This is a genomic window from Fodinicurvata sp. EGI_FJ10296 (genome assembly GCF_040712075.1).
Classification (GTDB): Bacteria; Pseudomonadota; Alphaproteobacteria; order DSM-16000; family Inquilinaceae; genus JBFCVL01.
Window position 1 is genome coordinate 1 of record NZ_JBFCVL010000005.1, and the last position, 57,671, is coordinate 57,671.

Annotated in this window: 50 protein-coding genes and 3 pseudogenes (1 of these 53 running past the window's edge); 43 read left to right on the plus strand and 10 right to left on the minus strand. The window is 58.6% G+C overall.

Annotated features, from left to right (window positions below):
* The 21 genes and pseudogenes from ABZ728_RS11370 to ABZ728_RS11470 all read left to right on the plus strand — a co-directional run.
* A pseudogene (locus ABZ728_RS11370) lies at window positions 1–212 on the plus strand (transposase domain-containing protein); the annotation flags it as partial.
* Window positions 213–481: 269 nt separating this feature from the next.
* A complete protein-coding gene (locus ABZ728_RS11375) occupies window positions 482–850 on the plus strand; it encodes an NADH-quinone oxidoreductase subunit A (RefSeq protein ID WP_366656240.1) in 369 nt (122 codons plus the stop codon).
* Window positions 841–1,410, plus strand: coding sequence for an NADH-quinone oxidoreductase subunit B family protein (locus ABZ728_RS11380; protein WP_366656241.1), 570 nt, complete (start codon window positions 841–843; stop codon window positions 1,408–1,410). The genes ABZ728_RS11375 and ABZ728_RS11380 overlap by 10 nt, the downstream gene beginning before the upstream one ends.
* A 28-nt stretch (window positions 1,411–1,438) precedes the next feature.
* Window positions 1,439–2,080: an NADH-quinone oxidoreductase subunit C gene (locus ABZ728_RS11385; RefSeq protein WP_366656242.1), complete on the plus strand. Its 642-nt coding sequence runs from the start codon at window positions 1,439–1,441 to the stop codon at window positions 2,078–2,080.
* 10 nt (window positions 2,081–2,090) lie between these two features.
* Window positions 2,091–3,278, plus strand: coding sequence for an NADH-quinone oxidoreductase subunit D (locus ABZ728_RS11390; RefSeq protein WP_366656243.1), 1,188 nt, complete (start codon window positions 2,091–2,093; stop codon window positions 3,276–3,278).
* Window positions 3,275–4,030, plus strand: coding sequence for an NADH-quinone oxidoreductase subunit NuoE (nuoE, locus tag ABZ728_RS11395; protein WP_366656244.1), 756 nt, complete (start codon window positions 3,275–3,277; stop codon window positions 4,028–4,030). Before ABZ728_RS11390 ends, nuoE begins: the two co-directional genes overlap by 4 nt.
* The gene (gene nuoF, locus ABZ728_RS11400; RefSeq protein WP_366656245.1) at window positions 4,030–5,328 is read left to right on the plus strand and encodes an NADH-quinone oxidoreductase subunit NuoF; all 1,299 of its coding nucleotides are present in this window, start codon (window positions 4,030–4,032) and stop codon (window positions 5,326–5,328) included. The genes nuoE and nuoF overlap by 1 nt, the downstream gene beginning before the upstream one ends.
* Window positions 5,329–5,340: 12 nt before the next feature.
* Complete coding sequence (nuoG, locus tag ABZ728_RS11405) at window positions 5,341–7,392, plus strand: NADH-quinone oxidoreductase subunit NuoG (protein ID WP_366656246.1); 2,052 nt, start codon at window positions 5,341–5,343, stop codon at window positions 7,390–7,392.
* A 9-nt stretch (window positions 7,393–7,401) separates the two neighbouring features.
* Complete coding sequence (gene nuoH, locus ABZ728_RS11410; protein ID WP_366656247.1) at window positions 7,402–8,412, plus strand: NADH-quinone oxidoreductase subunit NuoH; 1,011 nt, start codon at window positions 7,402–7,404, stop codon at window positions 8,410–8,412.
* 70 nt (window positions 8,413–8,482) lie between these two features.
* Window positions 8,483–8,971: an NADH-quinone oxidoreductase subunit NuoI gene (gene nuoI / locus ABZ728_RS11415; RefSeq protein WP_366656248.1), complete on the plus strand. Its 489-nt coding sequence runs from the start codon at window positions 8,483–8,485 to the stop codon at window positions 8,969–8,971.
* A 132-nt stretch (window positions 8,972–9,103) separates the two neighbouring features.
* On the plus strand, window positions 9,104–9,721 hold the full coding sequence (locus ABZ728_RS11420; RefSeq protein ID WP_366656249.1) for an NADH-quinone oxidoreductase subunit J: 618 nt from the start codon (window positions 9,104–9,106) through the stop codon (window positions 9,719–9,721).
* A gap of 5 nt (window positions 9,722–9,726) precedes the next feature.
* Window positions 9,727–10,035, plus strand: coding sequence for an NADH-quinone oxidoreductase subunit NuoK (gene nuoK / locus ABZ728_RS11425; RefSeq protein ID WP_366656757.1), 309 nt, complete (start codon window positions 9,727–9,729; stop codon window positions 10,033–10,035).
* Window positions 10,036–10,047: 12 nt separating this feature from the next.
* Window positions 10,048–11,994, plus strand: a complete 1,947-nt coding sequence (nuoL, locus tag ABZ728_RS11430; protein WP_366656250.1) for an NADH-quinone oxidoreductase subunit L — start codon at window positions 10,048–10,050, stop codon at window positions 11,992–11,994.
* A gap of 11 nt (window positions 11,995–12,005) precedes the next feature.
* Window positions 12,006–13,538 carry an NADH-quinone oxidoreductase subunit M gene (locus tag ABZ728_RS11435; protein WP_366656251.1) on the plus strand — a complete coding sequence of 511 codons (1,533 nt, stop codon included), beginning with the start codon at window positions 12,006–12,008 and terminating at the stop codon, window positions 13,536–13,538.
* Between the two features lie 21 nt (window positions 13,539–13,559).
* Window positions 13,560–15,002: an NADH-quinone oxidoreductase subunit NuoN gene (nuoN, locus tag ABZ728_RS11440; RefSeq protein ID WP_366656252.1), complete on the plus strand. Its 1,443-nt coding sequence runs from the start codon at window positions 13,560–13,562 to the stop codon at window positions 15,000–15,002.
* Window positions 15,003–15,053: 51 nt separating this feature from the next.
* Complete coding sequence (locus tag ABZ728_RS11445; RefSeq protein WP_366656759.1) at window positions 15,054–15,896, plus strand: biotin--[acetyl-CoA-carboxylase] ligase; 843 nt, start codon at window positions 15,054–15,056, stop codon at window positions 15,894–15,896.
* Window positions 15,887–16,669, plus strand: coding sequence for a type III pantothenate kinase (locus ABZ728_RS11450; RefSeq protein WP_366656253.1), 783 nt, complete (start codon window positions 15,887–15,889; stop codon window positions 16,667–16,669). The genes ABZ728_RS11445 and ABZ728_RS11450 overlap by 10 nt, the downstream gene beginning before the upstream one ends.
* The gene (locus ABZ728_RS11455) at window positions 16,669–18,342 is read left to right on the plus strand and encodes a ribonuclease J (RefSeq protein WP_366656254.1); all 1,674 of its coding nucleotides are present in this window, start codon (window positions 16,669–16,671) and stop codon (window positions 18,340–18,342) included. The genes ABZ728_RS11450 and ABZ728_RS11455 overlap by 1 nt, the downstream gene beginning before the upstream one ends.
* A 106-nt stretch (window positions 18,343–18,448) precedes the next feature.
* Complete coding sequence (gene mce, locus ABZ728_RS11460; RefSeq protein ID WP_366656255.1) at window positions 18,449–18,853, plus strand: methylmalonyl-CoA epimerase; 405 nt, start codon at window positions 18,449–18,451, stop codon at window positions 18,851–18,853.
* Window positions 18,854–18,857: 4 nt separating this feature from the next.
* On the plus strand, window positions 18,858–19,121 hold the full coding sequence (locus tag ABZ728_RS11465) for a DUF1467 family protein (RefSeq protein ID WP_366656257.1): 264 nt from the start codon (window positions 18,858–18,860) through the stop codon (window positions 19,119–19,121).
* A 66-nt stretch (window positions 19,122–19,187) separates the two neighbouring features.
* Window positions 19,188–19,814 (plus strand): DNA-3-methyladenine glycosylase I, encoded by a 627-nt coding sequence (locus ABZ728_RS11470; protein WP_366656258.1) that lies wholly within the window; start codon window positions 19,188–19,190, stop codon window positions 19,812–19,814.
* A 467-nt stretch (window positions 19,815–20,281) separates the two neighbouring features.
* Here ABZ728_RS11470 and ABZ728_RS11475 read toward each other — a convergent pair whose 3' ends face one another.
* Complete coding sequence (locus tag ABZ728_RS11475) at window positions 20,282–21,574, minus strand: NCS2 family permease (RefSeq protein WP_366656259.1); 1,293 nt, start codon at window positions 21,572–21,574, stop codon at window positions 20,282–20,284.
* Between the two features lie 206 nt (window positions 21,575–21,780).
* On the opposite strand from ABZ728_RS11475, the gene ABZ728_RS11480 reads away from it, so the two are divergent.
* The 20 genes from ABZ728_RS11480 to lpxB all read left to right on the plus strand — a co-directional run bounded on the left by ABZ728_RS11480 (window position 21,781) and on the right by lpxB (window position 44,526).
* Window positions 21,781–22,191, plus strand: a complete 411-nt coding sequence (locus tag ABZ728_RS11480; RefSeq protein ID WP_366656261.1) for a hypothetical protein — start codon at window positions 21,781–21,783, stop codon at window positions 22,189–22,191.
* 99 nt (window positions 22,192–22,290) lie between these two features.
* Window positions 22,291–23,637, plus strand: coding sequence for a proline--tRNA ligase (gene proS, locus ABZ728_RS11485; RefSeq protein WP_366656262.1), 1,347 nt, complete (start codon window positions 22,291–22,293; stop codon window positions 23,635–23,637).
* A gap of 139 nt (window positions 23,638–23,776) precedes the next feature.
* Window positions 23,777–25,024: a lipoprotein-releasing ABC transporter permease subunit gene (locus ABZ728_RS11490; RefSeq protein ID WP_366656263.1), complete on the plus strand. Its 1,248-nt coding sequence runs from the start codon at window positions 23,777–23,779 to the stop codon at window positions 25,022–25,024.
* The gene (locus tag ABZ728_RS11495; RefSeq protein WP_366656264.1) at window positions 25,017–25,754 is read left to right on the plus strand and encodes an ABC transporter ATP-binding protein; all 738 of its coding nucleotides are present in this window, start codon (window positions 25,017–25,019) and stop codon (window positions 25,752–25,754) included. Before ABZ728_RS11490 ends, ABZ728_RS11495 begins: the two co-directional genes overlap by 8 nt.
* Window positions 25,755–25,803: 49 nt before the next feature.
* The gene (gene dnaE, locus ABZ728_RS11500; protein WP_366656265.1) at window positions 25,804–29,343 is read left to right on the plus strand and encodes a DNA polymerase III subunit alpha; all 3,540 of its coding nucleotides are present in this window, start codon (window positions 25,804–25,806) and stop codon (window positions 29,341–29,343) included.
* A 234-nt stretch (window positions 29,344–29,577) separates the two neighbouring features.
* Window positions 29,578–30,414, plus strand: a complete 837-nt coding sequence (rpsB, locus tag ABZ728_RS11505; protein WP_366656266.1) for a 30S ribosomal protein S2 — start codon at window positions 29,578–29,580, stop codon at window positions 30,412–30,414.
* 142 nt (window positions 30,415–30,556) lie between these two features.
* A complete protein-coding gene (tsf, locus tag ABZ728_RS11510; protein WP_366656267.1) occupies window positions 30,557–31,486 on the plus strand; it encodes a translation elongation factor Ts in 930 nt (309 codons plus the stop codon).
* A 146-nt stretch (window positions 31,487–31,632) separates the two neighbouring features.
* Window positions 31,633–32,361 carry a UMP kinase gene (gene pyrH, locus ABZ728_RS11515; protein ID WP_366656268.1) on the plus strand — a complete coding sequence of 243 codons (729 nt, stop codon included), beginning with the start codon at window positions 31,633–31,635 and terminating at the stop codon, window positions 32,359–32,361.
* A gap of 3 nt (window positions 32,362–32,364) precedes the next feature.
* Entirely contained in the window at window positions 32,365–32,922 is a 558-nt protein-coding gene (gene frr / locus ABZ728_RS11520) for a ribosome recycling factor (RefSeq protein ID WP_366656269.1), read from the plus strand.
* A 49-nt stretch (window positions 32,923–32,971) separates the two neighbouring features.
* Window positions 32,972–33,736 (plus strand): isoprenyl transferase, encoded by a 765-nt coding sequence (locus ABZ728_RS11525; RefSeq protein ID WP_366656270.1) that lies wholly within the window; start codon window positions 32,972–32,974, stop codon window positions 33,734–33,736.
* On the plus strand, window positions 33,733–34,569 hold the full coding sequence (locus ABZ728_RS11530) for a phosphatidate cytidylyltransferase (RefSeq protein ID WP_366656272.1): 837 nt from the start codon (window positions 33,733–33,735) through the stop codon (window positions 34,567–34,569). The genes ABZ728_RS11525 and ABZ728_RS11530 overlap by 4 nt, the downstream gene beginning before the upstream one ends.
* 14 nt (window positions 34,570–34,583) lie before the next feature.
* Window positions 34,584–35,789, plus strand: coding sequence for a 1-deoxy-D-xylulose-5-phosphate reductoisomerase (dxr, locus tag ABZ728_RS11535; RefSeq protein WP_366656273.1), 1,206 nt, complete (start codon window positions 34,584–34,586; stop codon window positions 35,787–35,789).
* A gap of 69 nt (window positions 35,790–35,858) precedes the next feature.
* A complete protein-coding gene (rseP, locus tag ABZ728_RS11540) occupies window positions 35,859–36,983 on the plus strand; it encodes an RIP metalloprotease RseP (RefSeq protein ID WP_366656274.1) in 1,125 nt (374 codons plus the stop codon).
* A 130-nt stretch (window positions 36,984–37,113) separates the two neighbouring features.
* The gene (gene bamA, locus ABZ728_RS11545) at window positions 37,114–39,336 is read left to right on the plus strand and encodes an outer membrane protein assembly factor BamA (RefSeq protein WP_366656275.1); all 2,223 of its coding nucleotides are present in this window, start codon (window positions 37,114–37,116) and stop codon (window positions 39,334–39,336) included.
* A gap of 92 nt (window positions 39,337–39,428) precedes the next feature.
* Entirely contained in the window at window positions 39,429–40,097 is a 669-nt protein-coding gene (locus tag ABZ728_RS11550) for an OmpH family outer membrane protein (RefSeq protein ID WP_366656276.1), read from the plus strand.
* A gap of 86 nt (window positions 40,098–40,183) precedes the next feature.
* The gene (gene lpxD / locus ABZ728_RS11555; RefSeq protein WP_366656277.1) at window positions 40,184–41,209 is read left to right on the plus strand and encodes a UDP-3-O-(3-hydroxymyristoyl)glucosamine N-acyltransferase; all 1,026 of its coding nucleotides are present in this window, start codon (window positions 40,184–40,186) and stop codon (window positions 41,207–41,209) included.
* Between the two features lie 3 nt (window positions 41,210–41,212).
* Window positions 41,213–41,683, plus strand: a complete 471-nt coding sequence (gene fabZ / locus ABZ728_RS11560) for a 3-hydroxyacyl-ACP dehydratase FabZ (protein ID WP_366656279.1) — start codon at window positions 41,213–41,215, stop codon at window positions 41,681–41,683.
* Window positions 41,683–42,489 (plus strand): acyl-ACP--UDP-N-acetylglucosamine O-acyltransferase, encoded by an 807-nt coding sequence (lpxA, locus tag ABZ728_RS11565; protein WP_366656280.1) that lies wholly within the window; start codon window positions 41,683–41,685, stop codon window positions 42,487–42,489. Before fabZ ends, lpxA begins: the two co-directional genes overlap by 1 nt.
* Window positions 42,479–43,345, plus strand: a complete 867-nt coding sequence (locus ABZ728_RS11570; protein WP_366656281.1) for a UDP-2,3-diacylglucosamine diphosphatase LpxI — start codon at window positions 42,479–42,481, stop codon at window positions 43,343–43,345. Before lpxA ends, ABZ728_RS11570 begins: the two co-directional genes overlap by 11 nt.
* Complete coding sequence (gene lpxB / locus ABZ728_RS11575; protein ID WP_366656282.1) at window positions 43,342–44,526, plus strand: lipid-A-disaccharide synthase; 1,185 nt, start codon at window positions 43,342–43,344, stop codon at window positions 44,524–44,526. The genes ABZ728_RS11570 and lpxB overlap by 4 nt, the downstream gene beginning before the upstream one ends.
* Window positions 44,527–44,785: 259 nt before the next feature.
* Here lpxB and gltA read toward each other — a convergent pair whose 3' ends face one another.
* Complete coding sequence (gene gltA, locus ABZ728_RS11580) at window positions 44,786–46,114, minus strand: citrate synthase (RefSeq protein WP_366656283.1); 1,329 nt, start codon at window positions 46,112–46,114, stop codon at window positions 44,786–44,788.
* Window positions 46,115–46,268: 154 nt separating this feature from the next.
* The gene (gene gltX, locus ABZ728_RS11585; RefSeq protein WP_366656284.1) at window positions 46,269–47,693 is read right to left on the minus strand and encodes a glutamate--tRNA ligase; all 1,425 of its coding nucleotides are present in this window, start codon (window positions 47,691–47,693) and stop codon (window positions 46,269–46,271) included.
* Between the two features lie 189 nt (window positions 47,694–47,882).
* On the opposite strand from gltX, the gene ABZ728_RS11590 reads away from it, so the two are divergent.
* Complete coding sequence (locus ABZ728_RS11590; protein WP_366656285.1) at window positions 47,883–50,069, plus strand: ComEC/Rec2 family competence protein; 2,187 nt, start codon at window positions 47,883–47,885, stop codon at window positions 50,067–50,069.
* Between the two features lie 22 nt (window positions 50,070–50,091).
* On the opposite strand, the pseudogene lexA reads toward ABZ728_RS11590, so the two are convergent.
* From lexA to ABZ728_RS11625, 7 genes and pseudogenes are all read right to left on the minus strand, one after another.
* Window positions 50,092–50,484 (minus strand): annotated as a pseudogene (lexA, locus tag ABZ728_RS11595) (transcriptional repressor LexA); the annotation flags it as partial.
* 240 nt (window positions 50,485–50,724) lie between these two features.
* Window positions 50,725–51,015, minus strand: a pseudogene (locus ABZ728_RS11600) (LexA family protein); the annotation flags it as partial.
* A gap of 140 nt (window positions 51,016–51,155) precedes the next feature.
* The gene (glp, locus tag ABZ728_RS11605; RefSeq protein WP_366656286.1) at window positions 51,156–52,436 is read right to left on the minus strand and encodes a gephyrin-like molybdotransferase Glp; all 1,281 of its coding nucleotides are present in this window, start codon (window positions 52,434–52,436) and stop codon (window positions 51,156–51,158) included.
* Window positions 52,429–52,932, minus strand: a complete 504-nt coding sequence (gene moaC / locus ABZ728_RS11610; RefSeq protein ID WP_366656287.1) for a cyclic pyranopterin monophosphate synthase MoaC — start codon at window positions 52,930–52,932, stop codon at window positions 52,429–52,431. The genes glp and moaC overlap by 8 nt, the downstream gene beginning before the upstream one ends.
* A gap of 68 nt (window positions 52,933–53,000) precedes the next feature.
* Window positions 53,001–53,822 (minus strand): indole-3-glycerol phosphate synthase TrpC, encoded by an 822-nt coding sequence (gene trpC / locus ABZ728_RS11615; RefSeq protein WP_366656288.1) that lies wholly within the window; start codon window positions 53,820–53,822, stop codon window positions 53,001–53,003.
* Window positions 53,819–54,925, minus strand: a complete 1,107-nt coding sequence (trpD, locus tag ABZ728_RS11620; RefSeq protein ID WP_366656289.1) for an anthranilate phosphoribosyltransferase — start codon at window positions 54,923–54,925, stop codon at window positions 53,819–53,821. The genes trpC and trpD overlap by 4 nt, the downstream gene beginning before the upstream one ends.
* 192 nt (window positions 54,926–55,117) lie before the next feature.
* The gene (locus ABZ728_RS11625) at window positions 55,118–57,106 is read right to left on the minus strand and encodes a SurA N-terminal domain-containing protein (RefSeq protein ID WP_366656291.1); all 1,989 of its coding nucleotides are present in this window, start codon (window positions 57,104–57,106) and stop codon (window positions 55,118–55,120) included.
* 253 nt (window positions 57,107–57,359) lie between these two features.
* On the opposite strand from ABZ728_RS11625, the gene tpiA reads away from it, so the two are divergent.
* Window positions 57,360–57,671, plus strand: partial view of a triose-phosphate isomerase gene (tpiA, locus tag ABZ728_RS11630; RefSeq protein WP_366656292.1) — the start only. Its footprint extends 444 nt past the window's final position; the window shows 312 of its 756 coding nt (coding positions 1–312); the start codon lies at window positions 57,360–57,362; the stop codon falls past the right edge of the window.

Sequence of the window (57,671 nt, forward strand, 5' to 3'; positions counted from 1 at the left end):
GCGCTCAATCGGAAGAATGCCCTCTTCGCCGGGCATGACGAAGGCGGCCGGACCTGGGGCCGCATCGCCTCGCTCATCGAAACGGCCAAAATGAACGGCATCGATCCTTGTGCGTAACTGAAGGCCATGCTCGAAGCACCCGACAAGGGCATCCGAAGAGCCGGATCGACGAACTGTTACGCTGGAAGTACAAAGCGCCGTCAACCCCTTAATCCAAGGGGTTCCCGCCGCGAACGCTGTTGTCGCATCACGTCGTTCTAGACACTGGGCTGACGATTCCCATGAATGCGGTATTTGACGCTGCGACTCGCCGGGCCTCGGAATGCCTGGCAGCAGACGCGCGGTGCGGCACTGCTTCACTCGCTGATTCCGTGGATTTCCCTTCCTTTCGCGGGATGAGGGTCTTATATAGGCGTTGCAAAATGATTGGTGTGGCGGGTTGCCCGCTCGCCTGGTTCACCCGAATGTGCCGAGGGGCTTGATGTCAACCAACCTCCTGGCGGACTATTTCCCCATCCTGGTATTCCTCGGATTGGCGGCCGCCATATCTCTGGGGGCCGTAGTGGCCTCTCTGATTCTCGGACGGCAGAACCCGGATGTGGAGAAAGTTTCCGCGTATGAGTGCGGCTTTGAGCCGTTTCAAGACGCGCGGTCGCGGTTCGATGTGCGCTTCTACCTGGTCGCAATTCTGTTCATCATCTTTGATCTGGAAGTCGCGTTCCTTTTCCCGTGGGCAATCGTTCTCGGCGATATCGGAATGTTCGGGTTCTGGTCGATGATTATATTTCTGGGGATTTTGACCATCGGGTTCGTTTACGAGTGGAAGAAGGGGGCGCTGGAATGGGAGTAGCACTCAACCAACCGCGGCCGCCGGTAAGCGGCAAGTCGGATACCGGCTTGCCGCCTGTTTCGGACACCAATCCGTTCGTTACCGCCGCCGCCACCGAACTCCAGGACAAGGGCTTCCTTGTCGCTAAGTTCGATGCACTGCTTAACTGGTCGCGTACCGGTTCGCTGTGGCCGATGACCTTCGGCTTGGCTTGCTGCGCCGTCGAAATGATGCATGCGTATTCGGCCCGATATGACCTGGACCGTCTTGGTGTCATCCCCCGTCCAAGTCCGCGACAGAGCGACGTGATGATCGTGGCGGGAACGCTGACCAACAAGATGGCCCCGGCGTTGCGCAAGGTATATGACCAGATGGCAGAGCCGCGCTGGGTCATATCCATGGGCTCCTGTGCGAATGGGGGAGGGTACTACCACTATTCGTACTCTGTCGTACGGGGCTGCGACCGAATCGTTCCTGTCGATATCTATGTGCCCGGCTGCCCGCCTACGGCCGAAGCGTTGGTGTATGGCATAATGCAGCTGCAAAAGAAGATCCGGCGCGGCACCTCCATTGCGCGATAGGGCTGCCCGCAAGAAGTCTGGAGTAGCGATGATAACCGACGAAACCCTACGTGATCTGGGGGGCTACGTTGAGGGCGCCCTTGACCCCGATATTCTGGACTGGCGAATCCATGTGGGTCAGCTAGCGGTAACAGTCCGGCGCGGTGCGGTCGAAAAAATACTCAAATGGCTGCGCGACGACTCCAAGTGCCGATTCACGCAGTTGGTTGACCTATCCGGAGTCGATTATCCGGATAGGGACGAGAGATTCGAAATTATCTATAATCTTCTTAGTCTGACGCACAATCAACGAATTCGTATTTGTGTTACGACTGACGAAGACACACCTGTACCGAGTGTGTCGTCTGTTTTCCCGTGCGCAGTTTGGTATGAGCGCGAGGCATGGGATATGTATGGCGTGTTCTTTTCAGATAATCCGGATCTCCGCCGAATCCTTACGGATTACGGGTTCCAGGGGCATCCATTGCGAAAGGACTTTCCACTGACGGGATACGTGGAATTGCGATACGACACCGAGCAAAAGCGTGTAGTTTATGAGCCTGTTCAGTTGACTCAGGAATTTCGGAGTTTCGATTTCCTTAGCCCTTGGGAGGGAATGACGCGCGAATTGCTTCCCGGCGATGAAAAGGCCGAGCACAATGATAGCGACGCCGGTCCGGCCAAGTCTTAAGGAGCCCAGGATGTCGGAGGAACAATCTATTCGGCCGTTTACGATGAACTTTGGGCCGCAGCACCCTGCGGCTCACGGCGTTCTTCGTCTGGTTCTAGAGATGGATGGTGAAGTTGTCGAACGAGCCGATCCTCATATCGGGCTGCTTCATCGCGGTACCGAAAAGCTGATCGAGTATAAGACCTATCAGCAGGCTGTGCCCTATTTTGATCGGCTAGACTATGTAGCGCCAATGAGTCAGGAGCACGCCTTTGCCATCGCTACTGAGCGGCTGCTGGGGATCGAGGTGCCGGAGCGCGGCCAATATATCAGGGTGTTGTTCGCAGAAATTTCGCGAATTCTAAATCATGTGCTGAATCTCACGACTTTCATTCTCGACCTGGGCGCCATCACGCCCATGCTCTGGGGCTTCGAAGAACGCGAAGTCATGATGGGTTTCTATGAGAAGGTGTCTGGCGCCCGACTTCATGCGAACTATTTCCGCCCCGGCGGGGTGTACCAGGACATGCCTCCCGGCCTCGCCGACGAAATCGGCGAATACTTCGAAAAAGATTTCCCCAAATTCGTGGATGATCTGGAGACACTTGTCTCCGGGAACCGCATATTCAGGCAGCGCACGGTCGATATTGGTGTGGTGACACTGGAGCAGGCTCTGGCGTGGGGATTCACCGGGCCGATGTTGCGGGCGAGCAACTGCGAATGGGATTTGCGCAAGGCTCAGCCATATGAGGTTTATGACCGTCTCGATTTCGACATTCCGGTTGGCCTTACCGGCGACTGTTATGCGCGCTATCTGGTTCGCATAGAAGAAATGCGACAGTCGATGCGCATCATTAAGCAGTGTCTTGAGCAGATGCCAAAAGATGGTCCTGTGAAGGTCAATGACAGAAAGATTTCGCCGCCACCGCGGGCCGAGATGAAGCGTTCGATGGAAGCGCTGATTCATCATTTCAAGCTGTACACCGAAGGGTATCACGTACCCGCCGGTGAGGTGTACGCGGCTGTCGAGGCACCGAAGGGGGAATTTGGCGTCTTCCTGGTGGCCGATGGGACAAACCGGCCATACCGCTGCCGGATACGTGCGCCGGGATTTGCGCACCTCCAGGGAATGGATTTTATGAGCAGGGGGCATATGTTGGCCGACACGGTCGCCTTGATTGGCTCCATGGACGTTGTGTTCGGGGAGATTGACCGATGACTTTTGGGAAGCCGGCCGGGCCGGAGCTTCAACCGGCCACTTTCGCCTTCACGGAGGAAAACCTGAGCCGCGCGAACGAGATTATCGCGTATTATCCTCCCGGAAACCAGCAGTCAGCGGTCATGCCATTGCTATGGCTGGCGCAGAAACAGCACGACAACTGGCTGCCTCGCGCGGCCATGGATTATGTCGCCGACATGCTGTCCATCCCCAGGATCCGGGCGTATGAAGTCGCGTCGTTCTATTCCATGTATAATCCCGCGCCGGTGGGAAAATTTCATTTGCAGGTGTGCACGACGACACCGTGCTGGCTTTGCAATTCCGACTCTGTCGTCAAGGCAGTCACGGACACCGCGGGGGTAGGGCCGGGGCATTCGTCGGATGACGGGATGTTCACCGTTACGGAAGTTGAATGCCTTGGTGCCTGCGTGAATGGACCGGTAGTTCAGGTAAACGACGACTACTATGAAGATCTGGACTACGATTCCACGGTCGCGCTGATCAACGATCTGAAAGCAGGCAAGAACGTGCTCAAGGGGTCGCAGAAGCGTCGGATCGGAAGCATGGCGGCAACAGGACCGACGAGTCTCAAGGATCTTCAACCGAAGGCGCCCGCCGAACCGGCGAGCAACGGATCGGAAGGATCGCCGTTGGAAGCGGCCGGCGGCATTCCACCGGAAATTCGGGTTGCCCATGACCGGGCCATGCACCTCGCATCCAAAGCCCAGGGCCGCAACGAGGAGGCATCCTGATGCTTCGTGACGAAGATCGCATTTTCACCAATCTTTATGGTTGGCACGACTGGTCGCTCGATGGCGCGAAGAGTCGCGGAGTATGGAGCAACACCAAGGACTTGCTGGCGCTGGGGCGCGAGAAGATCGTCGAGGAGATCAAGGCATCGGGACTTCGAGGTCGAGGCGGCGCCGGCTTCCCGACTGGCATGAAATGGTCGTTCATGCCAAAGGAGAGCCCGGACGGCCGGCCGAGCTACCTCGTGATCAATGCCGACGAGTCCGAACCGGGCACATGCAAGGATCGCGAAATACTCCGCCACGATCCTCATCGGCTGATCGAGGGGGCGCTTGTTGCGTCCTTCGCCATGGGCGCGCATGCCTGCTACATCTATATTCGCGGAGAATTTTACAACGAGGGCACCGAAGTCGCTCGCGCCATTGGCGAAGCATATGAAGCTGGATTGATCGGGCCGAACGCCTGTGGGTCCGGATGGGATTTCGACCTGTATCTTCACCGCGGCGCCGGCGCCTATATCTGCGGCGAAGAAACGGCACTGCTGGAAAGCCTCGAAGGCAAAAAGGGGATGCCGCGGAACAAGCCGCCATTCCCCGCACAGGCTGGCCTTTGGGGATGCCCGACGACTGTCAACAACGTCGAATCGATCGCTGTAACACCGGAAATTCTTCGTCGCGGGTCCGAATGGTTCGCCAACCTTGGCCGACCGAAGAACAGCGGCACCAAGCTTTTCTGCATTTCCGGTCATGTGAACAATCCGTGCAACGTGGAAGAAGAGCTCGGTATATCGCTCCGCGAGTTGATCGATAAGCATGCAGGCGGTGTCCGTGGTGGGTGGGACAATCTACTGGCGGTCCTTCCCGGAGGGAGTTCGACACCGGTCATACCCAAGGACGTTTGCGACAACGTCCTGATGGATTTCGATTCGCTGAAGGAAGTGCAGTCGGGTCTCGGTACGGCTGGCGTCATCGTCATGGACAAGTCGACCGATATCGTTTACGCCATCGCGCGTTTGTCGCATTTCTACATGCACGAGAGCTGTGGACAGTGCACGCCGTGCCGAGAAGGCACCGGCTGGATCTACAGGGTCATGAAGCGCATGGTCCGAGGTAACGCCCGGGCCGAAGAGATCGACCTTCTTCTCGAGGTCACCAAAGAGATGGAGGGACACACGATCTGTGCGCATGGCGATGCCGCAGCTTGGCCCGTACAGGGATTGATCAGGCATTTCCGACCGGAGATGGAGCGCCGGATTCGCGAGTACCGCGATGCGACACATTCGGCCGCCGCCGCTGAGTAGAGGGACGACACGATGCCAAAACTCACCATTGACGGTCACGAGATCGAGGTGGAGCCGGGGACCAACGTTCTCCAGGCTTGTGAGATGCTGGGGATCGAGATCCCCCGTTTCTGCTATCACGACCGACTGTCGGTGCCCGCCAATTGCCGGATGTGTCTGGTCGAGATGGAGCGGGCGCCGAAACCGATCCCGTCATGCGCCATGCCGGTTGGCGAGGGGATGGTCATCCATACGGATAGTGAGAAGGTCCATAAGGCCCGCAAGGGCGTCATGGAATTTCTGCTGATCAATCATCCACTCGACTGCCCGATCTGCGACCAGGGTGGAGAATGCGATCTTCAGGATCAGGCGATGGCCTACGGTTTTGATCGGGGCCGTTTTGAAGAAAACAAGCGCGCAGTGACCGAGAAATACCTGGGTCCGCTGATCAAGACATTCATGACACGCTGCATCCATTGCACTCGCTGCGTTCGCTTTGCCGACGAAATCGCTGGCGCACCGGAAATGGGTGCTACCGGCCGTGGCGAGAATATGGAGATTGGCACTTATATCGAATCGGCAATTTCTTCAGAACTTTCTGGCAATATGATCGATATCTGCCCCGTCGGGGCGTTGACGTCGAAGCCCTATGCGTTTGCCGCGCGTCCATGGGAATTACGGCGGACACCGTCCGTTGACGTCCATGATGCTGTCGGCTCAAACATCAGTTTGGGCGGTCGTGGCGGCGAAATCATGCGGGTACTGCCGCGGCTTCACGAGGACGTGAACGAAGAGTGGATTTCCGACAAGACTCGATTTGCCTATGACGGATTGCGTCGTCAGCGTCTGGATCGCCCCTATGTCAGACGCGACGGGCGTTTGCAGCCGGCATCCTGGGATGAAGCTTTCGCCGTGATCGCTGACAGGTTCGGTGACCTCGATGGCAAGCAGATCGCGGCAATAGCCGGCGACCTTTGCGACGTCGAATCCATGTTCACCTTGAAGATGCTGATGGACCGACTGGGATCGCCGAATATTGATTGTCGGCAGGACGGTGCAAAGCTCGACCCCAACCTCCGTTCATCCTACGTGTTCAATACGACGATCAGGGGGATCGAGGATGCCGACGCCATCCTTATCGTTGGGTCCAACCCCCGGACCGAGGCGGCGATACTGAACGCACGCATTCGAAAGCGGTGGCTGAAGGGCGGCATGAGTATCGGCGTGGTGGGGCCGCAGGCGGATCTTTCGTATCCTACAATGTATATAGGCGCCGGGCCGGGATCGCTTGCCGAAATTCTCAATGGCAACCACAGTTTCGCGGATGTGCTCAAGCAGGCAAGCAATCCCATGATCATCGTGGGGCAAGGTGCGCTGGCGAGAGACGACGGGTCGGCAATTCTTTCGAAATGCCGATCCATCGCCGAGCAGTCAGGAATGATTCGCGACGATTGGAACGGATTCAACGTCCTGCATACGGCTGCCTCCCGCGTTGGGGGCCTGGATTGTGGATTTGTTCCGGGCGAGGGCGGGCTCGACACGGACGGTATTCTCGATGGCGCAGCTTCAGGGGCAATCAAGGCGGTGTGGCTGCATGGCGCCGATGAGATCAACATGGAAGCTCTCGGCGACGCCTTCGTCGTCTATCAGGGTACTCATGGTGACCGTGGTGCGCATCGCGCCGATGTTATCCTGCCTGGCGCAGCTCACACGGAAAAGAACGGCATCTACGTCAACACCGAGGGACGTGTTCAGCTTGGCCGCATGGCTGTATTTCCGATCGGCGAGGGCCGCGAGGATTGGAAGATCCACCGGGCACTAAGCGATCGGCTCGGGAAGTCGTTGCCGTTCGATTCTCTGCAGGACGTCCGCATGGCGCTTGCTACTGCTGCTCCGGTATTCCAGGAGATTGATGTGTGCCATGCGAACCCATGGGGTGAGTTCGGTGCAGTTGGATCCGTTTCGGACCAACCCTTTACCTCGCCCGTGTCGATATTCTATATGACGGATCCGATCACGCGGGCATCAGAAACAATGGCGAAATGCGTCGAGGAAATCCTCGGCCATGCGGAAGCAGCGGAGTAGCGAAGACCGATGCATTTCTGGAACGACTACGCGTGGCCGTTGGCAATCATCGTGATGCAGTGTTTGGCGATCGTCGGACCGCTGCTGATAGCCGTCGCCTATCTCGTCTACGCCGAACGCAAAGTTATGGGCGCGATGCAACTCCGGCAGGGGCCGATGACTGTCGGCCCCTTTGGTCTGCTGCAGTCCGTTGCCGACGGATTGAAGCTGCTGACCAAGGAAACCATCATCCCTGCAGGGGCCAACCGCATCGTCTTCCTGCTTGCGCCGATGATCACTTTCCTGCTCAGCCTCGTCGCGTGGGCCGTCATTCCCTTTGGTGAAGGACTGATGGTTGCCGACATCAATGTCGGCATCCTGTACCTGTTTGCGATTTCGTCTCTTGGCGTGTACGGCATCATCATGGCCGGATGGGCATCGAACTCGAAATACGCTTTTCTCGGCGCCCTGCGGTCGGCTGCCCAGATGGTCTCTTATGAGGTCTCGATCGGCTTCGTCATTATTACCGTCCTTCTATGCGTAGGATCGTTGCGCCTGACGGATATCGTTTTGGCGCAGCAGGGGCTTTGGTTTGCTATCCCCTTGTTGCCGATGTTCGTGATCTTCTTTGTGTCCGCGCTGGCCGAAACCAATCGGGCACCGTTCGATCTTCCCGAAGGTGAGTCGGAGCTGGTCGGCGGCTACAACGTCGAGTATTCGGCCATGCCATTCGCCCTGTTTTTCCTCGGCGAATACGCAAACATGATCCTGATGAGTGCGATGACAACTATCCTGTTCCTGGGAGGTTGGTTGCCGCCGTTCAACATCGCGCCGTTCACCTGGATTCCAGGGCCACTCTGGTTCATCGCCAAGATCCTGCTGTGTCTGTTCGTATTCATCTGGGTGCGAGCGACGTTCCCGCGTTTCCGTTACGACCAGCTCATGAGGCTGGGTTGGAAGGTGTTCTTGCCGTTCTCACTGCTATGGGTGGTACTTACGGCCGGGTTCCTCGTTGCTTTCGACATGCTGCCGAACACGTGAATAGCGAGCGGCCGGTAAGGAAGGCGCGTCCGACGCGCTCAATGCATCGATCTGATGGAAGGTCTGAACAATGGGTGTGATGGATCGAACGGCGCGGAGTCTGCTATTGGGCGAAATCGTCCAGGGGCTCAGCCTGACGTTCAGATACATGTTCAAGCCCAAGGTTACGCTGAACTATCCCTACGAAAAGGGACCACTCAGTCCGCGTTTCCGAGGCGAACATGCGCTGCGCCGGTATCCAAACGGCGAGGAGAGGTGCATCGCATGTAAGCTTTGCGAGGCTATCTGTCCGGCACTGGCGATTACGATCGAAGCAGAGCCAAGAGAGGATGGTAGTCGGCGAACGACTCGGTACGACATTGACATGACGAAATGCATCTATTGCGGCATGTGCCAGGAAGCCTGTCCGGTGGATGCGATCGTGGAAGGGCCGAATTTCGAGTTTTCGGCCGAAACACGCGAGGAATTGTATTACAACAAGCAGAAGCTGCTCGAAAACGGTGATCGGTGGGAGCCTCAGCTGGCCGCAAACATTGCGGCCGATGCTCCTTACCGCTAAAACCGCCGCACGGCCTTCGGGCCGCACGGACCGCGCATTCCCCTCCTGGGTGAAGCGCCTACGCCATGCGCGGTGCCGCCAAGCCGGCATCGCCATCCCCTTTTTCTCCCATCTGCGCGGGAGCGTACGAATATGATCGTTCAGGCCTTGGCATTCTATATGTTTGCCGGTGTGGCGGTGGCCTCGGGTATCATGGTCATATCGGCCCGGAACCCCGTTCACTCGGTGCTGTTTCTCATTCTGGCATTCTTCAACGCCGCTGGCCTGTTCGTCCTGATGGGCGCCGAGTTTCTGGCGATGATACTGGTGGTCGTTTATGTCGGCGCTGTGGCGGTTCTCTTCCTCTTCGTCGTCATGATGCTGGACATCAGTTTCTCCGAACTTCGGAAGGGCGCGCTGCAGTACCTGCCTTTCGGTGCCCTGATTGGTCTCATTCTGCTGATCGAGCTGGTCCTGATTTTCGGCACCTGGACCGTGTCAGGATCGATTGAACTCGCCGCGAGGGCGCCGACACCGGATCCCGATATGGTGACCAATACGGCGGCGTTGGGACAATTGATTTACACGCAGTATGTCTATCTCTTCCAGGCAGCTGGCTTGATCCTGCTGGTCGCGATGATCGGGGCCATCGTCCTGACACTGCGTCATCGACCTGGCGTAAGGCGTCAGAATGTAAGTAACCAGCTGGCGCGTACGCGCGATCAGGCGGTTGCCATTCGCAAAGTCAAAAGCGGCGGAGGTGTGCAGTAATGGGCATCGAAATCGGCCTTGGTCACTATCTTACGGTCGCAGCAATTCTGTTTACACTCGGAATATTCGGCATCTTCCTCAATCGGCGGAACGTCATAATCATTTTAATGTCCATCGAGTTGATGCTCTTGGCTGTGAACATCAACCTTGTTGCTTTTTCGACTGCTATGAATGACCTCGGCGGACAGATATTTGCAATCTTTGTTCTGACGGTCGCCGCAGCCGAAGCCGCCATTGGCCTGGCTATTCTGGTGGTCTATTTCCGTAATCGCGGCACAATCGCGGTCGCCGACATCAACCTGATGAAAGGCTGAGGAACCCCTTCCATGGAAGTAGCTGCAGTATTTCTTCCGCTGCTCGGATTCCTGGTCGCCGGGCTGTTCGGCCGGGTAATCGGAGAGCGCGGTGCCATTGCCGTCACGGTCACTTGCGTCAGCTTGTCGGCGTTGATCTCGATAATACTTTTCTTCGATATCGCGTTTGGCGGCAACGCAAGAACAATCACGCTTTTCTCGTGGATCAACAGCGGTGACTTCGTGGCGAATTGGGCCTTGAAGCTCGATACGCTCACGGCGGTCATGCTGGTTGTGGTAACCGTGGTTTCGGCCATGGTTCACATCTATTCCATCGGCTATATGAGCCACGATCATGCAAAAGCGCGGTTCTTCGCCTATCTGAGCCTTTTCACCTTTGCCATGCTGATGCTGGTGACGGCCGACAACTTCATCCAACTGTATTTCGGTTGGGAAGGGGTGGGCGTGGCATCGTATCTGCTGATCGGGTTCTGGTACCACAAGCCATCGGCCAACCGAGCGGCCATCAAAGCGTTTCTGGTCAACCGTGTCGGCGACTTCGGGCTGGCGCTGGGAATCTTTGCAGTTTTCAAGATTTTCGGTTCGGTCCATTTCGATACTGTGTTCGACATGGCAGGCGAAATGGCAGGCCGGAATTTCGAGTTCCTCGGCTTCGAGGTCCATGCTCTGACGACGGCGTGCGTGCTTCTGTTTATCGGAGCAATGGGAAAATCGGCGCAACTCGGTCTGCACACATGGTTACCGGATGCAATGGAAGGACCGACTCCGGTTTCTGCTCTCATTCATGCGGCCACAATGGTGACGGCCGGTGTTTTCCTGATTGCCAGACTTTCGCCCATTTTCGAATACGCACCAGTGGCTCTGGTTCTGGTGACCGTGGTTGGCGCTGCGACCGCGCTTGTCGCAGCGACGATCGGAATGACCCAGTTCGATATCAAGCGAGTGATCGCCTACTCGACGATGAGTCAGCTTGGCTATATGTTCTTCGCTCTGGGTGTTTCGGCCTATCAGGCGGCCATTTTTCACCTTATGACCCACGCCTTCTTCAAGGCGCTGCTTTTTCTTGGCGCAGGATCGGTTATTCACGCCATGTCCGATGAACAGGACATGCGCAAGATGGGTGGCATCTGGCGAAAGGTGCCATACACCTACGCGATGATGTGGATCGGAAGTCTGGCTCTGGCCGGCATCGGCATCTATGGAGTCTTCGGGCTCTCGGGCTTTTATTCCAAGGACATCATTCTTGAGGCAGCCTGGGCGCGGGACGCGTGGCACGGCACATTGGCCTATTGGGTTGGTGTTTCCGCTGCTTTCATGACCGCCTTCTACAGTTTCCGGCTCATCTTTATGACTTTCCACGGAAAGCCTCGGGCCGATGAGGCCGTAATGGCGCATGTTCATGAGAGCCCGGTGGTGATGCTGGCGCCGCTCGTTGTTCTGGCGGTCGGATCCGTGCTTGCGGGCGCCTTTATGTACGACACCTTCGTCTATCACGGCATGGACACCTTCTGGGGCGAGTCAATTTTCGTGCTGCCCGAGAACATGACCGTTGAGTTCGCTCACAATGTTCCCCTCTGGGTGAAGTTGCTGCCTGTCGTGATGGCAGTTCTCGGCATCGCTCTCGCCTTCCTCTTCTACATCCGCAACCCGGTGCTGCCGGAGTTGTTCGTGATGATTTTCCGACCGATTCACCGGTTCGTTTTCAACAAATGGTACTTCGACGAACTCTATGACCGTATTTTCGTCAAGCCGGCATTTGCACTCGGCTGGGGGCTTTGGAAGTCAGGCGATGGTGCGGTCATTGACGGCATTGGTCCGGATGGCGTCTCGCGTGCTGCCGCTTCCCTTGGGAGGAAAGTCAGCCAGGCGCAGACCGGCTTCGTTTACCATTATGCGTCGGCCATGCTCATTGGTGTGGTGGTCTTCGTGACGTGGTATCTCTTCAGGTTCTGGGGGTAAGGACCGTACCCATGGATTGGCCGTTGCTCTCTCTTGTTACTTTCCTGCCGCTGGTCGGCGCAGCATTCATTTTTGTGCTGGCTCGCGGCGATGATGCCGTGGTTGCGCAGAATTCGCGAATGATGGCGCTGATCACGACGGTAGTGACTTTCGTATTGTCGTTGTGGATCTGGTTCGGCTTCGAACGTGGAACTGCTGCGTTTCAGTTCGTCGAACGGGTCGAATGGCTGCCGGATGTTGGTATCGCGTACCACATGGGTGTTGACGGCATTTCGATGATGTTCGTGATGCTGTCCACGGTTCTTATGCCGTTGTGTATTCTCGCCAGTTGGGAAAGCATCAAGGTTCGCGTCAAAGAATACATGATCGCGTTCCTGATCCTTGAAACAATGATGATCGGCATGTTTTGCGCGCTCGATTATCTTCTATTCTACGTGTTTTTCGAGGGTGTACTTATTCCGATGTTCATTATCATCGGAATCTGGGGTGGCTCGACGCGCAAGATTTACGCAGCATACAAATTCTTTTTGTTTACGCTGACGGGCTCGCTTTTGATGCTCGTCGCAATGCTTGCCATGTTCGTTCAAGCGGGTACGACCGACATTCCGACACTGCTTGAAACCACATACCCGGAATCGATGCAGATGTGGCTTTGGCTGGCACTTTTTGCGTCGTTTGCGGTCAAGATCCCGATGTGGCCGGTTCATACCTGGCTCCCCGACGCCCATGTTGAGGCACCAACCGCCGGGTCTGTCATATTGGCGGGCGTATTGCTCAAAATGGGCGGATATGGGTTCCTCAGGTTCTCGATCCCGATGCTGCCCGAGGCCACCGAGTTCTTCGCCCCATTGGTTTTCGCGCTATCGGTGGTAGCAATCATCTATACGTCCCTGGTCGCGCTTGCTCAGGAAGATATGAAGAAGCTCATTGCGTACTCATCGATCGCGCATATGGGTTATGTCACCGTCGGCATGTTCTCAATGACGACGCAGGGGATTCAGGGGTCGATTTTTCAGATGCTCAGTCACGGCGTCGTCTCGGCGGCTTTGTTCCTGTGCGTCGGCGTTGTGTATGATCGGTTGCACACGCGGGAAATCGGACGTTACGGCGGCCTTGTGCACAACATGCCGGTCTATGCTGTCGTCTTCATGGTCTTCACCCTTGCATCGGTCGGGTTGCCTGGAACGAGCGGTTTCGTAGGCGAGTTCATGAGCCTTTTGGGCGGATTCATGGCCAACACCTGGGTCGGGGCGCTATCGACCGTCGGTGTGATATTGGCAGCGGCTTACATGCTGTATCTTTACCGCCGGCTGTTCTTCGGTAAGCTGGTTAAGGAAGAACTGTTCAAAATGCCGGATCTGAAAGCCCGCGAAGTCGCAATATTCGCGCCGCTCGTCCTGCTGGTATTCTGGATGGGGATATATCCCTCCAGTTTTCTTGGCGTGATGGAAGCCTCTGTTGAAGCATTGGTCGACAATTATGAACTGGCCCTCGCGGCGGCGGAAACCACAGGGACCGCTGTCGTTGATGTCGCGCGGCGATGAGAAGCAGGGAAAGCAGAACTGATGACTGAATTACCAGAACTTGCGCCGGCTGTTCCGGAAATTTTCCTTGCGGTTGCCGCTATGGCTCTCTTGATGTTCGGTGTGTTCAAGGGACAGTCAGCCACGCGTCCGACCGCGTATCTGGCACTTGGCGTGCTCGCGGTGGCTGCGGTTCTTGTCTGGAATGTTGAGGTTCCGGTCGTTACTTTCAGCGATTTGTTCGTTGCGGACGAGTTCGGCGTCTTCATGAAACTGCTCGTTCTCCTCGGGACCGCAGTCGCACTGCTGATGTCGATCGACTTCATCGAACGCGAAGGCATGGATCGTTTTGAATATCCGGTGCTGTTCCTTTTCGCAGCCACCGGCATGATGATGATGGTGAGCGCTAATGATTTGATGTCGCTATATATCGGCCTCGAACTTCAGTCGCTCTCACTCTATGTCGTCGCCGCATTTCATCGGGATTCGGTCCGTTCGGCAGAAGCAGGGCTCAAGTATTTTGTCCTTGGGGCGCTGTCATCGGGGCTGTTCCTTTATGGGGCGTCGATGGTTTATGGATTTGCCGGGACGACCAATTTTTCCGATCTGGCTGCGCTGTTCGAGGGGGGGCAAGCTTCATCCCTTGGTCTCGTCGTTGGGATCGCCTTCGTTTCTGCAGCACTGGCATTCAAAGTCTCGGCTGCCCCATTCCATATGTGGACGCCGGACGTCTATGAAGGCGCGCCTACTCCCGTCACTGCCTTTTTTGCCAGTGCGCCAAAGGTCGCCGCGATGGCGCTTTTTGTTAGGGTACTGGTCGGCCCGTTTGGTGAACTCGTTGCCGACTGGCAGCAGATTGTTGTGGTAACAGCGATGCTGTCGATGGTCCTGGGGGCCTTTGCAGCCCTGCCGCAGACCAACATTAAGCGACTCCTGGCATATTCGTCGATCGGCCATGTCGGGTATGCGCTTGTCGGTCTGGCGTCCGGGACAGAAGCTGGCATCCACGGCGTCATGATTTATATGGCGATTTACATGCTTATGACGTTGGGCGTCTTTGCCGTCGTTCTAACGATGCGGATTAATGGGCGCCAAGTCGAAGCGATCGAAGATTTTGCAGGACTTTCACGGACTCATCCTTTGGTTGCCGCGTGCATGGCGGTACTGATGTTTTCGATGGCGGGCATACCACCGCTCGCAGGATTCTTTGCCAAATTTTACGTCTTTGGCGCAGCCATCGAGGCAGGTTTGTTCGTGTTGGCCGTCATTGGTGTCCTGGCCAGTGCTGTCGCAGCATACTATTATCTGCGCATCGTAAAGTTGATGTATTTCGACGACGTCTCGGAACCTTTCGACAGTCCGATCGGCCGCGATACCGGCGTCGTCATCGCCGGCACGACGCTGGTCATGGTATTGTTCATCGTGTTTCCCTCCACGATCACCGCCGCGGCTCAGAGTGCGGCCGCTGCATTCTTCGGCAGTTGATATTCTCTGAGAGATTGAAGGCGGAAGGATTGATCGGTCTTGCAAACGTCGATGGGGAGCGGTCTGGGTCATTATCAGCCGGCACTGACCGGAATAGTCGCTCCGTTTGGTTGGAAGGTTTATCGGGCTGGGACCACGGCGAGTACGAATGCCGATTGCGTCAGTTTCGCTGAATCGGGAGGCACGGAGCGATCTGTTTTCTGGGCTGACCAACAGAGCGGCGGTCGCGGGCGGCGAGGGCGTGAATGGACATCTCCGCCAGGCAATCTGTACGTCAGCATTCTCTTTCGGCCGGAGAGGGGGCTGTCGGCGGCACTCACATTGGGGTTTGTCGCTGGCGTGGCACTCGTTGATACGGTTAAAATTGTCGCGCCGACGCTTGATGCGAAGGTCAAATGGCCGAATGACGTTCTCGTCGATCGCCACAAGGTGGCCGGTATACTCTTGGAAAGCGCGGCAACAGGCACCATTTGCGACTATGTGGTGGTCGGCATCGGTGTCAATCTTGGCATCGGCCCGCCTAATCCTTCAGTTGGGCTCAGTCCAGGGGCGTTCAAACCGGGATCTCTTTCAGATTGGATGACGCCGCCGCCGGTTGGTGAATTTCTTGGCACTTTTCTGTCGCAGCTGAACGCTGTTTACGGAAATTGGTGTGAAGCTGGTTTTGGCCCAATTCGCCGCCGGTGGGAGGCTTGTGCGACAGGGATCGGGTCAACGGTATCGGTAGAAAAGGGTGGTCAGAGGATAGCGGGTGTGTTCTCAGGATTGGATGAATCGGGCGCCATGCTTATTGACGCAATGCATGTCAACGCGGGCCATCAGTGTGTTCGCGTGACGGTTGGCGACGTGGTCTTTCGCGGCGCCGGAACCGTACGGGAGTCCGAATGCTCTTAGCCATCGATGCCGGGAACACGAATGTGGTCTTCGCGGTATATGACGGCTCGCGTCAACTCGGGCTGTGGAGAATTTCGACACTGGAGAACCGGACCTCCGACGAATACGCGGTATGGTTGACACACCTGCTTAAATTGCGATCCATCAGGCCGCTGGATATAGCCGGCGCCATCATTGCCAGCGTCGTACCCACAGCTACCTGGCAGCTTCGCCGTTTGTGCCGGGAGCATTTCAATTGCGATCCTCTGGTCGTCGGGGCGCCGAATGTCGACCTGGGTATCGAGGTTAAGCTGGACCAGCCCAACGAAGTCGGCGCCGACCGGATCGTGAATGCGGTTGGCGCACAACTGCGTTTCCCACCTCCGTTGATCGTGATTGATTTCGGAACGGCGACGACGTTCGACGTTGTGGATGACGATGGCGCGTATGCGGGCGGCGTTATCGCGCCGGGCATAAATCTTTCGCTCGATGCGCTGTTCATGGCGGCGGCCAAATTGCCGAAAGTCGAGATAGAGCCGGTTCAGCAGATCATCGGAACCGGGACAGTGAGCGCAATGAAATCCGGTATCTTTTGGGGCTACATCGGCCTGATTGAGGGGCTGGTCGCGCGCATCAAGGCTGAATATGGCGAGCGGAGCCGAAAGCCGATGACTGTCGTCGGGACAGGCGGACTTTCGAAAATCTTTCACCGGCAGACCGCGGCGATCGATCACACCGATGGCGATACGACGCTGCGGGGACTGGTTACTATTTATGAACGGAACAAGCGTTGATGGAAATGAAGGTCGTACGGCCCGGACTGGATGAAGTCGAATTTTTTGCGATGGGAGGTTCCGAAGAGATCGGCATGAACCTCTATGTCTATCGCTATGATGGCCGGATGCTTATTGTCGATTTTGGCATTACTTTTGGTGATGACAGTACACCGGGCGTCGATGTTATCATGCCCGATATTGGATTTCTTGAAGAAAACCGCGATGCAATCGACGGAATAGTTCTGACCCATGGACACGAGGACCATTTCGGCGCGCTGCAATACCTCTGGCCGCGGCTGAACTGCCCGGTATACTGTACGCCATTCACGGCCACGTTTCTGGCGCTGAAGCTGCAGGGAACCAGCTTTGCTTCTGAAGTGCCGATCGTGGAGGTCCCGTTGTCGGGGCGTCGTACTATCGGTGCGTTTGATATCGAATTCATCTCGGTTACGCATTCTATTCCGGAGCCGAACGCGCTCGTTATCCGCGTCGGCGACTCCACAGTTGTGCATAGCGGCGACTGGAAGCTCGACCCCGATCCAATGGTCGGGGATGTGACCGACGTCGCAGCCTTGCGTCGCCTGGGGGATGAGGGTGTGACCGCCTTTATCTGTGACAGCACGAATGCGATGGAAGCGGGCCGATCAGGCTCGGAAAGGACTGTTCAGGATGCGCTGACACGTCTCATTGCAGAGCGTACCGGACGGATAGCGGTCACCTGCTTTTCGACGAATGTCGCCCGTCTCAATGCGGTGGCCCACGCAGCCCATGCCGCCGGCCGTCACTGTGCGCTCGTCGGCCGGTCGCTATGGCGCATCCACGAGGCGGCTACTCGCTGCGGATATATTGACGTTCCCGAACCCTTCGTCTCGGAGACTGATGCCGGCTTCCTCCCGCCGGACAAAGTCGTGCTGGTGTGCACCGGCAGCCAGGGGGAGGCACGCTCGGCTCTGGCGCGAATAGCCCGAAACGATCACCCCAATATCGTTTTGACGAGAGGTGATACCGTCATCTTTTCCGCGCGCGAGATCCCTGGCAACGAGAAGTCCATCGGTCGTGTGCAGAACAATCTCATCCGCCTCGGTGTCAGGGTCATTACGCCGGACGATGAGGAGGGCGTTCATGTTTCCGGGCATCCTGCCGCGGACGAGCTTGCTGAAATGTATCAATGGTTGCGGCCGGGCATCGTCGTTCCGGTGCACGGAACAGTTCGCCATCTGGAGGCAAATGCTGCAATAGCGCGGTCCTGTCAGGTCCCCGAAGTCGTACTGCCCCATGATGGCGCCGTGATCCGGTTGACGCCGGGCGCGGCCGGAATTGTGGACGAGGTGCCGGTCGGCCAGACCGGCCTGGACGGCCATCGCCTTATTGCCATGAACAGCGGCGTCATTCGGGCGCGGCACAAAGTCATCAACAACGGCGCGGCGGTAGCGACCGTGGTCCTGAATGGCAAGGGGGAAGCCGTTACCGCGCCACGGGTGACGCTGATCGGCCTCGATGGCGACAGTGAACTGGCCGCCTCACAGGACACGGTTGCCGATGACGTGGCCGATGTTATCGACGCGATGCCGCGCGCGGACCGTATGGAGGACACGTTGATCCAGGAAGTGGTTCGGCGTGCGGTGCGGCGCTCGGTACGGCAAACATTCGGCAAGAAGCCTGTTACCGAAGTCCATGTTGTCCGCGTGTGAATTCACCGTAAGGTGGAACGGGCCGCAGAGGACTTGTTTTGTGGCGACGGCGGTCGACAATCGACGTGCTGTTGCTGGGCGGAGCTGAGGTCAGTAGGTAGCGACGATGATCGAGCGGCTTAACCATGTTGCGATAGCGGTTCCGGATCTGGCGGCGGCCGTCCGCCTGTACAAGGAAGCCTTCGGTGCTGATGTGTCCGAGCCAGTCGACCAACCGGACCATGGCGTTACGACCGTTTTCGTGACGCTTGCGAATACCAAGATTGAACTGCTGCATCCACTGGGTACCGATAGCCCGATCGCCCGGTTTCTGGAGCGATCACCAGCTGGCGGCATCCATCACCTGTGCTATGAGGTCGCGGATATTTTCGCGGCCAGGGATCGCATGGTATCTAGTGGGCTGCGGGTGTTGGGAGACGGAGTCCCGAAACCGGGAGCTCACGGGAATCCGGTTCTATTCCTGCATCCAAAGGACATGTCGGGTACGCTCATTGAACTGGAGCAGTCGTAGGCTCATGCACTGGGTTTCGGGAATCGTGGTCTTCTTTATCGTTTGGTGGACAGTGCTGTTCGCCATTCTGCCGATAGGTATTCGGCCGACCCAATATGAGGAGACCGAAGAAGGGCATCAGGTCGGCGCGCCGGCCAACCCGATGCTGGTCAGAAAGGCCGTGCAGACGACCGTTGTGACCTGTGTCATCTGGTTGGTGATTTATGGACTGGTCGCGGCTGACGTCTTCTCGTTTCAGCAATGGGCCAGCGAGATAGAATTGTCATGATGGCTAAAGCTGTTTGCTTCCGAAACGCGAGAAGATCCTGCAAGGTCCGAGGCCGTGAGTGACGTCTTGAAGCAGTTGGAGGCACTTTTGCCGGCAGAGACCGGCTATTGCCGCGCTGCTCCCGGTCATCCCTTTCACGGTCCCTATCACGATGACGAATACGGTTTCAGGGTCACCGGCGACGCGGCCATATTTGAGCGCCTCACGCTGGAAGTATTTCAAGCCGGACTATCATGGCTGCTGTGCCTGAAGAAGCGCGCAGGTTTCAGCCACGCTTTCGCAGAATTCGATATCGACCGCGTGGCACAGTTCGGGGAAGAGGAAATTCGGAATCTGCTGACGAGACCGGCAATTATACGGCATCGAGGCAAAATCGAAGCGACAATACACAATGCTCGGCAACTGCAGGAATTGCGGGGGTCCCACGGGTCTCTCGTCAACTGGCTGGACAGCAATCACCCTTCGTCGCTGGCCAGTTGGCAGAAGCTTATGAGAAAGAGGTTCAAGTTCGCGGGCCCCGAAGTCGTCCGTGAATTCGTTGCGAGCCTGGGATATCTGCCGGATGCACATGGGACGATATGCCCCGCCTACCACCGGGCAATAGACCTGGGCGCCCCTTGGGCGGCGATTCCCGCCCTCTGCCTTGGCGACCATCTTTTAGGCGACACATTGCAGAAGCCGGTTGACCAATAGACCAGCAATGATGCGCCCAATGAGTGAGCCGTCGCCTAAAAAATAAGCAATACTCGGACGTGGATAAAAAAAAGGCAAGAGCAACTGAATTTGCCTTGCCTTAAAGCTACTGGTCAACCATCATTAACGCACTCGCCGGTTATGTCCGGCTGAATGACGCCTAGTGGCGATTCCTCCCTAAACTCGGGCCGCGCTGATAAATCAGTGCGGTCTTTTCTTGTTCGGACTATATCTCACCGAATTGCCGCCGTCATCCCTTTTTTTGAGCAGCGTGCCCATCAATATTGGCTAGGGATTGGGCAGGATGCCGAGAACTGCAAGGTATGGTAGAAAACGACGCCCAATTTGCAAGGCGTCGCTTCTGCTTTCCCACTGGGCATTGTCACATTGGCGCGATCTTTCAGTTGAGAAGTTTACGGCAAACTAATCGGAATTGACACCGACGTGTTGCGGCCATGGCTTCCTGTTCAACCGAGGAATGCGAATTTTGCGATGAAAAGTGCGGCGAGAACGATGACTGTCGGGCTTGCATCGGCAATTCGTCCGCTGAAAATCTTGATCGCCGCATAGGTGATGAACCCGAACGCAATGCCATCAGCAATCGAATAGGTAAAGGGCATGGCGATCGCTGTGATCAGCGCCGGGGCATACTCGGTGACATCATCCCAGGGAATTTCTGCGAGTCCCTTGGCCATCAAGGCGGCAACGAACACCAGAGCGGGCGCCGTGGCGAACGCCGGCACTGATCCCGCCAGCGGCGAGAAGAACAGGGCCAACAGGAAGAGTGCTGCTACGGTCACTGCAGTCAGTCCCGTTCGGCCGCCTTCGTTGATTCCCGACGCACTCTCGATGTAGCTGGTTGTTGTCGACGTACCAAGGAGGGAACCGGCAACCGTGGCTGTGGAATCCGCCAGTAGCGCCTTTTTCAATCGGGGAAGCCGGCCATTGGCGTCCAGGAACCCGCCACGATGGGCGACGCCGACGAGCGTTCCCGCCGTGTCGAAGAGATCGACGAAAAGGAACGCAAAAACAACGGCGACCAAGCCGATATTAATCGCTCCTATGATGTCGAGCTGCAAGAAAGTCGGTGTCGGGTCCGGCGGCATGGAGGCGATGCCGCCAAACTCACTGAAGCCGAAGAGGATGCTGATGGCGGTTACACCGAGGATTGCAATGATCAGGGCCCCCGGAACTCTTAGCGCCGTCATTGCCGCTATCGCGATGAATCCGATGGCCGCCATGATCGGCCCCGGTTGCGAAAGATCGCCGATTGTTACGAGCGTTGCCTCGCTTCCGACGACGATTCCGGCATTCTGAAGTCCGATAATGCCCAGAAACAAACCGATGCCGGCCGAAATTGCCATTTTCAACGAACGGGGAATGGCATTGATGATCTGTTCGCGGATGGGAAGAATGCTGAGAATCAGGAAAATGACGCCGGAGAGAAATACCGCGCCCAAAGCTACCTGCCAATCATATCCCATGCCGAAGACGACGCCATAGGTGAAGTAGGCATTCAACCCCATGCCGGGTGCCAGCGCGATTGGGTAATTGGCATAGAGCCCCATGATTGCCGTGCCGATCGCGGCAGCAAGGCAGGTCGCTACGAACACCGCACCGAAATCCATCCCGGTCTCGGAGAGGATGGTCGGGTTGACAAAAATGATGTACGCCATGGTCAGGAATGTGGTCAAACCTGCCATGATTTCCGTTTGGACTGTCGTCCCGTTTTCTTTTAGTTTGAATAAGTTATCGAGCATTTTTTTGATCCTGCGCTAAGCAAGTGGCAGATTGTTTCATGGTTCCACGACCTTCCATTCATGTTCGATCCGAAGGCGCCCACGCCACGGGGTCGGATGCAGGTGCAATTTCAGGGCCGGGTCGGCGTCTGCTGGCAGCGGTGCCATTCGATGTCAGCGGACCGGCCCCGTACGGAACTGCGAAGGGATTCCGATTGAGAACCGCCATGATCGTCGTTTTTGCCGCAGCGGGTGCCCTCATTTTCGGTACGGCGGACTCTGCTGAGACCAGCCGCATCGTCGTTGACGACAGCGTTTGCCGGTCGCTGGTTGTGCATGAGCCCGATCCGGGAGTCGAGTACCAGCCGGGTGTCGATGTGTATGGCCGGTCGGTGGCGCCAGCTGATTTGCCCGGAGGGCAGCGGCTCGATCTCGGCGACGAGATAGCCATTCCGCTGATTGTCGATCTTGCTCAGCGATTTCCGGACAGGCTGGCCGAAGCCGGTCTGGATCTGAAGGCCTCGCTGGGAACGCTCACCATCGCCGGCGATGAGGTCAGGTTTGACGGTGCGCCACTCGATGATTCGCTTGTCGATGCGATTGCTGCCTTGTGCGCCGGGCAGCGAGACGATCGATGACGTCGTGGACAATCACCGCGACCTTACAATATGGTTCGCGCCGCTGCCCCAGCCAATCGGGTGGCCTGACAGCCTCCAGCCGACCGGAATTGAATCGCTATGCGCCTTAGTCGTTATCTTCTGCCGACGTTGAAGGAAATTCCCGCCGAAGCACAGATCGTCTCCCATCGGGCGATGCTCAGAGCCGGAATGATCAAACAGACCAGCGCCGGCATCTATGCCTGGCTGCCGCTCGGCTATCGGGTCCTTCGCAACATCGAGCGAATCGTCCGCGAGGAACAGGACAGGTTCGGCGCGCTGGAACTGCTGATGCCGACAATCCAATCGGCCGATCTCTGGCGCGAAAGCGGTCGATACGAGGATTACGGAAAGGAGATGCTGCGGATTCGCGACCGGCACGATCGCGAACTGTTGTACGGCCCGACCAACGAAGAGATGATCACAGACATTTTCCGCACTTCAATCCGCAGCTACAAAGACCTTCCGCAGCGCCTTTATCACATTCAGTGGAAGTTCCGAGACGAGATCCGGCCCCGGTTCGGCGTCATGCGTGGTCGAGAATTCCTGATGAAGGACGCATACAGTTTCGACCTGGATCTGGAATCGGCGCGCAATTCCTACAACGCGTTCATGGCGATGTATTTCAACGTATTCGCCCGAATGGGATTGCAGGCCGTGCCGGTAAGAGCGGACACAGGACCGATCGGCGGTGATCTCAGCCACGAGTTTCATATCCTGGCCGACACCGGCGAAAGCGAAATCTTTGTTGAGCGGGCGTTGCTCGACAAGGCGTCCGGCGGTGAGCGGATCGAACCCGATTCGGATCTGGCGGCTTTCGCCGAAAGCGTAACCGGGCACTATGCCGCTGCTGATGAAATGCACGATCCGGCAACTTGTCCGGTGCCGGCGGACAGTCTCGTCACCCGCCGGGGGATCGAAATCGGCCATATATTCCTTTTTGGCACGAAGTACTCCAAGGCCATGAACGCCGTCGTCACCAACCGCGAGGGGGAGACGGTCCCGGTAGAGATGGGGTCGTACGGGGTCGGAGTATCGCGACTCGTCGGTGCCATCATTGAAGCATCGCACGATGATGCCGGCATAATCTGGCCTGACACAGTCGCGCCATTCGATGTCGGCCTTGTCAATCTGAAGCCCGGCGACGAAGCCTGCGAGACAGTATGCGATCAGTCCGAAGTCGCGCTGAAGGCCGCCGGCGTTTCAGTTCTCCACGACGACCGATCCGAAAGGCCGGGAGCGAAGTTCGCGAATATGGATCTGATCGGTCTGCCGTGGCAACTGGTCGTCGGACCGCGTGGATTGGCGGCCGGTACCGTCGAACTCAAGCGCCGAGCCACCGGAGAACGCCACGAAGTGTCCTTGGACAGCGCCCTTCAGATGCTGACCGCTCACTACGAAGATCTTCGGCGTCGGCATGCACTATAGCGCCGACCTGCATTCTCGCTGGAAAACGGCCACATTCCGTCGTCATCCCCATGCTCGCAAAAATGTAAACCCGGAGCGTGTCATACCGAGAGGCGTCAACGGGCGCCTTTACGGCCGGTACCAATGAGGCGGTAAAAGCTTGATATTCAATCCATTCGAACGCCTGGTCGCGTTCCGCTACCTCAGAGCCCGCCGCAAGGAAGGGTTCATTTCGATCATCGCCGGCTTCTCGTTCCTCGGGATTGCCCTTGGCGTCGCAACGCTGATCATCGTCATGTCGGTTATGAATGGCTTCCGGGCCGAGCTGGTTTCGCGGGTTCTCGGAATGAATGGCCATCTTAGTGTCTATTCGACCAGTGGCGACATGAACGGTTATGAAGCGGTCCGCGAAGAGTTGCTGACCCTGGATCCCATCGTGAACGTGACGCCGGCAATCGAGGGGCAGGGGCTTGTCAGCGCCAACGAACAGGCGGCCGGCGCGGCGATCCGTGGCGTACTGCCCGAGGACTTCCTCAGCAGGCCGGCAATTGCCGACAGTATCGTTACCGCCGACGGACTGGCATTCGAGGGCGAGGACGTCATTGCAATCGGCTCACGAATGGCCAACCGGTTTGCCATTCGTCTGGGCGACGATCTGACGGTCACGACGCCGCAGGGCAGGGCGACGGCCATGGGGACGATGCCACGAAGCCGCGCCTATACCGTCGGCGCCATCTACGATACTGGTATGTACGAGTATGACAGCAGCTTCGTGTTCATGCCGCTGACTGCCGCACAGATATTGTTTCAGAAGCGCGACCAGGTCACCCACCTGGAAGTGTTCACGCAGGATCCCGAAAATCTGATACCGGCCCGGCAGGCGATTCAGGAAGTGTTCGACGGCCGAGTGCGCGTCTTTGACTGGCAGCAGGCAAATTCCAGCTTCTTTTCGGCGCTTGAGGTGGAGCGCAACGTGATGTTCCTGATTCTGACGTTGATCATCATTGTTGCCGCGTTCAACGTCATCTCCGGTCTCGTCATGCTGGTCAAGGACAAGGGCAGGGATATCGCTATCTTGCGGACGATGGGCGCGACACAGGGCATGGTCATGCGGATATTCCTGCTGACAGGAGCGTCGATCGGCGTGTTCGGAACGCTTGCCGGCGCGGTGCTCGGCATTGCATTTGCGGAGAATATCGAGCCGATCAGGCAGGGGCTGCAGACGGTACTGGGCCGCGAGCTCTTTCAGGCCGAAATCTACTTCCTGAGCCAGTTGCCGTCGCGGACGGACTGGATGCAGGTCGGAAGCGTGGTCGGTATGGCGATCGGCCTCTCGTTCCTGGCGACACTATATCCATCCTGGCGGGCCGCCCGTCTCGATCCTGTGGAGGCGCTTCGCTATGAATGACAGCCTCAATGACCTTGCGTCGGAAAGCGGCGGGAGTATACGGCTGCGGCTGAAAGGCATCACGCGGTCATTCCGCGAAGGTGGCAACACGCTGGACATCCTCAAGGGGATCGATCTCAGCATTCGTGCCGGAGAAATGGTGGCTCTCGTGGGCCCGAGCGGGGCCGGCAAGTCGACCTTGCTTCAGATTGCCGGGCTGCTGGAGCGGCCAACCACCGGAACCGTCGACATCGATGGCCAGCCCTGCAACGATCTGTCCGACAAGAAACGTACGACGTTGCGCCGTCGCTTCGTCGGTTTTGTCTACCAGTTCCACCACCTGTTGCCCGAGTTCACTGCGGCAGAGAACATCGTTCTGCCGCAGATGATTGCTGGTGTCCGCCGCCCGGCAGCGAAGAAAAAGGCGCTGGAACTGCTGGACTCCGTTGGTCTTCGCGACCGTAGCGATCATCGGCCCGGGCAGCTTTCCGGCGGCGAACAGCAACGTGTGGCGATCGCGCGGGCATTGGCCAATGATCCGGGTGTGGTGCTGGCCGACGAGCCGACCGGCAACCTGGATGAAGGCACCGGCGACAGGGTATTCGACATGCTGGCCCAATTGGTGCACGAAACAGGTGTCGCTGCCATCGTAGCGACCCACAATATGGCTTTGGCCGACCGAATGGACCGCGTGGTCGAGATCCGGTCCGGACATCTGAGCGAGCGCGGGAAGCACGATATCCCGGCTTGAACGGGCAGGAGTGCCGCGGCACGATCCGGGCGGATGGGGAGACAATACGATGGCCGATTCGCCTTTCATTCATCTGCGCGTCCATTCAGCCTACTCGCTTGCCGAGGGTGCGATCCACGTCAAGGAAGTGATCGAGCTCTGCCGACGTAACAAGATGCCCGCAGTGGCCGTTACCGACACCGGAAATCTTTTCGGCGCCCTGGAGTTCGCGCTTGCCGCCCGTGACGCCGGCATCCAGCCGATAATCGGGTCCATACTGCACGTCGCTCCTGATGTCGACCAGAACGACATAGGGGCGCGGATGTCTCAGAAGGCAGCCGGGCCGATCACGGATCAGATCGTGTTGCTGTGTCAGACGCGTCAGGGCTACGAGAACCTGATGGCCCTGCTGTCAAAAGCCTTCATGGAAACGCCGGCCGGTGAAACGCCGCATATCGCCTGGGATGACCTCAGGGGTCGAACCGATGGATTGATTGCCCTGACCGGCGGTCCGGACGGCCCGATCGCCCGGCTCCTGGCAGCGAATGATCCCGACGGTGCGACGGCGATCGGCCGCCGAATGGCCGAATTCTTTCCCGGGCGAACCTACGTCGAACTCCAGCGCCACGAAACCGAGCGGGAAGCGACGACGGAAGCCGGCCTGGTCGACCTGGCTTATGACCTCGACCTGCCGCTGGTCGCCACCAACGATTGCCTGTTCGCGACAGAAGACATGCACGAAGCCCATGACGCGCTGCTCTGCATCGCCGAGGGTACATATGTGAACGTCGACGATCGCCGTCGCGTGACAGCGCATCATCGCTTCAAGTCATCGGCGGAAATGGCCGAGACCTTCAGCGATCTGCCCGAAGCGATCCAGAACACAACCGTGATCGCCCGGCGCTGTGCCTATATGCCGGATCGACACGATCCGATCCTGCCTGCATTTCCCACCGACGAGGGTCGGACGGAGGTCGAGGAACTCTGTGCCCAGGCGCGCCTCGGACTCGAGCACCGCCTCGGTGTTCATGTTTTCGCCGACTCGATGGACGACGCGGCGCGCGACGACGCGGCCAAACCCTATCGCGAGCGTCTCGAATACGAGCTGGGTGTCATCGAGAATATGGGCTTTCCCGGCTATTTTCTCATCGTGTCCGATTTCATCAAATGGGCCAAGAATCAGGATATTCCCGTCGGACCGGGCCGTGGGTCGGGCGCTGGTTCGGTGGTCGCGTGGGCGTTGACCATCACCGACCTCGACCCGCTGCGGTTCGGACTGCTGTTCGAGCGGTTCCTCAACCCCGAACGTGTGTCCATGCCCGACTTCGATATCGATTTCTGTCAGGATCGGCGGGACGAGGTCATCGGCTACGTTCAGGACAAATACGGCACGGACAAGGTCGCGCAGATCATTACGTTCGGGAAACTGCAGGCGAGAGCCGTGCTGCGGGATGTCGGGCGGGTTCTTCAGATGCCGTACGGCAAGGTCGACCGTATCTGCAAAATGGTACCCAACAACCCTGCCAAACCGGTAACGCTGGCGCAGGCCATCGAGATGGAGCCGGAACTGCGGGAGGTGCGCCGGGAACCGGACGTTTCCCGGATGGTCGATATGGCCCTGAAACTTGAGGGGCTGTACCGCCACGCCTCGACACATGCGGCCGGCGTCGTTATCGGAGACAGACCGCTGGATCAATGGGTCGCGCTTTATCGCGATCCCCGGTCGCCGATGCCGGTGACGCAGTTCAACATGAAATATGTCGAACAGGCCGGACTGGTCAAATTCGACTTTCTTGGCCTGAAAACCCTGACGGTTCTCAAGCGGGCCGTGGAGCTGGTCGAGCAGACCGAGGGCGTACCGGTCGACCTGACCACAATACCTTTGGACGACGCCGAGACCTACGAGATGCTTGCCCGTGGCGAGACAGTCGGCGTCTTCCAGCTTGAAAGTTCCGGTATGCGGGACGTACTCAAGCAACTGAAGCCAAACCGGTTCGAAGACATCATCGCCCTGGTCGCGCTGTACCGGCCGGGACCAATGGACAACATCCCCACTTATATCGAAGTCAAGAACGGCACCAAGCAGGCGGACTATCTGCATCCCAGCCTGGAGCCAATCCTGAAAGAGACCTTCGGGATCATGATCTATCAGGAACAGGTCATGCAGGTCGCGCAGGTGCTCGCCGGATATTCGCTTGGCGCGGCCGACCTGTTGAGACGCGCCATGGGCAAGAAGGTCCAGGCCGAAATGGACGCGCAGAAAAAGGTGTTTACCGAAGGGGCCGTCGCGCGCGGCGTGCCCAAGGCGCAGGCGGTCGGCATTTTCGATCAGGTCAACAAGTTCGCCGGCTATGGCTTCAATAAATCTCACGCAGCGGCGTACGCGCTCGTCGCCTATCAGACGGCGTATCTGAAGGCCAACTATCCTGTCGAGTTTCTGGCCGCCTCGATGACACTGGATCTGGGGAACACCGACAAGCTGAATACCTTCCGGCAAGAGCTCGATCGTATTGGCATTGCGCTACTGACGCCGGACGTGAATCGTTCAGACAGCATATTCGGTGTCGAACGCAACACCTCGGGCACCGGTGACAAGAAAAAGAAGCAGCGGGCGCCCGAGACGCCGATTGCCGCAAAAGCGGCCGGCAAAGCCATCCGATATGCGCTCGGCGCGATCAAGGGGGTCGGGCTCGATGCCATGGCCGCCGTGATCGATGAACGCGGGCGCGAAGGGGGGTTCCAGGATATCTTCGATTTTGCCCGGCGACAGGACAGCCGCGTTCTGAATCGGCGGCAAATGGAAAATCTGATCCGGGCCGGCGCCTTCGACGGGTTGGACGGCAATCGCCGACGTTTGCTGGAAGGCCTGGATGTCGTGCTGAAATATGCGTCAACGACGGCGGCCGAACGGGCCTCCGGCCAGACCAGCCTGTTCGGCGGCGATCCGATAATGGACAGACCGCCGCTGCCGGATCTGTCCGACTGGGATGATATCGATCGATTGAACGCCGAGTTCTCGGCGATCGGGTTCTATCTTTCTGCCCATCCTCTCGACAGCTTCAATACCGCGCGGATCGGTGTGATCGGGTCAGCCGATGCTCGGCGCTATCTCAGTGGAGGCGGATCGACGACCTTCAACATGGCGGGCATCGTCGTCGCCAAACGCGAGATGACCACCAAGACGAAGGCGCGCATGGCGTTTGTTACCTTGTCGGACAATCAGGGTGTATTCGAGGTGACGTTTTTCTCGGAAACGCTCGGGCGCCTCCGTGAGCTGATGGAAGACAACACGCCGCTGTTGTTGGCGGTGGAAGCGCAGCGTCACAACGACGATTTCCGATTCACCGCCCTGAAGATCGATCCGCTCGACCAGGCAGTCGCTCAAGCGCGGGCACGCATCAACATCCATGTGGCGGATGACCGAACCGTGGCACCCCTGTCGGAGATTCTCCAAAGAGAGGGCCGCGGTGGCAGCGAGATCCATGTGTTTGTTCCGGTCGACGAGATTCATGACCTCGAAATGAAACTCCCCGGCGGTTATGCGCTGTCGGCACGGGGGCGTTCTGCGATCAAGGGACTTCCAGGTGTTACCGATATCCGGGAAGTCTGAGGGACGGCCGAACGTCCGGAAGTGGTTTCATCCCCTCTTGCAAAAGCGGGCGCGTCAGGGCATAACGCCCGCGTTGAAACGACTTCACACGTAAGCATTGCGGGAAGTTCGGTTGGCGTTCCATCGCCATCCAGACCCCGCTCCGGTGCCAGGTTCGGACGGTTGCGATCGAAAGCCGTTCAGTATGGCCGCGCTTGCGGAGGGACAACCGGAAAACTCAGGACACACATCAATATGGCAACCCCAACTTTCTCGATGCGCCAGCTTCTTGAAGCCGGCGTCCATTTCGGACACCATACCCGCCGTTGGAATCCGAAGATGGGACAATACATCTTCGGCACGCGCAATGGTGTGCACATCATCGATCTGGAACAGACGGTTCCGATGTTCCACCGCGCGTTGGAGGCGATCCGCGACGTCGTGACCAACAACGGGCGTGTGTTGTTCGTCGGCACCAAGCGTCAGGCTCAGGATCACGTTGCCGACTGCGCGAACCGGTGTGGCCAGTATTTCGTCAACCACCGCTGGCTTGGCGGCATGCTGACGAACTGGAAGACGATCTCGCATTCGATACGGCGGCTCAAGGAACTCGACGAACTCCTTTCGAACACAGACACCGGCCTCACCAAGAAGGAACGGCTTCAGCGCACGCGCGAGCGCGACAAGCTGGAGCGGGCGCTGGGTGGTATCCGCAATCTGGGCGGGTTGCCGGATTTGCTGGTGATCATCGACACCAACAAGGAAAGCCTCGCCGTTCAGGAAGCCAACAAGCTCGGCATCCCCGTCGTGGCAGTGATCGACAGCAATAGCGACCCCGACGGCATCGCCTATCCGATCCCGGGCAATGATGACGCACTGCGCGCCGTGGAGCTGTATTGCACGCTGTTCGGACAAGCCGTTCTCTCCGGCATCGAGGCTGAGATGGAGGCTTCGGGTGCAGACATCGGCGAGACCGATGCGCCAGTTGAAGCCGCGTTGCAGACGCCAGAGGGGGCGGAGGCTGGCACTTCCGAGGCCGGCGGAGAACAGGCCGATACAGCGAAGACGGATCCGACGGCCGCATCGGCATAATAACTTCGGAAGCATAGGGTAGGGGCGGAACGTTGTTCGATTCGTCCCGGCCCAACGGCACCGGAGACGCGTTGATCAATCGATTTGGTTTGCCGGCCGAACATTCGTGGTTCGGCCGGTCGCATTAGCAGGGAACGGAACCATGGCTCAGATTTCAGCGGCATTGGTTAAGGATTTGCGGGAAAAGACCGGCGCCGGCATGATGGATTGCAAGAAGGCGCTGAATGAAACCGATGGCGACATCGATTCCGCTGTCGACTGGCTGCGCAAAAAGGGTTTGTCGCAAGCTGCGAAAAAATCCGGCCGTACAGCCGCCGAAGGCCTGGTCGGTGTAGCCGTCGACGGACCCAGGGGCGCAGTCGTCGAAGTCAATGCCGAAACCGACTTCGTGGCTCGCAACGATAAGTTCCAGGATTTCGTATCGAATGTCGCAAAGCTCTCGATGACCAGCCAGGGTGACATCGAAGCATTGAAGACCGCGGACTATCCGGGTACCGGCCGCAACGTTGCCGACGAACTGACAAATCTCATCGCGACCATCGGCGAAAACATGCAGTTGCGCCGATCGGCGGTTCTCGCGGTCGAAAACGGTGTCGTTGCGCCATATGTTCATTCTGCTACGGCCGAGGGATTGGGTCGCATCGGCGTCCTGGTTGCCGTAGAAAGCACGGGTCCTGCGGACAAGCTCATGGAGTTGGGCCGCTCGATCGCCATGCATGTGGCGGCCGCACGCCCCGACGCACTAAGCCGCGACGACGTCGACGCGGAAGCAGTCGAACGCGAGCGCAATGTTCTGATCGATCAGGCAAAAGCTTCCGGCAAGACGCAGGAAATTGCCGAGAAAATGGTCGTCGGGCGCATGCGCAAATACTACGAAGAGGTCGTTCTCCTTGAGCAGGTCTACGTGATCGACGGAGAGCGGACGGTCGGAAAGGCTGTTGAAGATATGGCCGCCGAACTTGGTGTGCCGGTGGCAATCACCGGTTTTGTCCGCTTCAACCTGGGTGAAGGTGTGGACACCGGCGAAAAATCGGATTTCGCTTCTGAAGTTGCGGCAACACTCGGCGGATGATCGGCATCCATCGCTAGACCTGTCGGGTGGCCCCTATGTACTGCAACACGTTGCAAGCGGGGCCCCCGGCGAAGCCCGAGACGGCCGGACTGGCCGCCGTCAGTATTTTATACATTCTATACGCTTCAGCCCGCTAAGGAATGCCCATGCCGACGAACGATAAGCCCTATCGGCGCGTCCTCCTCAAGCTTTCCGGCGAAGCCCTGATGGGCAAGGAAAAGTATGGGATCGATCCTGATATAGTAACCAGAATTGCCGAAGAGGTTGCTCAGGTTCATGGCATGGGCACAGAAATCTGCCTCGTCGTCGGCGGAGGCAACATATTCAGGGGAATGTCCGGTGCCTCCCAAGGTATGGAGCGGGCAACCGCCGACTATATGGGAATGCTGGCGACGGTCATGAACGCGCTGGCGCTTCAGAACGCTTGCGAACGGGCAGGTATTCAGACTCGCGTCATGTCTGCAATCCCGATGGCAAGCGTTTGCGAGCCCTATATCCGCCGCCGCGCCGTACGTCACATGGAGAAGGGGCGCGTCGTCATTTTCGCGGCGGGAACCGGCAATCCGTTTTTCACGACGGATACGGCTGCGGCTCTTCGGGCATCGGAAATGGAATGTTCCGCCCTGCTCAAGGCAACGCAGGTCGATGGCGTGTACAGCGCCGATCCCAAGACGGTACCCGACGCAAAGCGGTATGACCGATTGACTTTCATGGACGTATTGTCGAACGATCTCCGCGTTATGGACCATTCCGCCATCTCTCTGGCACGTGAAAACCAGATTCCGATCGTAGTGTTCTCGATTCATGAACCGGGAGCTTTCGCGCAGGTGGTTGCGAAAAAGGGGCGTTACACAATCATCGATGAGGAGGCGTGACACATGACTGAACCCGATCTGGATGGCCTGAGCAAACGAATGGACGGCGCGGTTAAGACGCTGAAGAGCGAGTTCGGCGGATTGCGCACGGGCAGGGCATCCCCACACCTGCTGGATCCCATAACAGTCGAGGCGTACGGCCAATCGATGCCGGTCACGCAAGTCGGGACGGTTTCCGTTCCCGAGGCGCGCATGATCACGGTGACGGTCTGGGACAAATCGATGGTCAAGGCGGTGGAAAAAGCCATCCGCGACTCAGGGCTTGGATTGAACCCGCAACCGGACGGTCAACTCATTCGCATTCCGATTCCGGAACTGAATGAAGAACGACGTCAGGAATTGTCGAGAGTCGCTGGCAAATACGCCGAACAGGCTCGGGTCGCCATTCGCAACGTCCGGCGCGACGGAATGGACCAGTTGAAAAAGCTGGAGAAAGACAGCGAAATCTCTGAGGACGATCACAAGGTATACAGTGACGAAATCCAAGCGATGACGGACACCCATATCAAGAACGTTGATGAAGTGCTCGCCCAGAAAGAAAAGGAGATCATGCAGGTTTGACCAGGGGCAGTTTCGCTAGCGCATGAATCTGCCGATGGGTCCGCGACCAATGGCACCAACCGAAATATCGAAAAACACTGATTCGATCGACTCTTTGATCGGAATAGCCCGGCACGTCGCGATCATCATGGATGGGAACGGCCGCTGGGCTCGTGCGCGCGGTCTTCCGCGGACAGCCGGGCACAAGGCCGGTGTTGATTCGGTCAAGCGTGTTATCAGATCAGCCGGCGAATTCGGTATCGACTATCTGACGCTTTTCGGCTTCTCGTCCGAGAACTGGTCTCGCCCCAAGGATGAGGTTGGCGCATTGATGTCCATGCTCCGCGCTTTTCTGCGGAGCGAGATAGCGCAGCTCCACCGGGAGAATGTTCAGATCCGATTCATTGGCGACAGGTCGGCATTAGCGCATGACATCGTGGAACTTATCGACCGCGCAGAAAACATGACGAGCCAGAACACTTCGCTGGTGGTCATGATTGCCCTCAGCTATGGCGGCCGTCAGGAACTGGTCGCCGCCATGCGCTCGATTGCAGTCGATGTCGCTGGCGGCGTTCTCGATCCGGCGGAGATCAGCGAAGATACGATCAATGGACGCCTGTGGACACGTGGAATTCCTGACCCGGACCTGATCATTCGAACCAGCGGCGAACAGAGGATCAGCAATTTTCTGCTTTGGCAATCCGCCTATTCGGAGTTCATTTCACTCGATACGCTATGGCCGGATTTCTCGGCTGATGATTTCAGAAGATCGCTGCAAGCGTATAGCCAGCGTGAGCGCCGATTTGGCGACGTTACTGCGCGGAGCATCCGGTGACCGACCTTCCGACACGTACGCTAACCGGCATGGTCGCCGGGGCGGTGGCACTGTTCGGGATTTGGTATGGTGGTTGGGCATTCTGGCTTCTGGTCGGTCTGGTGGCGAGCGGCTCGACTCTGGAATGGGCGGCTATTGCCGGGACGACCGCGCAACGCCATATGATTGCTGATTGGAAGACGGTCGGACTGCCCGTCGTCGGCGTTCTCGCTGCTCTAACGGCATCGGCATTCACTGGACTGTTTTGGCCAGGACTGGCGATTCTGGCGGCAACGGTCGCCTTTGTCCCGATCATCGAAGCGGCACGGAACGGTGGCAACGTCAAGAGCAGCGTCTCGCTGATCAAGGCATTCGGTCCCGGTTACATTGGATTGGCGGGACTGACGTTGATCTGGATGCGCAACGCTGGCGATAACGGTGCCGCCAACGTTCTGCTAGTCATGGTATGTGTATCGGCGACCGATATCGGGGCGTATTTTGTGGGGCGGGCTGTCGGCGGCCCAAAGCTTGCGCCCGCTATCAGCCCGGCCAAGACCTGGAGTGGCCTGTGTGGCGGTGTAGTCGGTTCGATGGCCGCTGCAGCACTGGCACATCTGGTGCTGGGCGGGGCGTCGGTGGCGATATTGCTCCTCATTGCGGCGGCGCTGGCGGTCGTTTCCCAATCGGGTGATCTGCTGGAGTCATCGCTCAAACGCCGGTTCGGTGTTAAAGATAGCGGCCATGTCCTGCCGGGCCATGGCGGCGTACTGGACAGAGTGGACGGCCTGCTGGCCGCGGCCATCGTCATGGCCATGATTTTCGCGTTTTTTGGAAGCGGCATTCTGTGGCAATAGGAACTCCAGCTCAGGTGGCCGAACCGCCGTCGGCACTCGACGCCGGGGATGCCCCGCGCAGCGTAACAATTCTCGGCGCAACGGGGTCGGTCGGGCAGAGCACGATCGATCTGGTCGCTGCTGCGCCTGAACGCTTTCCGGTCGTGGCATTGACGGCACAGTCGAATGTGGCGCTACTCGCGCGCGATGCTCGGCGTCTCGGTGCTGAAGTCGCCGTCATCGGCGACCCGGCGCGGTATCAGGATCTCAAAGCGGCACTCTTTGGAAGCGGCATTGCTGCGGCGGCCGGCCCCGACGCATTGACAGAGGCGGCGGCACGGCCTTCTGACTGGGTCATGTCCGCGATTGTCGGCGCCGCCGGCTTGCGTCCAACCATGGCGGCTGTCGACCGAGGCGCGCTGGTTGCGTTCGCCAACAAGGAGTGCCTGGTTTCGGCGGGCCCATTGATGATGGACCGGGTCCGCCGCTCAGGGGCGGTACTTCTTCCTGTCGACAGCGAGCACAATGCGGTCTTTCAGGTCTTCGATGACAGGCAGCGCTCTAGTATCGAACGGATCATACTGACCGCCAGTGGCGGCCCGTTCCGTCAGTCTTCGATCGATGAGATGGCAAAGGCAACGGCGGCGCAGGCGGTGGACCATCCGACCTGGAGCATGGGCGCAAAGATTTCCGTCGATAGTGCCACCATGATGAACAAGGGTCTGGAGGTCATAGAGGCCGCATATCTCTTTGATATGACGGACGACCGCATATCCGTGGTGATCCACCCGCAGTCGATTATTCACAGCCTTGTCGAATATACTGACGGGTCGATGCTGGCCCAGCTTGGATCCCCGGATATGCGGGTTCCGATCGGCCATGTTCTGGGCTGGCCGCGGCGTCTGACGACAGCCGCGCGACGGCTCGATTTCGAGGATGTTCTCAGTCTGGAATTCGAGCCACCGGACCTGGATCGGTTTCCAGCGCTCGCAGCATGCCGGCAGGCGTTGCGTAGCGGCGAAAGCCTGCCGACCACGCTAAATGCGGCCAACGAGGTTGCGGTGGCAGCGTTCCTTGAGGGAAGGCTGGGGTTCCTGGATATTGTACGCGTCGTAAACGAGGTCTGCGGCACGATGCCTGTCGCGTCGCTGGAAAGTCTGGACCATGTCTATGAGCTGGACCGGGCGGCACGGGAAGAAGCGGGCCGGTGTGTCGAGCAGGCGTCGTCCTGTACAGGATAACAAGCGGTGTTACCGCCGTCGATCGGTATCGAAGACGCGGGCTTGCGTCACAATATGTGAGTTGACTGTATGGGCGGTGGATTCGTGACCTATATCATCGCATTTCTGATCGTATTATCGGTTCTCGTCTTCGTGCACGAGTGGGGTCACTATTGGGTCGCCAGACGCAACGGCGTCAGGATCGAGGTGTTTTCGATCGGCTTCGGCCCAGAGTTGTTCGGATTTTATGATCGGGCTGGCACGCGCTGGAAATTCTCTGTTCTGCCCTTGGGCGGATATGTGAAAATGTTCGGTGACGCGAACGCCGCGTCGATGCCCGCGGCGGAGCAGGACGGCTCCGGGCTCTCGCCGGAAGAACAGGCCGTTTCCTTTCACCACAAACGGCTTTCTCAGCGTGCGGCCATCGTCGCCGCAGGTCCCATAGCGAATTTCATGTTCTCGGCGATTGTTCTGGCTGTCCTGTTCGCCACATCCGGCCATCCGTTCCCACCGCCGACAATCGGCAGCGTCCAGGAAGACAGTCCCGCGTCGGCAGCCGGCCTCGTGCCAGGTGACACGATCTCGGCTGTGAACGGCCTGTCTGCATCGAGATTTGCCGACGTCTCCATTGCAATTCGCGCCGCAGAGGGCGAACCGGTTCTCCTGACGATCCAGCGCGACGGCGAAACCATCGAACAGTCCGTCACGCCGGAACTCGTCACGGTGACCACGGAAGATGGCCGCGAATTTGAAATACCCCGCGTTGGGATCGTTGCCGATAGCGGACCCTACAGCTTGACCTACTCGGCGATATCGGGGGTGACCGAGACGGTATCGATTGCCGGCATGACGCTTTCAGCACTGGGAGAGATCGTCACCGGAGAGCGCGGGACCGAGGATCTCGGCGGTCCGATCCGCATTGCACAGCTTTCCGGCGACGTCGCCCAGGTCGGAGTCTCTGCGCTGCTCTGGTTTATGGCCATTCTGTCGATCAATCTCGGATTGATCAATCTGTTCCCCGTTCCGATGCTGGACGGCGGGCATCTAATGTTTTATGCGTATGAGGCGGTTCGTGGGCGCCCGCTGAGCGCTCGCGCCCAAGAATATGGTTTTCGGGTTGGCCTCGCTCTGGTATTAACGCTCATGGTGTTTGCTACCTGGAACGATTTGGTGAATCTTCAAATCTTCTCGCTGCTCAGAAATATCATTTCTTGATCGTTTATTCGAAGACTGGGAGATAGAATTGACTCTCGCACTCAGGCGCTTCCTCCGTGCAGGTGCGATATTCTGCACCGTCACCTCCGCTGTTGCATTGACCAGTGGAGTGGCCGGATATTCCAGTGCTGTGGCTCAGAATCAGACGACCGTGAACGATATTCAGGTCACCGGTACTCAGAGAGTAGACGCCAGTACAGTGCTTTCCTACCTCCCTGTCGGGGTGGGCGATCCAGTAACCCAGGTTCAACTCGATCAGGCACTTTCCGCTCTGTTTGAAACAGGACTGTTCGACGATGTCGTCATCGAACAGGATGGCGGTGTGATCCGTATCGACGTTGTCGAAAATCCGATCATCAATCGAATCGCGTTCGAAGGCAATCGCCGGATCGACAATGAAACGCTGCAAGCCGAGATTCAATCACGGCCGCGCGTTGTTTTTACCCGAACCCGGGTTGAGAGTGACGTGCAGCGGATTCAGGACGTCTATCAAGCGAGTGGGCGATTTGCAGTCGCGGTGGAGCCGCAGATCATAGAACTCGATCAGAACCGCGTGGATCTCGTGTTTGAGATCGAGGAAGGACCGCTGACCACTATTCAGCGAATAGACTTTGTCGGGAATCGCGCTTTCAGCGATTCACGACTGCGCGATGCGATTGAATCCCGTGAATCGCGCTGGTGGCGGCTACTGACGACGAGCGACCGCTATGATCCCGATCAGGTCTCGGTCGATGAGGAACGCCTGCGCCGCTACTATACCTCGCGCGGCTATGCCGACTTCCGTGTCAATTCGGCCATAGCCGAACTCACGCCCGACCGAGAAGGCTTTTTCGTCACATTCTCGGTTGATGAAGGCGAACGCTATCGTTTCGGCGAAATTGATGTCGCGAGTTCGCTGCCCGATGTCGATTTCGACGCGCTGGACAATGTGCTGACAACGCGAGAAGGGCGTTGGTTTTCGTCGGAAGAGGTCGAAGAATCCATTGGTGCGCTGACCGAGGCACTTGGCGATCAGCAGTTCGCCTTTGTGGAAATCAATCCGGTAGTCATGCGCGATCGAGAGAACCGTACGATCGGTATCACCTATGAAATCGACGAAGGGCCTCGCGTCTTCGTCGAGCGGGTGAACATCACTGGCAATACCCGCACGGTCGATCGTGTGATCCGTCGCGAGGTCCGGCTGGCCGAGGGAGACCCGTTCAGTTCGTCCCGGCTGCAGGACACGGAACGACGGATCCGTAATCTGGGTTTCTTCGAGAAGGTCGAAATTTCGACACGACAGGGGTCGGCGCCGGATCAGATCATCGTCGATATCAATGTCGAAGAGCAGCCGACGGGCGAATTGACCCTTGGCGCCGGGTTCTCGACGGCGGACGGACCACTTGGCGAGGCCAGCATTCGCGAACGCAACCTTTTGGGCCGCGGTCAGGACCTTCGCCTGGCTTTCAGCGTGTCGGGAAAGTCGCAGCAAGTCGACCTCAGCTTCACCGAACCCTATTTTCTCGGACGCGACCTTGCAGCCGGCTTCGATCTGTTCCGGACGGAGCGTGATCGCCAGGAGATCAGTTCCTACGATGAGGAGCTGACGGGATTCGGTCTGCGCCTGGGCTATCCGCTTGGTCCGCGACTTCGTCAGACAGTTCGCTACAACCTGTCGGAACAGACAATTCGAAACATCGGACCGAACGTTTCCCGGTTCATCCGGGATCAGGAAGGTACGACTGTTACATCCCTGGTTGGTCAAAATCTGATCTACGATACCCGTGACAGTTCGGTAATGCCGACCGAGGGGTATCGGCTGACAGTTGGTACCGACTTCGCCGGCCTAGGGGGCGATATTAGATACTTCAGGGCTGTCGGTACCGGCTCCGTCTACTATCCGGTATTTGATGATGTCGTCCTCAACGTTGCCGCCGAAGCCGGTCACATCGAAGGGTTGGGGCAGGATGTGCGCGTAACCGATCGATTTTTTGTCGGCGGGCGCAATCTCCGAGGCTTCCGAACAGCGGGAATCGGTCCCAGGGATGGAGACGGCAACGCGCTGGGCGGCAAGACCTATGCGGTCGGAACGGTCGAGGCGTCGTTCCCCATTGGATTGCCGAACGAATTGGGTGTTCGAGGACGAACCTTTTCGGATGTCGGATTCCTGACCAACATTGATGAGACGAGTGACCCCAACGCAACGGGCGCGGATCGCATTTTTGAAGAAGACAGCGTCAGGTTGTCCGTCGGCGTCGGGCTTTCCTGGCAATCGCCCTTGGGTCCATTGCAGTTTGATTTCGGCTTCCCGGTTATGAAAGAAGATTTCGACCGCGAAGAAAACTTCCGGTTCAGCTTCGGCACGCGTTTCTAGCCGGACTATTGCGGACTGTGCGACTCTGGTTCTCGACACGATCGGGCATTTTGGCAGCCAATAGACTATTACCGTTTCCTGGAGACTTGAAGATGGCAACCCGGTTGCCGCAGAGCTTGGTGGCCGGCGCAATTGGCATCGCGATCATTGTTTCGCATCCGGTGGCCGGTCAGACGATCGATACGGCCCCCTCTGGCGGCGAGGGATCTGAGGCAGTCGACGACAGCGATATGCCCGTCCCGTCGGTTGTCGAAGAATCGGAAATCGACCCCAGTGGTGAGCTTCCGGAAATCCGGGCAATCGTGATTGACTTCCGCGAAGTTGTAAGAGCGTCGGACGCAGCCGAAAGCGTGCGAATGCAGATCGATTCACATAGGCAGAGCTTCCAGGCAGAGTTTGTTGAAATCGAAGACGAACTCAGGGCGCTCGAACAGGAACTGACCGAACTTCAGGGTTCACTGGAACCCGAGGAATTCAACCGCCGCCGCCGGGCGTTCGAGCAGCGGATCGCCGAAGCACAGCGGACGGCCCAATCAAGGCGGGCCGCTCTCGATCAAGCTCTTGACGACGGTATGCAGGAAATTCGAACAGAACTCGTGGCCATCATTCACGGCATAGCCGAAGAGAACCGGGCCAACCTCGTTCTCAACCGGGCAGAAGTCATTTTAATGAGTGAACGACTTGACTTCAACGATGAGGCCCTTGCTCAGTTGAACGAAGAACTGCCTTTCGTCAGCGTTGCGCTGACCGAGGATCGTTAGCGCCGTGACTGAGTCTGGGCTGCGATCCGGCGTGGGCTTGCAAATCCGTCGTCCCGAACTCAACGTTCAACAGGTCAAGGTATACGATGGCCGATTCCCGTTTTTTCTCGAACTGCGGCCCCTTTTCTTTGGGACAATTGGCTGACCTGATTGACGGACGGATCATGGGGGCCGGCGATCGGGAAACTGAAATCGTGGATGCCGGGCCAATCCGAACCGTAGGCAGCGGAGCCATAACATTTGCGGATTCTGAAAAATATTTGCCGGATCTCGGGCAAAGTGGCGCCAGAGCCTGCATCGTCGCGCCTCGGCTAGAGGGTCGGCTCCCGCCTGCGATGGCCGGTCTTGTCGTCGCGGAACCCTACAAAGCCTATGCCGCCGTGGCGACGGCGTTTTACCCGGACAAAGTCACAGCCACCAGGGTGCACGGTCGTGCGGTGATCGATGAATTTGCAATCATCGGAGACCCGGTCGACATCGGCGCCGGGGCTGTAATTGGGCGCGAAGCGGAAATCGGGTCCGGTTGCCGCATCGGGGCCAACGCTACGATCGGCGACGGTGTCCGGATTGGTGCCGGGACCACGATCGGCGCCGGCGCGTCTCTTTCGCATTGCATCATCGGTAGGGATTGCCGGATTTATCCGGGCGCCCGGATTGGTCAGGATGGGTTCGGATTTGCGATCGACCCTGAGGGACACAAGAAGATTCCGCAACTGGGACGTGTTGTCGTGGGGAATCGCGTTGAAATTGGCGCCAACACGACCGTTGACCGTGGGGCCGGTGAAGACACAATTATCGCTGATGGCTGCTTCATTGATAACCAGGTTCAGATCGGGCACAACGTTCGGGTGGGAGAGGGTTGTGTGATAATCGCCCAAGCCGGCATCGCAGGCAGTTCCGTGGTAGAAACGGGTTCGGTCATTGCCGCCCAGGCCGGGATCGCTGGTCATCTAACTATTGGTACCGGCAGCAGGATTGGCGCCCTTTCGGGTGTCATGCGTGATGTCCCGCCGGGATCCGACATGCTGGGCACACCGGCCATTCCGATCAGGGAATTCTGGCGTCAGCATGTGGTTCTCAGAGCCATGGCGAAGAAGAAAAAGGACGAATAGGGCATGGAGACGAGCGCCTCCGACGACGCGAAGATGGAACGTATGGATATCATGCGGATTATGGAGATGATTCCGCATCGCTATCCAATGCTCATGGTCGATCGTATCGAAAACATCGTTGCTGGCCAGAGCGCGACTGGGATTAAGAACGTTTCCATCAACGAATCGTTTTTTGCCGGTCATTTTCCTGAGCGACCGGTAATGCCCGGTGTTCTTATTGTTGAGGCTATGGCTCAGACAGCCGGCGTCCTGGTTGTTCACAGCCTGGGGCCAGAGGCGGAAGGTAAGCTTGTCTATTTTATGACAATCGATACTGCCCGCTTCCGCAAGCCTGTCGTCCCCGGTGATAGGGTCGAAATAAACGTAAACCGCCTGCAGAACCGGCGCAATGTCTGGAAGTTTACAGGAGAAGCTCTGGTTGAGGGCGCGGTTTGCGCCGAGGCAACATTCTCCGCAATGCTTATGGATCGCTGATGCCCTCTGATATTCACCCGACCGCCGTCATTGGTGATGGCGCCTCGATTGCTGATGACGTAAGGATCGGCCCCTATTGCGTGGTCGGCAGCAAGGTCGTCCTCGAACGGGGCGTGGAGCTGAAGCCACATGTCGTGATCGATGGCCAGACGATTCTCGGCGAGGAGTGCGCCGTTTATCCCTTCGCCTCTGTCGGAATGCCGCCGCAGGATATGAAATTCAAAGGTGAGGACAGCCGGCTGGAGATCGGTCGCGGGACAATCATACGGGAGCATGCAACCGTGAGTCCGGGTACTGCATCCGGACATATGATGACCCGTGTCGGCGAAAATTGCCTTCTCATGATCGGCGCCCATGTCGCGCATGACTGCGAGCTGGGCAACAATGTCATCATGGTCAACAATGCGACGCTTGGTGGCCATGTGACGGTTGGCAACAATGTTATCATCGGCGGGTTGGCGGCGATTCATCAGTTCGTTCGCATTGGTGACAACGCCTTCATCGGTGGTATGGCCGGCGTCGAACAGGACGTTATCCCCTATGGCATGGTCGTCGGAGATCGTGCGGTTCTGAATGGTCTCAATCTCGTCGGACTGAAACGCCGCGGCTATAGCCGGGACGACATCCACCTGCTGCGATCGATTTACCGGGATCTGTTCGAATCCGAAGAATCGAGTCTCGCCGATCGATTGCGGGCCTTGCGTTCGAAATTCGAAGGCAACCCGACAGCGGCTTCGCTGTTGGCGTTCATCGACCTTGACAGCGATAGAAAATTGCTGAAGCCCAAAACCGCGCATGCCCCCTAGGAAAATTGGCATCATAGCCGGCGGTGGCATATTGCCGAAATTGGCGGTCGATGCGGCGAAGAAGCAGGATGCCGACGTCTTCGTCGTCATTCTCGATGGGCATGGTGTTCCTGCTGATTTCAGAGATGTCGAGCACACAATGTGTCGTCTCGGCGCCGTCGGCTCCATTCTTGCAGCTCTGCAATCGGCCGAAGTTCAGGAGGTTTGCCTGATTGGTACGGTGCGCCGCCCCAGTCTGGCTCAGCTCCGGCCGGACCGACGCGCGTTTAATTTGATTGCCCGGTATGGGTTCTCCGGCCTTGGCGATGACGCGCTGTTGCGTTCCGTCGGCGACGTTCTCACTAAAGAAGGATTGCGCCTGGTGGCGGTACAGGACCTCGTCGGCGGCTTGCTCCTTCGTCCGGGTTCCGTCGGGTCGATAGAGCCGACGGAAGCGGCGTGGCCGGACATCGAGAAAGGTCTGAAGGTCGCTCGACAGCTGGGCGTCGCAGATGTGGGGCAAGCGGTCGTCATTCAGCAAGGGATTGTCCTGGCCGTTGAAGCGATAGAGGGAACGGATCGCCTTATCGCGCGGTCGGCGCAACTCGCCTATCCGGGTCGCGGCCCGATCCTTGTGAAATGCTGCAAGCCACAACAAGACCAACGGCTCGATCTTCCGACAATCGGGCCGGACACGGTCCGGTCGGCTGCTTCGGCGGGATTTTCCGGGATTGCGGCCGAAGCTGGACGTACCCTTGTCGCCGATATCGATAATCTTCGTCTGGCCGCGGATGCAGCAGGGCTATTTGTATATGGTTTCGCAGACGGAGACGTCACGACCGACGGGGGCGCGGCCGTCAACGAGAGTGAGGCATGACCGCCAATCCCGAACAGCGGCCATTGACCATTCTGATGATCGCTGGCGAGGAGTCGGGTGATCTGTTGGGGGGGCGATTGATCCGCGCGCTTCGTGAGTCGTCGGCACGGCCCGTCAGAATTCTTGGCGTGGGCGGTTCTTCGATGGTGACAGAAGGGCTCGAAAGCTTGTTTCCCATGGAAGACCTGACAGCGTTCGGGCTTTCCGAGGTGCTACCAAAGATACCGACGATCCTGCGTCGAATGCGGCAGACAGCGGCCGCGGCCGTGGAACTGCAGCCGGATGCGATGGTGCTGATCGATGCGCCCGGATTCAATATGCGCCTGGCCGAGCGTCTGCGTCACCGCAGTTTCCCGCTGATCCAGTATGTCGCGCCCACCGTCTGGGCGTGGAAGCCGGGCCGGGCCAAAAGGCTGGCCCGCAGCGTTGATGAGGTTCTCTGTCTTTTCCCGTTCGAACCATCCTGGTTCATTCGGCACGGCCTTGCGGCAACCGATGTCGGGCACTCAGTCGTGGAAAGCGGTGCCAATCTCGGCGATGGGCCCGCCTTCCGGCGTGAGCATGGCGTTGATCCGCAAACGTCTCTACTGTGCATGCTGCCTGGCAGCCGGCGCGGGGAAATCGAGCGGCTGTTGCCGATTTTCGGAGATACCGCTGAGCAACTGGCACGCAACAGGCCCGGTTTGCGGGTCGTACTTCCAACATTGCCTGCACTTGAGCAGACGATCAGGGAAGCGGTCGCAGGGTGGCCAACCCGACCGATCGTCATAGCCGGAAAAACGGAAAAGTACGATGCGTTTGCGTCATCCAATGCGGCGATCGCGGCTAGCGGCACCGTGGCACTGGAATTGGCGATGGCTGGTACACCGCACATCGTTGCCTATCGGGTGAGCCCGCCGACTGCCTGGATCGCAAGGCGACTTCTCACAACCAAATACGCGAATCTGGTGAACATCCTGTTCGATGAAGCCGTTATTCCCGAGTTCATCCAGCAGGACTGCACTGTTGCGAACCTTACCGGGGCGATTGGACCGCTTCTGGAGGGCGGGACCGAGGCTTCGGTTCAGATACGCCGCTTGGCTGAGGCGCGGGCAATGTTCGGATCATCGACAATACCGCCGAGTCTGCGCGCGGCTCAGGCAATTCTGCGCCGTGTCGATCAAGCGGCGGCCGGATCTTAGCCTTGGGCCAACGAAGCGTCCGTCAGTACAGCGCCGTCCAAGACCGGGTTCTCAAAGCAGGAGATACGTACCCGCTGCGACCAAAGCACCCAAAAACACAGTGCCGATCAGGCGGCGGATGCGAACGCGAACCGGCGGCCGATTATCGTTTGCGGCTCTCGGGACACGGCGTGCTCGAATCGTTCGCCCACGGTGGGGCAGGACCGGCGCATGGCGACTGCCTCTGCGCCGATCTTCGCCACTAATCGATGGCCATTTCTCAGCCACGCTGTTCCACGGGAACATAATCCCGCTGTGTAGCGCCGGTGTAGAGCTGACGCGGGCGCCCGATCCGCTGACCTGGTTCTTCAATCATCTCCTTCCACTGGGCGATCCAGCCGACGGTTCGGGCCACGGCGAACAGCACTGTGAACATGCTGGTGGGAAAGCCCATGGCGCGCAGGATTATGCCGGAATAGAAGTCGACATTTGGGTACAGCTTCTTTTCGATGAAATACTCGTCTTCCAGAGCCACTTTTTCGAGCTTCATGGCCATCTTCAACATCGGCTCGTTTTCAAGGCCGAGTTCTGCGAGCACTTCGTGGCAGGTTTCCCGCATGACCATCGCGCGTGGATCGTAGTTCTTGTAGACGCGGTGTCCGAATCCCATGAGCCGGAACGGGTCGTCACGATCCTTGGCCCGCCGCAGGTAGTCGGCCATCCGGCTTTCGTCACCGATCTCCTCCAGCATCTTCACGACGGCTTCGTTCGCGCCGCCATGCGCGGGCCCCCAGAGAGAGGCGATTCCGGCAGCGATGCAGGCAAAGGGATTGGCGCCCGAAGAGCCGGCAAGCCGGACCGTAGAGGTCGAGGCGTTCTGTTCGTGGTCCGCATGCAGGATGAAGATCCTGTCCATGGCCCGCGCCAGAACCGGGTTGATCTTGTATTCCTCGCAAGGCACTGCAAACATCTGGTGGAGGAAATTCGCAGCGTAGTCGAGATCGTTGCGGGGGTAGATGAAGGGCTGGCCGACAGAATACTTGTACGCCATCGCCGCGATCGTCGGCATTTTCGCAATCAGTCGATGCGATGCCACGGTGCGCTGGTGCTCGTCCCGAATATCCGTGCTGTCGTGATAAAACGCCGACAGGGCGCCGACCACGCCGCACATTATTGCCATCGGGTGTGCGTCCCGCCGGAAACCACGAAAGAAATTCGTAATCTGCTCGTGCACCATCGAATGATAGGTGATGGAATGCGAGAAGTCCGTCTTTTCCTTGCCTTTGGGCAATTCGCCATGGAGCAGGAGGTAGCAGACTTCCATGAAGTCACTGCTTTCGGCCAGTTGCTCGATCGGGTAGCCGCGATGCATGAGGATCCCCTCCTCACCATCGATATAGGTGATTGCGCTGCGGCAAGAGCCGGTCGACGAATAGCCGGGATCATAGGTGAACATCCCGGTCTCGCCGTACAGCTTCCCGATATCGACAACGCGCGGACCGGCCGTTCCCTCGTATACGGGCAATTCGTATCTGGTCCCGGTCGCATTGTCGATCAGGGTCACCGTATCTTTAGCCGCATCGCCTGCGGCTGTGGTTTGCTGACTCATTACGGCATGTCCTTGGTTTGGGTGGCGCAATTCGGGATTCGTGGCCCTGCCTGATGATGTGCCGCCCCGCGGCAATCTCCCTACGCCTATTCATGTCATATAGGATACGGGAGCGATGAGATAAGATCAATTCGGGCAGACACCGGCGTGACGTTTATGGACGCGTCACGACCACATCGTTTAACCTGGCGAGCGTTTCCTGGCGCCCGAGCACGGCCGCAACCTCGAATATTCCAGGGCTGGTCGTAGATCCGGTGATTGCGGCACGAAGAGGTTGAGCGACCTTGCCGAGCTTGAGATCATGGCGTTCGGCCACTTCGCGGACCGCGCCCTCGATGTTCGGTTCATCCCAGACATCCAGGCCGGCCAGTGACTGTTCGACGTCGCCGAGCAGCGATGCTGCATCGCCGGTCAGTAGCGTCTTTGCCTTGTCTGTCATGCTCAATGGCCGCTCGGCGACATAAAAGATAGAATTTTCAGCCAGTTCGACAAGTGTTTTCGCACGTGACTTGAGCCCCGGCATTCCAGCGACCACGCGGTGCCACCGATCCTGGGGAATCGGGCCGGTGTCGAGCTTCGCTTCGACCCTGGGGCGGATCGCTTCGGCAAGGCGAATGTCATCAGCCTCCCGCATATAGTGCCCGTTAAGGTGTTCAAGCTTCTGAAAGTCGAACCGCGCGGCCGATCGTCCAATGGATTCGAGTGTGAACCATTCAACGGCCTGCTCGGTCGAAATCACCTCGTCATCGCCGTGTGCCCATCCAAGCCGCAACAGATAGTTTCTTACGGCCTCCGGCAGATATCCCAGGTCGCGATAGGCTTCGACACCCAGCGCTCCGTGCCGTTTGGAGAGCTTTGCGCCGTCGGGGCCGTGAATCAGCGGAATGTGAGCGTATACCGGTGGCGCGATTTTCAGAGCATGATAAAGCTGGATTTGCCGGAATGCGTTGGTCAGATGGTCGTCGCCGCGCACGACATGCGTCACGTCCATGTCGATATCGTCGACCACAACTGACAGCATGTATGTCGGCGTTCCGTCGGACCGAAGCAGGATCAGATCGTCGAGCTGATCATTACCGACGGTAACCGGACCCTGGACGGCGTCGTCGATTGTCGTCTCGCCGTTTTGCGGAGCTTTGAACCGGATTACGGGTTTTACGCCGGCCGGCGCGTCTTCCGCAGAGCGATCGCGCCATTGGCCGTCATATCGAGGTTGGCGCCCTTCTGCGCGCGCTTGCTCACGCATCGCCGTCAATTCTTCCTGCGACGCGTAGCAGCGATATGCGTGTCCAGCCTCCAGCAGTTTGTAGGCAACCTCGGTATGCCGCTCCCGGCGTGAGAACTGGGAAATCGGCTCACCGTCCCAATCCAGTCCCAGCCACTGCAGGCCCTTGATGATCGCTTCCACGGCCTCCGGCGTCGATCGGTTGCGATCCGTGTCCTCGATACGCAAAAGGAACTGCCCGCCGTAGTGGCGCGCCAGGAGCCAGTTGAACAGGGCAGTGCGTGCGCCCCCGATGTGAAGAAAGCCGGTGGGCGACGGCGCGAAGCGGGTTACGACCTTGGGATTATCAACCATGATGGGGCGTTTCGTTGTCTGACCTCGGGTGGAGCGGGTCTTACCATAATGCTTCCGCGATTGCATCCCGCAGCGCAACACCGCATCGAAAATCGCCGAATTCGTCCCTGGATTGCAAAACACGCTCCGAGATGTTTACATTCACGGGAATGCGCCCTAACCCGCTGCGTGACCCAGCGGGACATCATAATGAAATCGTTCATATCGCTATATGCGGGAAGTGCAGGGGAGGGCGCAGCGGCAGAAATTGCCGAGGCGGCCGACCGTTGGCTCGGATGGAGCGAACGATGGCCGCTGTTGATCCCCGTTTCACTGATCTGCGGCATAAGTACCTACTATGGACTATCGATGGAGCCGGCCGCAGATTCCGTCGCGTGGGCGGCCGCCGGACTGTTGATAGCCCTTGCGCTGGTCAGGTTTGCTATCGGACATGCCGTCTGGCCGGTATTGGCGGCCTGCTTCGTACTGGGATTCGTATTGGCGAAGACGAATGCCGATGGCGCCGACAGCGCAATGATCGAGGCTTCGACGGGCGCGATCATCGTCGAAGGCACCGTTTCCGATATTGAGCGATCGACCGACCGGACCAGAATCCGGCTTGACGACACGATGATACTCGGGGTTTCGAGATCTATCCGCCTGCGTCTCGATCGAGCCGACCGACGTATTCCGGCAATCGGTGATCGGGTCGCGGTCCGTGCTCTTGTGTTTCCGCCGCCGGGTCCGGCACTTCCGGGTGCCTACGATTTCAGGAGAAAGTCCTACTTCGATGCTCTGGACGGAACCGGCGTGGCGCTTGCCCCAATGACTGTCGTTGCCGAGGATCGAGGGCCATCGGTTTTGGAATGGGCAGCAAACGCGCGCAGAAAAATCAGGACCCGGATAAACGCTTCGATCGATCAGCCCGCAGCCAGCATCGCCGTCGCGCTTCTGACTGGTGATCGATCAGGAATGCCGGCTGTGATCTACGATCAGTTGCGCGATGCCGGGCTTGCTCATTTGCTGGCAATTTCCGGGCTGCATGTCGGTTTGGTGGCAGGATTCTTTCTGGCCGGAACGCGTCTGGCGGTCGCCCTCTGGCCGTATGCTGCCGACCGCTGGGACGGCAAGAAGATCTCGGCGGTGGCTGGTATCATCGCCGCGTTCTGTTATACGGCGGCCGTTGGGGCGACGGTTCCAACGCAACGGGCGTTCATCATGACAGCCCTCGCTCTATTGGCCGTCCTGCTCGATCGCTGGCCGCTATCGATGCGCCTGGTCGCCGTCGCCGCAACGGCCGTGATGACCATCGCGCCATCGAGCGTGATCGGGCCCGGCTTTCAGATGTCTTTTGCTGCGGTCATCGCCCTCATTGCGACGTATGAAGCGATGACGCGCGATGGCGTGAGGCGTCTGCTGTCAGAGGGAACCGGCACCCTTCACCGTACTGTCCAATATGCCGGCGGAGTGCTGCTGACCAGCGTCATCGCCGGCTTGGCGACGGCGCCATTCGCGATCTTCCATTTTCAACATCTTGCTTCCTACGGTCTGGTATCGAATCTGGTGGCCGTTCCCCTGACGGCATTCTGGATCATGCCTGCCGGCATCGTGTCCCTTGCCGCGATGACCGTCGGATTAGAGGGCCCGCCGCTGAAAGTCATGGCTGTCGGCGTCGATATTCTCCTTGCCGTCGCTAAACAGGCAGCCGAGTGGCCTTCTGCGGCCCTGACGGTTCCAAAGCCGGATGTGCCGACGATCGGAATCGTCGCTGCAGCGGGCATCTGGCTCGCCCTGTTTCGCGGACCTGGCAGACTCCTCGCCTTGGGCCCGCTTGCGCTGGGCGTCTCGGTGATGGCGACGACTCCGCCGATTGCGGTCTTCGTCGACGCGCGCGATGGCACGATTGGCGTCGTGTTGACCAGCAGAAATCAAAGCACTCAATCCCGCGGCGATAGAACGCTCTGGCTTTCCGATGCCCGGATGTCCGACTACACGAGGGAACTGTGGCGTCGGTGGGGGCTGGTCAGCCGCACGCACCTCTTGCCGCTGGCAGGATCAGCCACGAATCCGGATCAGCGTCGCCTTCGCAACGACAACCTCAACTGCGATGCCGAGGGATGTATCCTGCGTCTCGGTGACGAGGGCCCCACGGTCGCCGTCGCTTTAACAAGGCGGGCCGTTAGCGAAGACTGTGCAGTCGTCGATATTCTTTTGACGCAGATGACCGTCTCGCCGCCTCCGCCCCACTGCGGACGTACACCGATCATCGATCGATCCTATCTGGATTCGGAGGGAAGCGTCTCCGTGACAGTCCACGGATCATCGCTGGATATACGCACGGTACGGGGCCATACAGGCGCCCGCCCCTGGTCACAATGGCATCGGGACCCGCCCTAGACGACTCCAGAGATGGGTCGCCCTAACGCGCCCGCTGATCATACCGCCGAATCAACGCCACAAGTTGGCCCTGAACCTCTACTCTGTCCGGGGGCAATAGCCGGGTCTCGTACGCCTGGTTTGCGGCCTCCAGAGCAATGGCCCCGCTGCGTCTGCGGAACCGTTTCAGAGTGGCTTCCAGCCCGTCGACCAACGCGACGACGATGTTCCCGTTGTCAGCTATGGACTGACGCCGAATGATGGCGAGATCGCCATCGTGAATACCGGCGTCGATCATGCTGTCGCCCTCGACCTCCAGGGCATAGTGGTCGCCTGATCCGATCATGCTTGCGGGGATGTCGGCGAAAGCCGACATGTCCCGGAGCGCCTCGATCGGAGTGCCGGCGGCGATTCGGCCATAAAGCGGCAAGGATACGATCTCGGTACCTGACGGCATTGGAGGCGCGGGAATGGTCCTTGTCGGGGAGGAGGATTCCTGCCGATGAAGTCCCGCTGCAGAGGGTCGGCGAGGGTGGAGAGAGATCGGCTCCGCCGCCGTTTCAGGCAAGCCTGCCCCTGATGGTGATCCCGGGCGCGGCGATCCCCACGGCGATGATTGTGCTCCCGATCCCTGTTGCGCATTGTGTGCGGGCTCCATCGGATCGGACTGAGCACCGAATTGACCGCTGACGCCCCTGGACGCATCCCCTGTCGCAGGACTGCGTGGCGATTCTGCTGCTTGCGACGAAAATCCTTCCGGCAATCGGATGACTTCCAGTGCTCTCGCCCGGTGCGGCAGGCGTCTGATGACGCCACGTTCTTCAAGCCCGCTGATCAGGCGATGTATGCCTGACTTTGACTTGAGGCCCAAGGCATCGCGCATCTCATCGAAGGACGGAGAGACGCCCCCGTGACTGAGACGGTGATGAATGAAGACCAGCAATTCTTTTTGCTTCCGCGTTAGCATCCTTCGCCCCGGTCGATTGGTGAGGAACACGTCTGTTGATTGGACGTGCGAGCAACTATGATAGACAGAACAAAACAAAAACGCAACCGTCTTCGGCAATCCCGGGACAACATTTCTCGCGACCCAGGGAAGTGAATCCGTTAAAGCTTAATAACCGAAACGAATTCCCCGGACTTTGTTGCAGCCGCATGAGGCGGTCGAACGATCAATCCATTCGATTTGGCAAGAACCGACATCATACTGCTGTCTTGTTTTTCGAAGGCATGCACTTCCCAGCCCCCTTCGCTGTCCCTTTGGAGCCGGGCTCGCAAATAATCCTGGCGATGATCATTGGCTTCTAATTTGTGTGTAACTCGTGCAAGTACCGACCGATCGTCTGACTCTTTTTCAATGGCATCCGTGGTTGCCCCTGTTAATCGGCGGATCGCAGGTGTCATGAAGATCAGGCCGCAAACGAAGCACGACACCGGATTGCCCGGCAGGCCGAGCATCGGTGTATCCGCTAATGTTCCGAACAATAGCGGCTTGCCCGGTCGCATGGCGATTTTCCAGAAGTGACGTTCCGTCCGGGCGGTCCCTTGTCCAGAAGTCGGGCAGCCTTCATCGGGGGGACCGCCGAACAGTCGTTGAATGTGGTCATGGTCGCCGACGGATGCGCCGCCGCTGCTCACTACCAGGTCAGCCGTCGCCGCCGCCTGAAAAACGCGTCTGCGGACCTGATCCGGATCATCGGGGACAATTCCGCAATGCACGGGCTCGCCGCCGGCCCGGCGCACCATGGCCATAAGCTGAAAGCTGTTGCTGGACGGTAACGATATCGCCGAAAGCGGATCGCCGGGAAGGGCGATCTCGTCCCCCGTCGCCAGAATCGCAACGCGCGGACGACGATAGACCCGAAGCCACGGGTGGTTCATTGCCGCTGCAAGCCCGATTTCCGCAGGTCCCAATGTCGTGCCGAGACGGAGCAGCATATCGCCGTCATCAAAGTCGAGGCCGGCCCGGCGCACCCATTGCCCCTGCGCCGCGATCGGCTCGGTGACAATGATGCGGCCGGTTGCATCGACCTCCGTATTTTCCTGGATGACAACGGTATCAGTGCCCGGCGGCATTGCGGCGCCGGTGAAGATCCGTGCGCAAGCGCCGGGGGGAATTGTCGGTGAAAGTCCGCTTCCTGCGGGAACCGAGGCTACGCAGTTCAGTCGGGCAGGGACGACCGCGAGGTCCGCTGCCCTGACGGCATAGCCGTCCATACTGGATACGTCCATAGCTGGCTGTGCCCGGCGCGAGGCGTAATCCGCGGCCAGACGGCGATCGAGCGCATCGGCAATCGATACGATTTCTTCGCCGACCGGGTGAAGACGATCGAGTATGGATCGTAGCGCATCGTCGACGGAGATCATGGTGTCACGGCGCTCAGGCATCGGCGACAAAGTCACCGGACTTGCCGCCGCTCTTGAAGAGCAGCTTTACGTCCGTGATCGTCATCGCCCGGTCCATCGATTTGCACATATCGTAGACCGTCAGGCCGGCGACAGCAGCGCCGGTCAGAGCCTCCATTTCGACCCCCGTGCGGCCCGTCGTTCTGACTGTGGCCGTGATGGACAGGGTTGCGATTTCCCCCGGAGCCGACGGATCGTAGTCTTCCGGTACCAGCGCCACTTCGACGGCCGTCAGCGGCAACGGATGGCAGAGCGGGATCAGGTCCGCCGTGCGCTTGGTCGCCATTATGCCCGCAATCCGGGCTATGCCGATGACGTCTCCCTTTGCCGCGCTTCCAGACCGTATCGCTGTCAGCGTGTCGGGTTGCATCTGCACCCTGCAGCCGGCTCGTGCGACACGAACGGTTTCGTCCTTGGCGCCGACATCGACCATATGTGCCTGGCCGGCATCATCGAAATGGGTCAACCGGTCGGTCACTGTGCCTCCACCAAAACTGTCAGCAAAATTGCGTTCATCAGCGAAACGACGGCAGCATCCATCCGTTCTTAAAGCCGTGCCGCCTCAGCGCTGTGCCAAGCACCCAACAGGCGTCGCGTCGCGCCCTCGACGTCGGTCTGCCGCATCAGGCTTTCTCCCACCAGAAACGTCGAAATGCCAATTTTTCGCATGCGAAGCAAGTCAGACTCAGTGTATAGGCCGCTTTCGCAAACGACCAGCGATCCTTCGGGTACACGGGGCGCCAGCGCCTCCGTCGTCGCCAGATCGATGGTCAACGTCCGCAAATTCCGATTATTGATACCGATCATGTCGGCATCGAGGGCGATTGCCCGGCCCAATTCGTCACTGTCGTGGACTTCGATCAGAGCATCCATACCAAGGCGACGGGCCTCGACGATCAACTCTGATGCAAGACGGTCGTCTATAGCCGCAAGTATGACCAGAATACAGTCCGCACCCAATACGCGGGACTCGAGCACCTGATATGGATCGATCATGAAATCTTTGCGAAGCACCGGAAGGTTTACCGCGTTTCGCACAGTAGCAATATAGGCGTCGGCGCCTTGAAAATAGGGGCCATCGGTCAAGACAGACAGACAGGCCGCCCCCGCATCCGCGTAGGCTCGGGCCAGTGAAGGAGGGTCGAAATCCGGCCGGATAAGTCCCCTGGAGGGCGATGCCTTCTTTATCTCCGCTATCAACCCGGGCCGGTCCACGGACCGTTTGGCAGAGAGTGCAGCCCTGAAGCCGCGGGGAGGAGCAGTCCCGGCCAGGGCAGCCTCAAGTTCGGCGGCCGGAGCGGCCAGCTTGCGCGCGGCGACATGGTCAGCCTTATCTGCGCATATCCGCGCAAGCACATCCGCCGTCATGCAGCATTCCCTTTTGTCTCGACCGTTTTCCTGGAGGTCGGGTCTGCAGCAGCATCGTCTTCGGGATCGGTCGGTGGCGGCCGATTCGTGATCTCGACAATGCGTTCCAGTGTGCGCGCAGCCCTGCCGTCGTCAATTGCGCGCCCGGCCAGGTCCGCGCCTTCCCGAAGGGTGCTTGCCTTACCGGCAACGATCAGAGCGGCTGCAGCATTCAGCAAAACGATGTCCCGGTAGGCGCCCGTTTCTCCGGCAAGGATTCTTTGAATCGCTTCGGCATTTTCATCGGATTCGCCGCCTTTCAGGTCCTCCGGCCGGGCGCGGGACAAACCGGCATCTTCCGGCGTCACGGTGAAAGTACGCACCCTGCCGTCGACCAGTTCAGCCACGGCGGTTTCGGTCGTGGTGGTAATCTCGTCGAGGCCGTCCCGCCCGTGAACGACCCATGCGCGACGTGTTCCCAGCTTGCCCAGAACCTGTGCCAGCGGCTCCACCCAGCGTTCGGCGAACACCCCCATTAGTTGCAACTGTGCCCTTGCCGGATTCGAGAGTGGGCCCAACAGGTTGAAAACCGTCCGCGTTCCCAGTTCGGTTCGCGTGGGTCCGACATGCCGCATAGCGCCGTGGTGCCGGATAGCGAACAGGAAGCAAAGATTTGCGTCTGTAAGGGATTGTTCAACAAGACGAAAATCGGCATCGATATTGACACCAAGGGCAGTCAGAACATCGGCTGCGCCCGTTTTGCTGGACAAGGCACGGTTGCCGTGCTTGGCAACGGGAATACCCAAGCCGGCGAGGACAAACGACACAGCCGTCGAAATATTGAAGGTTCCGGCCGAATCACCACCGGTGCCGCAGCAATCCATCGCACCGGCCGGCGCCTGAAGCGTCAGCGCTTTCGCGCGCATGATACGTGCGGCACCGGTGATTTCGTCGACGGTTTCGCCGCGGCACCGCATGGCCAGCAGAAACGCCCCCATCTGTGCGGGCGTCGCCTCACCACTCATGATGATTTCAAACGCGTCTGAGGCTTCCTGCTCAGACAACGTGCCGGAATCGGCGATCTTGGCCAAGAAGGGCTTCAGGCGCGATAATCCTGCCGTCATTGTCCGCTCATTCGACTGTTATCATTCTTCCGGGACGGCGCCCCGCCGGTTCCCCAACGCGCCGCTCAGTCGGCGATTGCCACGGCTCGCGATAGAGTATCACCCGAAGACGCGGATGCCACGTCAGATTCTGAATGTAAACGGCCCCCCCTCGGACGACCGCCGCGGCAGCCGTGGGGGGGAGGCGCGACACTATTGAATCGGTTGCGCCATCGGTTGCGCCGCGCCATCACCGGCTATATCCGACCCCACCGCATCCGTCGGCAGGTCGGGTTCAGCCGAAAGATCGACATCGGCAAGGCCCAGACGTTCCAGCAGACGCTCGCGATTGACCTCCACGTCGAACTGTCCGCGCCAGGCAATCGTGAACTGGCTGACAAGGTCGTTGCCGATCTGGTTGCGAACGCGATCGCGGATCTCGGCCAGACCGTCGGCATCATCTTCCGGATCGGCTTCATGAATGGCTGTCAGCCGAACGACAAGCGCCTGATCTTCGCCGATGGAAAGCAGAATATCGTCCTGCGATGCCGCGAAAAGGTCGGATATCACATCCTGACTGAGAAGCTGATGGCTCTGATTCCGTCGCAGCCCTGATTCGGACTCCTGGTCTGCCTGGGCATTCGATGCGATCCGGCCGAACTCGGAGGGGGCGTTCGAGGCCGATTCGTGTGCCGTCTCCGCCGCTTCCGCCATCAGGCGGCGTCGTTCTGCAGCGCGCCACTCCTCAGCGGCCAGTTCACGGACGTCGTCGAACGGGCGCGTTTCCGGCGGCCGCTGCTCGTCGGCGCGAACGACGTAGAAGACATTGTTCTCCAGATCTTCCAGACCGCTGGTCTCACCGATACTCAGCGAGAATCCCGTTTGAACGATGTCGGAGACAGCCGGGATATCGTCGACTTCGGTCCCGTCGGGCCGGCGACCTTCGGCGTCGACCGGTCCAATCGTACGAACGGAAAGCCCGGTTTCATCAGCGGCTTCGTCCAGTGAAAGGCCGGCGGCCAGTGCATCTTCAAGGCGATTGGCGTCCTGAAACAGGCGGTCTAGCGCCCGGTCGAGCTGGATCTCGCTTCTGATCTCGTCACGGACATCGTCAAGCGGCTGCACGCTGTCGTCCTGTACTTCTGTCACTTTGAAGACATGCCAGCCAAACGGCGATTCGACAGGGTCGCCGACCTCGTCGTCCGGCGTCGAGAAGACGGCCTCGGCCAGCACGTCGAACGCGATGTCACTGCGTTGCTGCTCGGAAAAAGGTGTGATCGATGCGTCGAGGCCAGCTGTCTGCAACGCTTCATCAAGGTCTGCGCTGTCGCGGGCGACCTGAGCAAAGTCTGCGGCAGTATCCTCATCATCCAGCAGAACCTGTTCGAACGAGCGTCGTTCGGCTGTCGTATACTGGTCCATCTGCTGGTCGTACCTGTCCTCGATATCCTGTTCGCTGACGGCGATTTCATCGGCAAGTTCGTTGCCGGAAAGTATGACGGTACTTAACGTACGGTAGGCGGGCGCCTGGAACAACTCCGGGTTTTCCGCATGGAACGACCGTAGCGTAAGCTGATCAGGATCGTTGACACCCCCGAAGTCGCTCGCCTCGAAGATCATGTATTCGATGTCGCGACTCTCTTGCTCGTACGAAAAAAGATCGTTGACCAGCACGTCGGGTGCGGCCGTCGCATTCGCAATTGGCGCGAGCATCTGAGACCGGCCGACGGCCTGGCGCAACGTCGCGAGGTATTGATCCTCGGTCATTCCGGAGGCTGCCAGGGTCTGCTGGAACTGCAATGGCGAGAAATTGCCGGCCTGATCCTGAAAGGCGGGCTGATTCCGCAGCATGCCGATCAGCATTTCGTTCGGCACGTTGAAGCCGGCCTCCGACGCGGCGCGCGCCATCACCGACTCGTCGACAATTCGGTCGAGCGTATCGTCGAGGAGCCCCATCCGGGCGGCAGTGGCCGAATCGAGCGTAATGCCAAAATTCTGGCGAATCCGCTGGATCTCGTTGCGAAACGCCGTTTCGACACGTGACGAGTCGATCGACATTTCGCCAACCGTCGCCACCGTGTCGTCGGGAGGACCCTCCTGCATCATGTCCCCGATGCCCCACACGGCGAAGCTGAGGATCAGGACAAAGAAGAGGATTTTGACGACCCAGGAGCCGACTTTGCTGCGTATCGCTTGTAACATGTGAGGACTTCATGCCTTTGCGGGTGAGGAACCCATAACCAACCGGTGGTCCATCCGCAACATCGAACACCCGAAGAGGGCATGGGAAAGGCAACAGGTATTCGACCGAAACGGGTGCCAAGCCGTCCCGACATTGATATAGGATTGCATTTCTTCGGGATCGGCCCGGGAGCCAACGGACTGGAATCGGCGCCAACCCGGACACCAAAGCCGCGCCCGTGCCCAAAACGCCCCGCGCCAAACGACAAGAGGAGTGGACATGATGCGAAAGTTAGTCGCCGGCAATTGGAAGATGAACGGCACTCGCGCCGACGGCGTCGCGCTGGCCCGCGATCTGGCAGGCCGGTATGCAGGTCTGACCGACCCGTCTTTCGACATGCTGATCTGCCCGCCCGCCACATTGCTCGCTCCGGTGGGCGAGGCGATTGCAAAGAGCGGACTCGCTCTCGGCGGACAGGATTGCCACCCCGAGGATAGCGGCGCCTTCACTGGCGACATATCAGCTACAATGCTCGGGGACATAGGAGCACGCTTTGTCATTGTCGGACATTCCGAGCGGCGCCAG

Excerpts from the sequence above, each read along its gene's own strand:
- fabZ (WP_366656279.1), top strand. The coding sequence starts at position 41,213 with ATGGAGACGAGCGCCTCCGACGACGCGAAGATGGAACGTATGGATATC.
- rseP (WP_366656274.1), top strand. The coding sequence starts at position 35,859 with ATGGGCGGTGGATTCGTGACCTATATCATCGCATTTCTGATCGTATTA.
- gltA (WP_366656283.1), bottom strand. The coding sequence starts at position 46,114 with ATGAGTCAGCAAACCACAGCCGCAGGCGATGCGGCTAAAGATACGGTG.
- ABZ728_RS11375 (WP_366656240.1), top strand. The coding sequence starts at position 482 with ATGTCAACCAACCTCCTGGCGGACTATTTCCCCATCCTGGTATTCCTC.
- dnaE (WP_366656265.1), top strand. The coding sequence starts at position 25,804 with ATGGCCGATTCGCCTTTCATTCATCTGCGCGTCCATTCAGCCTACTCG.
- glp (WP_366656286.1), bottom strand. The coding sequence starts at position 52,436 with ATGCCTGAGCGCCGTGACACCATGATCTCCGTCGACGATGCGCTACGA.
- ABZ728_RS11380 (WP_366656241.1), top strand. The coding sequence starts at position 841 with ATGGGAGTAGCACTCAACCAACCGCGGCCGCCGGTAAGCGGCAAGTCG.
- rpsB (WP_366656266.1), top strand. The coding sequence starts at position 29,578 with ATGGCAACCCCAACTTTCTCGATGCGCCAGCTTCTTGAAGCCGGCGTC.
- ABZ728_RS11475 (WP_366656259.1), bottom strand. The coding sequence starts at position 21,574 with ATGCTCGATAACTTATTCAAACTAAAAGAAAACGGGACGACAGTCCAA.
- ABZ728_RS11390 (WP_366656243.1), top strand. The coding sequence starts at position 2,091 with ATGTCGGAGGAACAATCTATTCGGCCGTTTACGATGAACTTTGGGCCG.
- ABZ728_RS11385 (WP_366656242.1), top strand. The coding sequence starts at position 1,439 with ATGATAACCGACGAAACCCTACGTGATCTGGGGGGCTACGTTGAGGGC.
- nuoE (WP_366656244.1), top strand. The coding sequence starts at position 3,275 with ATGACTTTTGGGAAGCCGGCCGGGCCGGAGCTTCAACCGGCCACTTTC.
- ABZ728_RS11590 (WP_366656285.1), top strand. The coding sequence starts at position 47,883 with ATGAAATCGTTCATATCGCTATATGCGGGAAGTGCAGGGGAGGGCGCA.
- lpxB (WP_366656282.1), top strand. The coding sequence starts at position 43,342 with ATGACCGCCAATCCCGAACAGCGGCCATTGACCATTCTGATGATCGCT.
- nuoN (WP_366656252.1), top strand. The coding sequence starts at position 13,560 with ATGACTGAATTACCAGAACTTGCGCCGGCTGTTCCGGAAATTTTCCTT.
- lpxD (WP_366656277.1), top strand. The coding sequence starts at position 40,184 with ATGGCCGATTCCCGTTTTTTCTCGAACTGCGGCCCCTTTTCTTTGGGA.
- ABZ728_RS11445 (WP_366656759.1), top strand. The coding sequence starts at position 15,054 with ATGGGGAGCGGTCTGGGTCATTATCAGCCGGCACTGACCGGAATAGTC.
- ABZ728_RS11455 (WP_366656254.1), top strand. The coding sequence starts at position 16,669 with ATGGAAATGAAGGTCGTACGGCCCGGACTGGATGAAGTCGAATTTTTT.
- pyrH (WP_366656268.1), top strand. The coding sequence starts at position 31,633 with ATGCCGACGAACGATAAGCCCTATCGGCGCGTCCTCCTCAAGCTTTCC.
- nuoL (WP_366656250.1), top strand. The coding sequence starts at position 10,048 with ATGGAAGTAGCTGCAGTATTTCTTCCGCTGCTCGGATTCCTGGTCGCC.
- nuoI (WP_366656248.1), top strand. The coding sequence starts at position 8,483 with ATGGGTGTGATGGATCGAACGGCGCGGAGTCTGCTATTGGGCGAAATC.
- mce (WP_366656255.1), top strand. The coding sequence starts at position 18,449 with ATGATCGAGCGGCTTAACCATGTTGCGATAGCGGTTCCGGATCTGGCG.
- ABZ728_RS11480 (WP_366656261.1), top strand. The coding sequence starts at position 21,781 with ATGATCGTCGTTTTTGCCGCAGCGGGTGCCCTCATTTTCGGTACGGCG.
- gltX (WP_366656284.1), bottom strand. The coding sequence starts at position 47,693 with ATGGTTGATAATCCCAAGGTCGTAACCCGCTTCGCGCCGTCGCCCACC.
- lpxA (WP_366656280.1), top strand. The coding sequence starts at position 41,683 with ATGCCCTCTGATATTCACCCGACCGCCGTCATTGGTGATGGCGCCTCG.
- nuoH (WP_366656247.1), top strand. The coding sequence starts at position 7,402 with ATGCATTTCTGGAACGACTACGCGTGGCCGTTGGCAATCATCGTGATG.
- tsf (WP_366656267.1), top strand. The coding sequence starts at position 30,557 with ATGGCTCAGATTTCAGCGGCATTGGTTAAGGATTTGCGGGAAAAGACC.
- ABZ728_RS11570 (WP_366656281.1), top strand. The coding sequence starts at position 42,479 with ATGCCCCCTAGGAAAATTGGCATCATAGCCGGCGGTGGCATATTGCCG.
- ABZ728_RS11465 (WP_366656257.1), top strand. The coding sequence starts at position 18,858 with ATGCACTGGGTTTCGGGAATCGTGGTCTTCTTTATCGTTTGGTGGACA.
- ABZ728_RS11435 (WP_366656251.1), top strand. The coding sequence starts at position 12,006 with ATGGATTGGCCGTTGCTCTCTCTTGTTACTTTCCTGCCGCTGGTCGGC.
- ABZ728_RS11495 (WP_366656264.1), top strand. The coding sequence starts at position 25,017 with ATGAATGACAGCCTCAATGACCTTGCGTCGGAAAGCGGCGGGAGTATA.
- trpD (WP_366656289.1), bottom strand. The coding sequence starts at position 54,925 with ATGACGGCAGGATTATCGCGCCTGAAGCCCTTCTTGGCCAAGATCGCC.
- ABZ728_RS11625 (WP_366656291.1), bottom strand. The coding sequence starts at position 57,106 with ATGTTACAAGCGATACGCAGCAAAGTCGGCTCCTGGGTCGTCAAAATC.
- ABZ728_RS11450 (WP_366656253.1), top strand. The coding sequence starts at position 15,887 with ATGCTCTTAGCCATCGATGCCGGGAACACGAATGTGGTCTTCGCGGTA.
- frr (WP_366656269.1), top strand. The coding sequence starts at position 32,365 with ATGACTGAACCCGATCTGGATGGCCTGAGCAAACGAATGGACGGCGCG.
- ABZ728_RS11550 (WP_366656276.1), top strand. The coding sequence starts at position 39,429 with ATGGCAACCCGGTTGCCGCAGAGCTTGGTGGCCGGCGCAATTGGCATC.
- nuoG (WP_366656246.1), top strand. The coding sequence starts at position 5,341 with ATGCCAAAACTCACCATTGACGGTCACGAGATCGAGGTGGAGCCGGGG.
- proS (WP_366656262.1), top strand. The coding sequence starts at position 22,291 with ATGCGCCTTAGTCGTTATCTTCTGCCGACGTTGAAGGAAATTCCCGCC.
- ABZ728_RS11420 (WP_366656249.1), top strand. The coding sequence starts at position 9,104 with ATGATCGTTCAGGCCTTGGCATTCTATATGTTTGCCGGTGTGGCGGTG.
- trpC (WP_366656288.1), bottom strand. The coding sequence starts at position 53,822 with ATGACGGCGGATGTGCTTGCGCGGATATGCGCAGATAAGGCTGACCAT.
- ABZ728_RS11525 (WP_366656270.1), top strand. The coding sequence starts at position 32,972 with ATGGCACCAACCGAAATATCGAAAAACACTGATTCGATCGACTCTTTG.
- nuoF (WP_366656245.1), top strand. The coding sequence starts at position 4,030 with ATGCTTCGTGACGAAGATCGCATTTTCACCAATCTTTATGGTTGGCAC.